The following is a 57671-nucleotide window of genomic DNA, read 5'->3' as shown; positions in this document are numbered from 1 at the left end:
GAGCAAATGCTGAGATGCAGAAGAGAGCATACAATGTTGTTCGTTCACTTTGTGAAGAAGAAAACAACCCTATCGTTTCAATACATGACCACGGTTCAGCAGGACATGTAAACTGCCTATCTGAACTAGTTGAAGAGTGTGGAGGTAAGATTGATATGAGCAAGCTCCCTATAGGAGATAATACTCTATCTGCAAAAGAGATTATAGCAAATGAATCACAGGAGAGAATGGGACTTCTTATCGATGAGGAAGCTATAGAACATGTAAAGAAGATTGCAGAACGTGAACGTGCTCCTATGTATGTAGTTGGTGAGACTACAGGAGATGCACACTTCTCTTTTGAACAGGCTGACGGAGTTCGTCCATTTGACCTTGATGTAGATCAGATGTTCGGATCATCTCCAAAAACATATATGATCGATAAGACTGTTGAACGTCACTATGAGGATGCAACTTACGATACAGCTAAAATAAACGATTACCTTACAAGAGTTCTTCAGCTTGAAGCTGTTGCCTGCAAAGACTGGTTGACAAATAAAGTAGACCGTTCTGTAACAGGCAAGGTAGCTCGTCAACAGTGCCAGGGTGAGATACAGTTGCCACTTAGCGACTGCGGTGTAGTATCATTGGACTACAGAGGAGAGAAAGGTATTGCAACATCATTAGGACATGCTCCTCAGGCTGCTCTTGCAAATCCTGCTGCAGGTTCTGTTCTTTCAGTAGCCGAAGCTCTTACTAACATTGTATGGGCACCTTTTGCAGAAGGAATGGATAGCATTTCACTCTCAGCAAACTGGATGTGGCCATGCCGTTCACAGGAAGGTGAGGATGCAAGACTATATAAAGCAGTAAAAGCTCTTTCTGATTTCTGCTGCCAGCTTCAAATAAATGTTCCAACAGGTAAAGACTCACTCTCAATGACTCAGAAATATCCTGATGGAGAAAAGGTTATAAGTCCGGGGACAGTCATCGTTTCTGCCGGTGGAGAGATTTCTGACATTAAGAAAGTTGTTTCACCAGTACTTGTAAATGATGACAAGAGCACTATATACCATATAGACTTCAGCTTTGACAAGATGCGCCTTGGCGGTTCTGCCTTTGCACAATCTCTGAACAAAGTTGGTGACGACGTACCTACAGTTCAAAATGCTGAGTACTTCCGTGATGCTTTCATGGCTATTCAGACTTTAGTTGAGAAAGGTCTTATCATTGCAGGACACGATATATCTGCAGGTGGTCTTATCACAACTCTTCTTGAGATGTGCTTTGCCAACACTGATGGTGGTATGGAGATAAGCCTCGACAAGATTAAGGAAGATGACATTATTAAGGTTCTATTCTCTGAAAATCCAGGTGTAGTTATCCAGGTTAAGGATAAAGACAAAGAGGAAGTTAAGAAAATATTGGAAGATGCCGGTATAGGATATGCTAAACTTGGTAAGCCAACAGAAGAGAGACATATACTTGTTACAAAGGATGATGCTACATACCAGTTCGGCATTGACTATCTTCGTGATGTATGGTTCTCATCATCTTACCTACTCGATCGCAAACAGAGCATGAACGGCTGTGCTAAGAAACGTTTCGAAAATTATGCAAAACAACCTATTGAGCTCGCATTCGACAAATCGTTTACAGGTAAATATTCTCAATATGGTATAGATCCAAACAGAAGAACAGCAACCGGAATCAAGGCTGCCATTATCCGTGAAAAGGGTACTCAGTGCGAAAGAGAGATGGCATACTCACTCTATCTTGCAGGCTTCGATGTTAAGGATGTTACAATGACTGACCTTATCAGTGGTCGTGAGACACTTGAGGATCTAAATATGATAGTATTCTGCGGTGGTTTCTCTAACTCAGATGTTTTAGGTTCAGCTAAAGGCTGGGCTGGAGGTTTCCTCTTCAACCCTAAGGCTAAAGCTGCTCTTGATAACTTCTATGCACGCAAGGATACTCTTTCTCTTGGTGTATGTAACGGATGCCAGCTTATGATAGAGCTTGGACTTATCAATCCTAATCATGAGAAGAAAACCAAGATGCTTCACAACGACTCACACAAATTCGAATCTGAATTTACCGGAGTTACTGTACAGACAAACCAGAGTGTTATGTTAGGTTCACTTAGCGGAAGCAAACTTGGTATCTGGGTTGCACATGGAGAAGGAAAATTCTCTTTACCATATAAGGAAGATAAATACAATGTTGTATTGAAATATTCTTATGATGAATATCCTGGTAATCCAAACGGTTCTGATTATTCTACTGCAGGTATAGCAAGTGCAGACGGACGTCATTTAGCAATGATGCCTCACTTGGAAAGAGCAATCTTCCCATGGCAGAATGCATTCTATCCAAACGATAGAGCAAACAGCGATCAGGTAACTCCTTGGATTGAAGCATTTGTAAACGCTAAAGAGTGGATTCAAAAGCATAAATAACAATCGTATTACAATATTTAAGTGCAGCGTCAGTTTTACTGTAACGCTGCACTTTTTTTATAATAATTTTGATTAATAGATATCTTTTACGATTTTTGTCATAACAACAGACTAATTAAACCTTATGAAAAGAAAGCGTCTTTCTTTTTTAACGATTGTTCTCGCTTTATTTTACATTAATTCATATTGCAGCAAACTCATCAGCATTGAAGATGGTTTAAGTTCGAGACAAGTATACTCCATAGAGAAAGATAAAAAAGGCTTTATGTGGTTCCTTACCTATGATGGCGTTGATAGATTCGATGGCCTATCAACAACACACTATAAACTTAACCACAACAGAGAAGAAATAAACGCTTCACCCGACATAAATTACTTAGCAAAAGACTCAAAAGGTAATATAATTGAACTTGGCAAAAACGGCCATATTTTCAGATATAACTACAACAAGGATAAGTTTGAGCTATTATTCGATTTCACCAACCTTACCAGAAAAAGCAAACTAATCAATGCATCATCTATATTTCTTGACTCAAAAGATATTATATGGATAAATATAAAAGATAAAAATTATCTGTATGATTATAGTAAAAAAGAGTTGACCACTATTGAGACAGAGCTCAAGGAGGAGGTTGTAGCAATGACAGAGGTAGATGAGAATATGTACAGTATGGCTACCTCAGAGCATATATATACAGTTCTGCTAAGAGGAAACAGAATAAAGGTGCTGTCTATGATAAATCTCCCACCCTACTCAATGATAAATTACATATATTATCACAAAAACAGCAACACCCTTATAGTATCAACTCCTTTCAACGGCATATATCTATATAACTATGTTACCAATCAGCTCTCAAATGTTCCCTATAAGTTTACTAATATATTCTTAAACAAGATTATCCCGTTAATGAGTTCGGCAGATGAAGTGTTGATTGCGACAAATGGAGCGGGAGTATACAGGCTTAATATAAAGACACAAAAACTTACACCATTTACTAATTATTGCAATAACATTTATGACACAGATGGTAGTTGTAACATCATAAAAGACTTATATATTGATGAACAAAAAAAGCTATGGATGGCTGTCTATCCCTTCGGTATATCTGTAAGTTCAAATAAAGAGAACCTATTTAACAGAATAACAAATAACAGTTTTGACAGCAACTCACTTGTTGATGATCAGGTAAACTATATCTACGAAGATTCCGACAAGGATATATGGTTTCTTACCAATAATGGCATATCATGTTATAACAAGAAGAATAATAAGTGGACTAATATTCTTTACAATATGCCTTCCAGCAAAGAAGAAAATAACCATGCCTTTTTATCAATAGTGGAGACATTTCCTAGGAACTTTATCATCAGCGGATATATGGCGGGAGTATACGTCCTTAATAAGAATGATATGAAGCCTATCTTTAGGCCTATAATTGATTACAAAAAACATAAACCGGACAAGTATATTCGTTCTATATACAAAGAAAAAGACAATACAATATGGCTTGGAGGCTACTCCTATCTTAAGCATTACAATACCCAAACAAAAAAATATAAAATTTATAATACCAGTGTTCCCATATTCAATATTACAGCCAAAAGCAAAGATGAGCTTTGGATAAGTACATTCAGTGGGCTATTTATATTCAATAAAAAAGAGGAGAAAATGTATAAGTTCAAATTCTCTTCTCAAATAGAGTTTATTACATCAATATACCAATATGATAATGAGCTGACTTTTATTGGCACAAACGGGAACGGCCTATTTGTATATGACAATATCAGTAAAAAAGTTAAAAGGTATTATGACAATAATTCTGCCCTTAATTCTAATTATATATACAATATAGTTCCGTCCTTATTAAATTCTATTCTTATAAGTACAGAAAAAGGTATAAGTCGCTATAATATAGAAGATAGACAATTTAAAAACTGGTCATCAGACCAATTGACGGGTTTCAACCCACTATCAGGAATAAAAAGCAGTGACGGAGATTATTACTTTGGCAGTAACAAAGGGGTTATAAATTTCACAAATGATGCTCTCAGTTCTGAGATTAACAAGACAAAGCTGATATTCAATAGCCTTTATATAAACTACCAAAAGGTTTATCCGGATGAAGAGGATTCACCTTTGACATCCAACATTGATAATACAGATATTCTGCATCTTGACAATGATCAAAACACGTTCACTATTGAACTTGCTTCTATTAATTTCGACAGCCAGTCGAATATTTATTACAGTTGGATGCTCGAGGGATTCTATGATAAATGGAGCAAGCCATCGAAAGATAGAAACATTAAATGTATAAATATACCTCCGGGCAAATATAAACTTAGAGTAAGAAGTGTGCTTATTGAAGATTCCAAGATACAAGAAGAGCGCTCTATAAATATAAAGATAAAGAGACCATACTGGGAGTCTGTATATGCTCAGATAATATACAGTTTAATAATTATATTATTAGCTTATTATATATCAAAGTATATCGTTATTCGTAAAGAGAGAAATATGTCGAATGACAAAATACGTTTCTTTATAAACACAGCTCATGATATCCGTACTCCTCTGTCACTTATCAAAGCTCCTCTTGGAGAGATTGGAAGAACAGAAAATCTTAGCGATCAGGGAGTAAAAAACCTGAATATTGCCTTGGACAATACTGAGATACTAACAAGCCTTACAAGCAATCTTATAAATTTCGAAAAAGAGGAGTTATATTCTAATGTGCTATATGTATCCGAATGCAATCTGAATGAATATATCAACGATTATTTGAAGGAGTTCATTCAGTATGCCATAAAGAAGAATATTCATATTGAGGTACATAACACTTCTAACCCTAATATGACAGTACTTATTGATAAAAATAAGATTGACTCTATCCTTAGAAACATCATAAGTAATGCTATAAAGTATACTGAAGAGAATGGGATGATAAGTATCTTGATATCTAATGACAGTAGATATTGGACTATTCAGATAAGTGATACAGGAGTTGGTATATCGGAAAAAGATCAGAAGAAACTCTTCAAATCAATATTTAGAAGTGAGAATGCAACAAACATGCAGATCTCCGGAAGTGGAATAGGATTACTCCTTACACACAAACTTCTAAAAAACCATCAAGGAAAAATAAGTGTAAATAGCTGTGAAAATGTGGGAACAACATTCAAGTTATCATTCCCTTTCAAAAGTAGGAAATATATACTTACAGAAAACCATCTTGCGAATATAATTAAGCCTTCTCATAATGAGGAGGGTGATAACAAGAGCATTAAGATTTCAAATTTGGATAAGTCCAGTAAACGATATATACTTATTGTGGAAGATAATGTTGAGCTAAGAACATTCCTATCGAATACTCTATCAAAAGAGTATAAGGTAGCTGAAGCGGTCAATGGCTTGGAAGCTCTATCGTTGATAAGGGTTAATAATCCTGACCTTATAATTTCTGATGTAATGATGCCAATCATGGATGGTAACGAACTATGTCAACAAGTAAAAGAGAACGTCGAGACCAGCCATATACCGATAATACTTCTTACTGCACTAAACGATAAAGATAGCATTATTAAAGGGCTGAAAACAAAAGCTGACAAATATATCACCAAGCCATTTGACATTCAGGTATTGATGGCTGTAATAAACAATGTTTTTGCTAACAGAGATATTATTAAGAAAGCATTTTCGAAAGGTAATTTCAACTATGTTCTAAATGATAAAGATCAACCTGGACTAGACTTGGATCAGCAATTCCTTCTAAAGATAACAGAAAACATAAAAAAGAATATCTCAAAAGAGATAAATGTAGATATACTGTGCAGTTTCCTGAATATGAGCAGAAGTAGCTTTTATAACAAGATTAAGGCTCTTACTGACTATTCACCAAGTGACTATATTAGAAAGATAAAAATGGAGGAGGCAGCAAGACTGTTGAGGACAAAAAATTATACAGTATCTGAAGTAGCAGATATGGTAGGATTTGGAGATCCTAAATATTTCACTGATATATTCAAGAAATATTTCAAGATGACTCCAAGTAACTATATGAAAAATAACTGATATGAATTTTTATTTAGAGGCATTTTCAATTTTTTTTAAGATCGGACTTTTTACCATTGGCGGAGGATATGCAATGGTACCACTCATTCAGAACGAGGTAGTAGACAGAAAGAAGTGGATAAGTAAAGAAGATTTTATAGACCTGCTTGCAATAGCCCAATCTGCTCCAGGTGTCTTTGCTGTGAATATAGCAATATTTATTGGTTATAAGCTTAGAAAGAAAAAAGGGGCTGTTGTTATGACATTGGGTACAGTATTACCATCATTCCTAATCATACTTGCCATAGCGATATTTTTCCAACAATTCAAGGAGTTTGAAATTGTAGAGAAGATATTCAAAGGCATACGTCCTGCTGTGGTAGCACTAATAGCTGTACCGACTTTTAATATGGCTAAGACAATCAATCTAAACAGATATACAATATGGATTCCTATTGTATCGGCTCTGCTAATCTATCTTCTTGATGTATCACCAATATATATCATAATACTATCAGGTACATTGGGTTATCTGTATGGTAGGTACAAACGTAAAAAACTAACAAAATGATCTTTCTATATCTATTCTATACATTCTTTAAAATAGGCCTTTTTGGATTTGGAGGCGGATACGCAATGCTATCTCTGATGCAGGGCGAAGTAGTTACTAAATATAATTGGGTAAGTTCAAGTGAATTTACAGATATAGTTGCAATAAGTCAGATGACACCGGGACCTATCGGAATAAACTCGGCTACATATGTAGGATACATAGCTGTTGCAAACAGTGGGTTCTCCCAACCTATAGCAATACTAGGTTCTATAACTGCTACATTTGCCGTTGTTCTTCCTTCGTTGATTTTAATGATAATAATAAGCAAGTTTTTCTTAAAGTTCCAGAAACACCCTGCTGTTGAAGCCATATTCAGTGGATTGAGACCCGGAGTCGTAGGTTTGCTAGCATCTGCAGCTCTTGTTCTCATGGATTCTGAAAACTTCGGCTCATTTCATACAGAAAAGTTCCAGTTCTTTGCAAGCATTATAATATTCATGGGTGCCTTTGTGGCAACATTCAAGTACAAAGCAAATCCAATTATTACTATAATAATATGTGGAGTAATAGGAGCATTAATCTACTGATTTCAGAATAATGTAACTCTTAAAAAGGGATTATCTATATCACACAGATATGTTATATCCAACTATGTGAAATAGATAAACGACTTGGATTATAAAATTAAAGGGATTAATCTCACTAATATGTAAGATTAATCCCTTTAATTTATAGAGGAAGATTCTACAACTTGATATTCTTTTTCACTGCCTTAGACTCATTGTGCAGTCTGTCTAAAGCTGTTACTACATATTTATATTTTATGTTGCCGCCACTATAAGGTAGGTTGTAGAATGTATCATTCGTAATTGCTACAATCTTTGATGCACGATTTAGCTCCACCTTCTCATCTTTTGCGAATCTGTAGACAACATATCTGACAGCCTTATCCATCTCACTTTTAGCGTTTGGTGCCTTCCAGAAAAGGACCGGCCCGTCGCTAGTCCATATAACTTTTGCTTTTTTCACCTTAGCAGGAGCCTTATCATCCATGAACGGCGATGTAGGAGGAATAGCAGGATATTTATGATAGTTATTAACAAGCATATCACGGTATCCACCAGCATTCTCTACCACGGCAGCAGCATACCACTGACAACTACCCTGTATTGTTGAGAGTGAGCGCTGAAGTTTCATCTTAGCATCCATCTGATGAATATTTGGATTATTAAGGTCCGCTTTGCCTACAGTACGCAATACATCCTGACCTATATATAATGGACGAGCTGCAGCGTTCTTTGCCCACCAGCGTGTAAGAATATCATAGTCGGCTGCTTTATTTCCTATTTCCCAATATATTTGTGGAATATTGTAATCAACCCAACCATTGTTAACCCACATAAGCACATCTGCATAAAGGTCGTCATAGTTCTGTAGTCCGTTAGTTTCACTACCATTAGGGCTACTTTTCTTATTTCTGTATATGCCAAAAGGAGATACTCCAAATTTCACCCAAGGTTTACTACTTCTAATAGTCTCGTGAACCTCTTTTATAAGCATATTAACATTATCACGTCTCCAATCTCCTCTGTCACCATATCCCCTTCCGTATCTTGCAAAACTTATATCATCATTAAGATATTCGCCAGGAACTGGGTATGGATAGAAATAGTCATCCATATGTATAGCGTCAACATCGTAACGGTCTACAATATCCTTTACTATCTTGCATATATATTTTATGTTTTCCGGATAGCCTGGGTCAAAGAAGAGCTGCCCCCCATAACTAATAAACTTTTCAGGGTTCTTGTTGTATGGATGCATAGGGGAAAGAGCCGTTGTACCTTTTGTCTTTGCACGATATGGATTGATCCATGCATGAAACTCCATACATCTCTTATGACATTCATCAATCATAAACTGCATAGGATCCCAGTAGGGAGATGGTTTCTTTCCCTGAACTCCAGTTAGATAACGACTCCAAGGCTCAAAAGAGGAGTTATAAAGAGCATCAGCCTCAGGTCTTACCTGAAATATTATAGCATTAATTCCAGCTGCCTTTAGATTGTCAAGCTGACTAATAAGCATTTTCTGCATCTCCTCTGATGCCATTCCCTGGAACTGACCATTCACACACTGTATCCATGCTCCACGGAACTCATGCTTTGGTATAAATTCTTGCGCATTTATAGAAGTATTAAATGCAAATAATAATAGTAGTAGAAATAGTGTTTTTACTCTCATTTTTATGGCCTAATTTTTTACTGTGCAAATATAAGAAAAGTAAAATCAATACAATCCTAATCAATAAATATAAAAATAGGATTATTAGATAGAGTTAGTGAACAGAAAAGAAAAGTTATAATTATCTTTGCATTTCAATTCAAATTGCTTTAGAATGTCCGAGTCTAAATATATATCTATCAAGGGTGCTAAGGTAAATAACCTTAAGAATATTGACGTCAATATACCTCGTAATAAACTGGTTGTTATAACAGGTCTGTCTGGTTCGGGAAAGTCATCTCTAGCCTTCGATACACTATATGCTGAAGGTCAGAGAAGATATGTGGAGAGCTTATCAAGTTATGCACGTCAATTCTTAGGAAGGATGAGCAAACCTGAATGCGACTTCATAAAAGGTATCCCACCTGCTATCGCTATCGAACAGAAGGTAAACAGCAGAAATCCAAGATCTACCGTAGGAACATCAACTGAAATATATGAATATCTAAGACTTCTATATGCAAAAATCGGTAAGACCTATTCGCCTGTCAGTGGAGAATTGGTGAAGAAGCACTCTGTCGAAGATATATTGAACTGTGCAAATCAATATCCTGAAGGGACACGCTTTACCATACTTGCACCTATAGTTCCTAATGAAGGAAGAACCTTTATTCAGCAGATAGAGGCAGACTTGAAACAGGGATTCACAAGATTAGATGTTAATGGTGAGATAATAAGAATGGAAGAGTATATGCATTCTGATGACGATACTATATATCTTCTTATTGACAGGCTATCTGTTGATTCTTCAAAATCTTTTGCAAGCCGCATCAGTGACTCTGCCGAGACAGCTATGTATGAAGGAGATGGAACATGTATGCTCCGCTTTTACCTTGACAACAACGAAACAAGATTACACGAGTTCAGCACTAAATTTGAAGCCGACGGCATCACTTTCGAAGAGCCGAGTGACCAGATGTTCTCATTCAACTCACCTATTGGCGCATGTCCTACATGCGAAGGTTTCGGTAAAATTATTGGAATAGACGAACAGCTCGTTGTACCCAATAGAGCACTTAGTGTATACGATGGTGCTGTGGTATGCTGGCGAGGTGAGAAGATGGGCGAATGGCTTACTGAGTTTATTCATCAGGCACAGGAGAGCAATTTCCCTATCTTCGCTCCATATTATGAACTTACTCAAGACCAGAAGGATTATCTGTGGCATGGACCGAGAGAGAAAGTCTGCATCGACTCCTTCTTCAAGATGTTAGAGGAGAATCAATATAAGATACAATATAGGGTAATGCTTGCCAGATACAGAGGCAAGACAACATGCCCAACTTGTCATGGAACAAGATTAAAGAAAGAGGCTAGCTATGTAAAGATAAATGGCAGGTCTATATCTGACCTTGTAGACTTACCTGTTGAAGAGCTACGAAATTTCTTCAACAAAATAACGCTTGAAGAGCATGATGCAAAAGTTGCTAAACGAATTCTCATAGAGATTAAAAACCGCTTGAACTTCTTAGTTGACGTCGGATTGAGCTATCTGACACTTAACCGCCTTAGCAATTCACTTTCCGGTGGTGAGAGCCAGCGAATAAATCTTGCTACCTCTGTAGGTAGCAGCCTTGTTGGTTCTCTATACATTCTTGACGAACCTAGCATAGGGCTTCATAGCGTGATACAGATAAACTTATCAAAGTACTAAGACAACTTCAACAACTTGGAAACACTGTTGTTGTAGTAGAGCATGACGAAGAGATTATTCGTGCAGCAGACTATATAATTGATATCGGACCCAATGCCGGGAGACTTGGCGGTCAGGTAGTGTACGAAGGAGACATGAAGGATCTTCAAAAGGGAAGCGACAGCTACACCGTGAAATATCTCCTTGGAGAAGAGAATATAGATATTCCACTTTCACACCGCAGATGGAATAATTATATAGAGATTAAGGGCGCAAGAGAAAACAATCTTAAAGGTATAGATGTTAAGTTTCCTCTTAATGTCATGACTGTTGTAACAGGTGTGAGCGGCTCGGGAAAAAGTACTCTAGTAAGAGACATCTTTTACAAAGCACTTAAGCGTGAATATAGCGATGTAAGTGATCGCCCTGGTGAATTTATTGCTTTAGAGGGAAATGTCAAGATGATAAAAGATATAGAGTTCGTCGACCAGAACCCTATCGGTAAATCATCAAGAAGCAACCCGGTAACATACGTAAAAGCTTACGATGAGATAAGAAAACTATTTGCAGAACAGCCATTAGCTAAGCAGATGGGATACACTGCAGGATATTTCTCATTCAACACAGAAGGAGGAAGATGTGAGGAGTGTAAAGGAGAAGGAACTGTCACTGTAGAGATGCAGTTCATGGCCGATTTAGTATTGGAATGCGAATCTTGCCATGGTAAACGATTTAACAGTGATACCCTTGAGATAAAGTATAAGGATAAAAACATTTATGACATTCTTGAGATGACAGTAAATCAGGCTGTAGAGTTCTTTACTGAGCATAATCAAAGAAAGATCATTAAGAAACTCCTTCCTCTTCAACAAGTTGGACTTGGATATATTAAGTTAGGACAACCCTCTTCTACCCTTTCGGGTGGTGAGAACCAGCGAGTGAAACTGGCATATTTCCTTAGCCTTGAGAAGAGTGAATCTACTATATTTGTTTTTGATGAGCCTACAACCGGTCTTCACTTTCATGATATCAAGAAACTTATGAATGCCCTTGATGCATTGATAGAGAGAGGACATACTATTATTATCATAGAACATAATATGGATATAATAAAATGCGCTGATTACATTATAGATTTAGGAGCTGAAGGAGGTAAGGATGGTGGTAATATAGTATGCACCGGAACTCCTGAAGAGATTGCAGAATGTAAGGAATCTTATACAGGACGATTTCTTACTGATAAGCTAAAATAAAATATTAGCGACATTTATTTAAAAAAAAATATTGCTAACTTTGCGACACGCAAAAAAAGAATATATCATATAAATAAAATTTAGAGATTATGCAAACTATTGACAATTACAATTTTGCCGGTAAAAAGGCAATTGTCCGTGTAGACTTCAATGTTCCATTGGATGAAAATGGTAAGATAACAGATGATACTCGTATCCGTGGTGCTCTTCCTACATTAAAAAAGATCCTAGCTGACGGTGGTAGTGTAATTATCATGTCACACATGGGTAAGCCAAAAAAGAACCCAGATATGAAATTCTCTTTGAGCCAGATTGTTGATGCAGTTTCTGAGAGACTTGGTGTACCTGTTAAGTTTGCTCCAGATTGCATGAAGGCTGACGAGGCTGCAGCTAACCTTAAATCAGGTGAAGCTCTTCTATTGGAAAACCTTCGTTTCTATGCTGAAGAAGAGGGTAAACCACGCGGTGAATTTGCTTCTGATGAAGAAAAAGCTGCTGCTAAGGCTGCTTTAAAACCTGTTCAAAAAGAGTTTGCTAAGCACTTAGCTTCTTATGCTGACTGCTACGTAAATGACGCATTCGGTACTGCTCACCGTAAACATGCTTCAACTGCTATAATAGCTGACTACTTCGACACTGATAACAAGATGCTTGGTTACCTTATGGAAAAAGAGGTAAAAGCTGTTGACAGCGTTATGAAAGATATCAAACGTCCTTTCACTGCTATCATGGGTGGTTCTAAAGTGTCTACCAAAATTGGTATCATTGAAAACCTTATGGACAAGGTTGATAACCTTATCCTTTGTGGTGGTATGGCATTCACTTTCGCTAAAGCACAAGGTGGTAAAATAGGAAACTCACTTGTTGAGGATGACAAACTTGATCTTGCTCTTGAAATAATTGCTAAGGCTAAAGAAAAAGGTGTAAACCTTGTCCTTGGTAGCGATTGTATTGCAGGAAATAATTTTGCTAATGATACTGAGACTAAAGTTTGTTCAGATTTTGATATCCCAGAAGGATGGATGGGTCTTGATGCAGGTCCTGATACTCGCGAAGATTTCAAGAAAGCTATCAAGGGTGCTAAGACTATACTTTGGAATGGTCCTGCCGGCGTATTCGAATTCGACAACTTTGCAGCTGGTTCTAAAGTAATCGCTGAAACTATTGCTGAAGCAACTGCTGAAGGAGCTTTCTCACTAATCGGTGGTGGTGACTCTGTAGCTTGTATCAACAAGTTCGGTATGGCTGACAAAGTATCATATATCTCAACTGGTGGTGGTGCTCTACTTGAAGCTATTGAAGGTAAGGTACTCCCTGGAGTTGCAGCTATTACTGGAGAAAAGTAAATACAGACATTTCTGATATACAAAAATAGACTGCCTGATACAAATACAGGCAGTCTATTTTTTATTATTCAACTGATATAATCACTAAAAAGACCTAGTATTATATTTGTTAAAAGTTTTTTAGCTATATTAATTTTGAATATTAAGACAATAAATTTTATTTTTGTAAGCTAAAATGAATAATATATAATTAATATAAAGTAAGAGTATGATTAAAAGGATTATCACTTGCAGTCTGTTTTCTTTATTTTTTGTAGGTGCCACTTTTGCACAAAGTACAATGACTGACCAACAGGTACTTGAATATGTTCAAAATGGAGTACAGCAAGGTAAAAATCAAAAAATAATGGCTGAGGAACTTGCCTTAAAGGGAGTTACCAGAGATCAGGCAGAGCGAGTAAAAAAGATGTATGATTCGGCTTCTACTCATGACTATTCCAGAGATAATGGAAGTCGTTTACATATTACCTCAAATAAGCGAGAGGACAATCTGATAAATCAAGACAACCAAGCAGAAGTAGCAAGCAGTGAAGATATCAGCTTAACTACATCAAAAGTTTTCGGTCAGGATATCTTCAATAACAAAAATCTAAATTTCGCTCCAAACGAAAATCTAGCTACCCCACGTAACTACAAGCTAGGACCGGGTGATGAAGTTATAATCGACATTTTCGGTGCAAACCAGACTACAATGCGCAGCGTAATATCTCCTGAAGGTAGCATCAACGTCGACGTTTTAGGTCCTTTGTACCTTAGCGGTATGACTATTGATGAAGCTAACAGCTTCCTGAGAAAGAAATTGGGAGCTATATACGCAGGCTTGGGAAGAGATGGTTCTCGCTCAGATATACGACTCTCCTTAGGACAGATACGTAGTATACAGATTAACGTACTTGGAGAAGTTCAAAAACCTGGTACTTACGAAGTAAGTTCTTTCTCTACAGTATTCCATGCTCTCTATAAAGCCGGAGGTATTAAGGATCAAGGTTCATTACGTAATATAAAGGTTGTACGCTACGGAAGAACAGTAGCTCAAATTGACGTATACGATTTCCTTATGAACGGCAACCGTCGCAATGATATACGTCTTGAAGAGGGAGATGTTATCTTGGTTCCTACATACTCAAACCTTGTAAATATAAAGGGTAAAGTAAAAAGGCCTATGTATTTCGAGATGAAAAATGGAGAGAGCTTTAAGAAATTACTTGATTATGCTGGAGGTTTCGGACAATCAGCTTATACAAATAGTGTTACTATAGTTCGACAGAATGGTAAGGAGTTTACTGTTGAGACTCTTGATAAAATTGACTTTGAGAACTTCAAGATGAAAGATGGAGATGAAGTTGAAGTCAGCGGACTATTGTCTAGATTCGAAAATAGAATTGAAATTAAAGGTGCTGTTTATCGTACTGGTATTTTCCAGCTAAGTGATAAAATAAACACTGTAAGAAAACTTATATACAAAGCAGACGGACTACTTCCAGAGGCATTTACAAGCAGAGCTATTTTACATCGTGAACGTCCAGACCGTAGCTTAGAGGTATTGCCTGTTGACGTTGAAAGTATAATGAAAGGAACAAGCCCTGATATCGAGCTACGTAATAACGATATTCTCTTCATCCCAAGCATATATGACTTAAAGGACAGAGGTACATTAAGTATATATGGTGAGGTTGCTGCTCCAGGAACATTCCCTTATGCAGATAATACAACCTTGGAGGATCTCATCCTTCAAGCAGGAGGCATGCTTGAATCTGCTTCAACAGCACGTATTGATGTTTCACGCCGTGTGAAAGATTCAGGAGCAAATGTAGCAGACAATAAACTTGGTGAGTTTTTCAGTTTCAGTCTTAAGGATGGTTTTGTCGTTGAGGGAGAACCTGGGTTTGTGCTACAGCCATACGATCAGGTATATGTTCGCCGTAGCCCAGCCTACCACGTTCAGCAGAACGTAATTGTAAATGGTGAAGTAAATTTCACCGGTACTTTCGCTATGACAGACAAGAATGAGCGAATGAGCGACCTTGTAAAAAAGGCAGGTGGAGTAACCAAATTTGCTTATGTGAAAGGTGCCAGACTAGAACGTACTATTAATAATGCTGAACGTAGAAAAATGCAAGATGTACTTAACTCATTGAAACAAGGAAATGATTCAATAAGCACTGAACAACTTGATTTTGGAAATACATATTATGTCGGAATAGAACTTGACAAAGCATTGGAACAGCCGGGAAGTCAATATGACCTAGTATTACGTGAAGGTGATAAATTGCTTATACCTACTTACACTAATACAGTAAGTATTAGCGGTGCTGTAACATCTCCAAATACCATCACCTATATTCCTAAGCTAAAAGTAAGAGATTACATAGAAGAGGCTGGAGGATATAGCCAGAATGCTAAAAAGAGCAGAGCATATATCGTTTACATGAATGGTCATATAAACAAAGCTAAGAGGAATTCAAAAGTTGAACCTGGTTCACAGATTATAGTTCCTGTCAGACAACGTAATCCTAATAATTTACAGAACATCTTAGGTATTGCAACAACATCTGCATCTTTGGCTACTATGATCGCATCTATTGCTAACATACTTAAATAATTGGTTTCATGGATAAAGAAGAACTATATAATGATTCTCAGACAGAAGAAAACAAAGAGGAATTTCAGATAGATTATGCCGCACTAGCAGCTAAACTATGGAGCCGCAAAGTATTTATTATTCTATTCTCTTTTGCTTTTGCAGTCCTTGGAGTAGTAGTATCTCTTCAGATGAAAAAGAAGTATACAGTAAGTGTTACTCTTGCCCCTGAAGTACAAGGTAAGAACTCCGGAGGTAGCTTAGGAGGTATAGCAAGCATGTTAGGCATGAATAGTGCTATAGGAACAGGCGGAAGTGATGCACTTAATATTACTCTCTTCCCAGAGATATGTGCCAGCACTCCATTCCTCACAAATCTGTTTGATATAAAAGTAACACCTTATGTGACACCTAAAGAGATTCGCGAAGGAGCAAAACCTGGACGTCCTATATCTATATATAAATATATATCTAAAGAGGATGAACCAAAAGGTTGGTTTGCCACATTTAAGGAATCTATTTTCGGTAAAGAAGAGAAGGAGAAGAAGAACAAGAAGGTAAACCCTGCACAACTTAACCGAAAAGAGTATGGTGTTGTAGGTGTACTTTCAAAAAATATCTCTGCTGATGTAGACAAGAAAACCGGCATTACAACTATAACTGTTACAATGGACGATCCACAGATTGCAACTCAAGTAGCAGATACCGTATGTCAAAGACTTCAAGAATATATTATAAACTATCGTACTAAAAAAGCGAAAGAAGACTACGATTATTATAGAATGTTAGCCGATGAGGCACATAAAAAACTTGTTAAAGCACAAGCAGCATATGCTGTAAGTGTCGATTTTGACCGTAGCGTTATTTTACAATCTGTAAACAGCGAGAAACAACGTCTTCAAGAAGAGGCCAGCCTTGCAAATCAGCTATATACTCAGATGGAGCAACAAAAAGAGATGGCTAAAGCAAAAATACAGGAGTTGAAACCTGTATTTGCCGTAGTGCAACCGGCTACAATGCCTTTGTTTCCGTCGGGTACAAGCCGAAAAATGGTTGTTTTAGGATTTTGTTTCCTAGGATTCTGTCTATCTGCTGCATGGATATTGTTCGGTGCTGAATTTATTGGTAAGTTCCATACTGACTTGAAAGAAAAAATTAAAGAACAGAATGAAACAGAAGAAGCAGAAAAATTGATTTCTGATTAATAAGAATAATCTAAATATTAAAAAATGCCCATGTCTGTCAAAAAACATGGGCGTTTTTCATTTCAAGATTTTATAATTTATCAATGCTATAAGCAAAATTATGACTACTTTTGCAAATCCAATTGAATAATAAATGTTTAACTCATGAGTAATCAGCGATACATGCAAAGAGGTGTGTCGGCATCTAAAGAAGATGTGCACAACGCAATTAAAAACATAGATAAAGGTATTTTTCCACAGGCATTCTGCAAAATTATCCCTGATATCCTAGGTGGAGACCCAGAGTATTGTAATATTATGCACGCTGATGGTGCCGGTACAAAATCTTCATTGGCTTATATGTACTGGAAAGAGACCGGAGATATAAATGTTTGGAGAGGTATCGCTCAGGATGCTTTGATTATGAATACTGACGATCTTCTTTGTGTAGGTGCTGTAGACAATATCTTAGTATCTAGCACTATTGGTAGAAACAAAATGCTCATACCGGGAGAAGTTATTTCTGCTATCATTAATGGTACAGATGAACTACTCAACGAGATGAGAAATATGGGTATAGGCATTTATGCTACCGGAGGTGAGACTGCTGACGTTGGTGATTTAGTACGTACAATAATTGTTGACTCTACAGTCACATGCCGTATGAAGAGAAGCGACGTTATAAATAATGCTAATATTCATCCAGGCGATGTTATTGTAGGTCTCTCTTCTTGCGGTCAGGCTACTTATGAAAAAGAGTACAATGGCGGTATGGGAAGTAATGGTCTTACAAGTGCACGTCATGACGTATTTGCAAAATATCTTGCTGAAAAATATCCGGAAAGCTATGATCACGCAGTACCTGAAGAGTTGGTATATAGCGGTCAGCTGAAATTAACAGACTCAGTAGAAGGTTCTCCTATAAATGCAGGAAAGCTTGTCCTATCTCCTACCCGTACTTATGCCCCTGTGGTAAAGAGACTTCTTGATGAACTAAGACCTGAAATTCATGGTATGGTACATTGTACCGGTGGTGCTCAGACTAAGGTTCTCCACTTCGTAAGTGATAACTGCCGTGTTATAAAGGACAACATGTTCCCTGTTCCTCCATTGTTCCGTACAATAGCAGAACAGAGTGGTACCGACTGGAGTGAAATGTACAAGGTATTCAATATGGGACACCGCCTTGAAGTATATCTATCACCTGAAAATGCTGAAAAGGTTATTGAGATAAGTAAGAGTTTCAATATTGAAGCTCAGATTATCGGCCATGTTGAAGAGGGCGAAAAATCACTGACAATCAAGTCTGAGTTCGGAGAATTCAACTATTAAAATAAACTTTTGTTTTAATGAAAAAGTTTACTTTCTTTCTATGTTGCTTGGCCAGTACTCTTGTAACAGCATATATGTGTTACGAGTCATGGCTGCTGATAAATGCCCGTTCATTCAAGATACATGATATTGCATGGATGTTAGGCACATTTGGATGGGTAGTGATATGTTTCAATATCATAACTAGACAATATAGATGGACTGTTTATCTCTGTAAATAGAAATAATTTATACCATTATAAGAATGGCAGAAAATACAATATTAGAAAAATTAGAGGGGCTTATTGCTCGTTTCGAAGAGGTCTCTACGCTAATCACTGACCCATCAGTAATAGCAGACCAGAAACGTTATGTAAAACTTACCCGTGAATACAAAGAACTTGAGGACCTGATGAAGGCCCGCAAGGAATATATAGCTATGCTTGCCAATATCAAGGAGGGACGAGAAATCCTATCCTCAGAAGATGATCCTGATATGAAAGAGATGGCACGCGAAGAGATAGCTAAAAGTGAAGATAGAATACCTGAACTTGAAGAGGAGATAAAACTCATGCTCATCCCTGCCGATCCTGAAGATGACAAGAATGCTGTTCTTGAAATTCGTGGAGGTGCCGGAGGTGATGAAGCTGCTATATTTGCCGGAGACCTGCTACGCATGTATCTGAAATATTTTGAGACAAAAGGTTGGCAATGCGAAATAAGCAGTTGCACTGAAGGATCTTCCGGTGGATATAAAGAGGTCATATGCAACGTAACCGGATACAAGGTATATGGAACATTGAAATATGAGTCTGGCGTTCACCGCGTACAACGTGTACCTGCTACAGAGACACAGGGACGTGTTCATACATCGGCTTCATCAGTAGCAGTTCTTCCTGAGGCAGATGAATTTGATGTTGTCATACAGGAGGGATTGATAAAGTGGGATACATTCCGAAGTGGTGGTGCTGGAGGACAGAATGTCAATAAGGTTGAATCGGGTGTACGTCTACGTTATCCTTGGACAAATCCGAATACAGGGGTTTCTGAAGAGATTCTTATAGAATGTACTGAAACGAGAGACCAACCTAAGAATAAAGAACGTGCTTTGGGACGTCTTCGTACCTACATATACGACCGTGAACATCAGAAGTACATCGACGATATAGCAAACCGTAGAAAGACTCTTGTCAGTACAGGTGACCGTTCTGCAAAGATACGTACATACAACTATCCTCAGGGAAGAATCACTGACCATAGAATTAATTATACTATATACAACCTGAATGCTTTTATGGATGGTGATATACAAGATTGCATTGACCATCTTATAGTAGCTGAGAATGCAGAGCGCATGAAGGAGAGTGAACTTTAAAATATCTTATTATGAACAAGCAAGAATTATTTGAAAATATAAAGAGAAAGAAATCATTCCTTTGTGTAGGTTTGGATACTGATATTAAGAAGATACCTGAACATCTATTAAAAGAGGAAGATCCTATATTCGCTTTCAACAAAGCTATTATTGATGCTACTGCGCCATACTGTATAGCATATAAGCCAAATCTGGCTTTCTATGAGTGTTTCGGTTTAAAAGGATGGATGGCTTTCGAGAAAACTATCAAATATATAAAGACAAATTATCCGGATCAGTTCATCATTGCTGATGCAAAACGTGGTGACATAGGTAATACATCATCTATGTACGCACGTAGTTTCTTCGGCGAGGAACTAAATATTGACTCTATCACTGTTGCCCCTTATATGGGTGAAGATAGTGTAACTCCCTTCCTTAGCTATGAGGGTAAGTGGGTTATTCTACTTGCGTTGACAAGCAACAAAGGTTCACAAGATTTCCAACTTACAACCGATGAAAATGGCGAGAGACTTTTCGAAAAAGTACTTCGTAAGAGCCAGCAGTGGGGAAATGATGAGAACATGATGTATGTAGTTGGCGCTACTCAAGGACGTATGTTCGAGGATATACGTAAGATTGCTCCAAACCATTTCCTTCTTGTCCCTGGCGTAGGCGCTCAAGGTGGTTCTTTGGAAGAGGTATGCAAATATGGAATGAACTCTACATGTGGACTTATCGTGAACTCAAGTCGCGCAATCATATATGCCGGACATGATGAGAACTTTGCTAAGGTTGCAGAAGAAGAAGCACTTAAGGTGCAACAGCAGATGGAAAAGGAATTGAAAAACATCCTATAAGTAATATTAATAGCCTAGACAAAAAGAGCTGTTGCAAATATTTTAATAATTGCACCAGCTCTTTTTTGGTATACACTTAAAAACAGTATGTATGAATGACAGGAAAATAATAAATGACCCCGTTTTTGGGTTCATCAATATACCAAAGGGATTGATCTATGATGTGATAACACATCCAATATTTCAAAGACTAAGCCGTATCAAACAGCTAGGCCTCTCCTCTGCTGTTTATCCGGGGGCTCAACATACTAGATTCCAACATTCTCTTGGAGCTTTTTCTTTGATGAGTGAGGCTATACAGCATCTAAAAGCAAAAGGGAACTTTATTTTCGACAGCGAGGTTGAGGCAGTACAAATAGCAATACTCCTCCATGACATAGGTCATGTCCATTCTCACATGTACTCGAGAATACATTGATTAAGGATTTCACCCACGAAGAGATATCTCTCATGCTCATGGAGAGAATAAACAGAGACCTAAAAGGTCAGATTACCTTGGCTATTCAGATCTTTAAAGATGAATATCCTAAGAAATTCCTACATCAGCTTGTCAGCGGCCAGCTTGATATGGATAGATTGGACTATTTGAGAAGAGATAGTTTCTTTACAGGTGTATCAGAAGGTAATATAGGCTCTGCAAGAATAATCAAGATGCTAGACGTGAAAGATGATCATCTGGTGGTAGAGTCAAAGGGCATTTATTCCATAGAGAATTTTCTGACATCTAGAAGACTTATGTACTGGCAAGTTTACCTTCATAAAACATCGGTTACACTTGAGAAGATGCTAGTAAATGCACTTATGCGTGCCAAAGAACTTGCCAACCAAGGCAAAGAGCTATTCGCCTCACCTGCTTTGCGTTATTTTCTTTACAATGATATTTGCAAAGAGGATTTTTATACAAAGAGTGAACCTATTGACAACTTCATTCTACTTGACGATAATGATTTATGGACCTCACTGAAAGTATGGAGTGCTAATGAGGATATTATATTATCAACACTGAGCAAAGGCATAATAAACAGAAATCTTTTTAAAGTAGAGGTCTCTTCTACCCCAATACCTAAGGAGAAGAAAGCTGATATCATATCGAATATATGCAAGGCACTATCAATAAGTAAAAAAGATGCACGATATTTCTTGGCCTCATCTTCTTTGGAAAATAACATGTATAAAAAGGAAGATGACAGTATAGAGATACTATATAAAGACGGAACTACGAAAGATATTTCTCAAGCATCGGACATGCTTAACATCTCTCTATTATCGAGAAAGATAAAGAAATATTACACTTGCTACTATCGTTTTGAAAACGTCAAATATTAAAAAAAGAGCTATTTATTCAAATATCTAAAAAAAAATAGCGTACTTTGCATCTTAATTTGCATAGACAAAAAGTTGCCATGCATTAATATGAAATAATAAGAAAAAGATTACATAATATTATGGAATTCTCAGCAAAACAAATCGCAGAATATATCCAGGGTCAAATTGTCGGTGATGAAAATGCAAAGGTTCACACTTTTGCAAAAATTGAGGAGGGTATACCTGGAGCACTTTCTTTTCTTTCAAATCCAAAATACACTCATTATATATATGACACTCAATCTTCCATTGTGTTGGTAAACAGGGATTTTGAGCCTGAGCAGGAAGTTAAAGCGACTCTTATTAAAGTTGACAATGCTTACGAAAGTCTGGCCAAACTTATGACTCTATATGAAAGCAGCAAACCTAAGAAAACAGGAATTTCTAAACAGGCTTATGTTTCTGAGTCAGCTAAAGTTGGTGAGAATGTTTACATCGCTCCATTTGCTTGTATTGAGGATGGTGCGACAGTAGGTGATAATACTATTATTGAATCTAACGTAGTCATCGGTGCCGGAGCTAAAGTGGGTAATGACTGTATCATATATCCTAATGTGACAATATATCATGACTGTATCGTTGGTAACAGATGTATATTACATTCAGGAAGCGTCATCGGAGCAGACGGTTTCGGTTTTGCACCTTCTCCTGAAGGATACGAAAAGATTCCACAGATTGGAATTGCCAAACTTGAGGATGATGTAGAAATAGGTGCAAACACATGTGTTGACAGAGCAACTATGGGTGCTACTATAATTCACAAAGGAGTAAAACTCGATAACCTTATTCAGATTGCCCACAATGTAGAAGTCGGTTCAAATACCGTTATGGCTTCTCAATGTGGTGTAGCAGGCTCTACAAAAGTTGGAGAATGGTGTATGTTCGGTGGACAGGTAGGTCTTGCCGGCCATATAAGAGTAGGCGATGCAGTTCAGGTAGGAGCTCAATCCGGTGTAGCAGGAAATACGAAATCAAATCAGACTATCATGGGTGCACCTGCATTCAATGCTAAGAAGTATATGAAATCATCCATCTACTTCAAAAATCTACCTGATATGGCTGCAACTATTGCGGAATTAAAAAAAGAGATTAAAGAACTTAAGCAAAATATTAAATAAATATAGCTCATGTTGAAACAAAAGACATTAAGAGGCAGTTTCTCACTATATGGAAAAGGCCTCCATACAGGAGTAAACTTGACTGTGACATTCAATCCAGCACCTGAGAACCATGGTTACAAAATAAAGAGGATAGACATTGAAGACCAACCTATCATTGATGCAGTAGCAGAAAATGTTGGCGAAACTACAAGAGGTACTGTTCTTGTTAAGAATGGAGTAAAGGTAAGCACTGTAGAACACGCACTTGCTGCTCTTTATGCTGCTGGCATAGACAACTGCCTTATAGAGGTTAACGGACCTGAGTTCCCTATCCTTGACGGTAGTGCAAAATTCTATGTTGAGAACATACAACGTGTTGGTATAGAAGAACAGACTGCTGTAAAAGATTACTATATAATCAAGTCTAAAATAGAATTCCGTGATGAGGAGACTGGTTCTTCTATAATTGTACTTCCTGATGAGAATTTCAGTGTTAATGCATTGATCTCTTACGATTCAAAGATTCTCTTTAATCAGTTTGCTACATTGGAAGACATGCAGAAGTTCCCTACAGAGATTGCTTCTGCAAGAACATTCGTCTTTGTTCGTGAGATAGAACCTCTTCTTAATGCAGGACTTATCAAAGGTGGAGACTTAGATAATGCTATCGTAATTTACGAACGCCAGATGTCACAAGACAGATATGACAAGCTTGCTGATGTAATGCGTGTACCTCATATGGATTCTAACCAACTTGGTTATATAAACCATGTTCCATTGGTATGGGACAATGAACCTGCACGTCATAAACTACTTGATATAATAGGTGACCTTGCTTTAGTTGGAAAACCAATTAAAGGACGTATTATTGCAACTCGTCCAGGACATACTATCAACAATAAATTTGCCCGTAGAATTCGTAAAGAGATAAGGCTTCACGAAATTCAGGCACCAACATACAACTGTAATGAGACTCCAATAATGGATGTCAACCGTATTCGTGAACTCCTTCCTCACAGATATCCATTCCAATTAGTGGATAAAGTGATTGCTATCGGAGCAAACTATATTGTTGGTGTAAAGAATGTAACATCAAACGAACCATTCTTTCAGGGACATTTCCCTCAAGAACCTGTTATGCCTGGAGTTCTTCAGATTGAAGCCATGGCACAATGCGTGGATTGCTAGTCTTGAACTCACTTGATGAACCAGAAAGATATTCAACATACTTCCTGAAGATCGACAATGTTAAATTCCGTCAGAAAGTAGTACCTGGCGATACAATGATTTTCCGTGTTGAGCTTATTGCTCCAATACGCCGCGGCATATCAACCATGAGAGGATATGTTTTCGTTGGTGAGAACATTGTATGTGAAGCAGAATTTATGGCACAAATAATTAAAAATAAATAAAGATAGAATAAATGATTAGTCCATTAGCGTGTATACATCCCGATGCAGTAATTGGCAAGAATGTAGAAATCGGTGCATTTGTCTTTGTAGATAAGAATGTTGTTATTGGTGACAACAATGTTATCATGCCAAATGTTACCATTCTATATGGTGCAAGAATTGGTAATGGAAATACAATTTTCCCAGGTGCTGTAATCAGTGCCATACCACAAGACTTGAAATTTCAGGGCGAAGAGACAACAGCAGAAATAGGCGACAATAACAAGATTCGTGAAAATGTTACTGTAAACAGAGGTACATCTGCAAAAGGACGTACTGTTGTTGGTAACAATAATCTCCTGATGGAAGGTGTTCACGTAGCTCACGATGCGATAATAGGTAATGGATGTATTATTGGGAATGCTACCAAAATGGCTGGTGAAATTATTATAGATGACAATGCTATAATAAGTGCAGCAGTTCTTATGCATCAGTTCTGCCATGTCGGTGGTTATGTAATGATTCAGGGTGGATCAAGATTTAGCAAGGATATCCCTCCTTATATTATTGCAGGAAGAGATCCTATTACATATGCTGGTATTAATATTGTAGGACTTAGAAGAAGAGGATTTTCTAATGAGTTAATCGAGAACATACATAATACTTATCGCATTATCTATCAGGCCGGGTTAAATGTATCTGAAGCTCTTTCAAAAGTCCGCGAAGAGATACCTATGAGCCCAGAAATAGAATACATAGTATCCTTTATTGAAAATTCTCAAAGAGGAATAATCAGATAATAAAGTTTTTTATACCTTTACGTATATATAGAACTAATTTAAACGAATATATGGTTTACAGATTTACAATAATTTCTGACGAAGTTGATAATTTCATTAGAGAAATAAAAATAGATTCAGAAGCCACTTTCTTCGATTTTCATACTGCTATACTTAAAGCTACTGGATATAATGATGATCAAATGACGTCATTTTTTATCTGCGATGATGATTGGGAAAAACAACAAGAGATAACTCTTGAGGATATGGGCAGCAGTTCGGAAGAGGATACTTACGTAATGAAAGATACTCCTTTGAGTGAATTGATAGAAGATGAAAAACAGAAACTTATCTACATCTTCGACCCTCTTTCTGAAAGAATATTCTTCATTGAACTATCTGAAATTATAACAGGTACAAATTTAAAACAATCAGTTTGTTCTCGTAGTGAGGGAGATGCTCCAAGTCAGACTATAGATTTTGACAAAGAACTATCTGCTACAGCTTCTAATGTTGACCTTGACGAAAACTTCTACGGTGATCAGGACTTTGACATAGAAGAATTCGATCCTGAAGGATTTGACATTGACGGAGCTTCAAGCCCTATAGACAACGAGAGTTTATAATAACGACATTGCGTTGAGAGGTGCATCTTCTCATTGAAAATATATTACCCACGTAACACTTCCTGTAACGTGGGTGATTTTTTAAAATCACGATTCTTTTACCAAATATTCAGCCAATGAAGAAAAGACTAATAGTATTAATTGGACCTACGGGAGTGGGAAAGACTGATTTAAGCCTCTCAGTGGCCGAATACTTTAATGCGCCCATCATTTCTGCTGACTCAAGGCAGATATATACAGATCTGAAGATTGGAACAGCAGCTCCTACTCCATCACAATTGGCTAGAGTAAAGCACTATTTTGTAGGTATCCTGAAACTTGATGATTATTATAGCGCTGCTCAATATGAATCGGAAGTCATGAATAAATTAGATGAGCTTTTTCTGACTCATTCAACTGTTGTCCTAACAGGAGGATCTATGATGTATATTGACGCTGTATGCAAAGGAATAGATGATATCCCAACTGTCGATAAAGAGACTCGAGAAATAATGATGAGCAGATATGAGGAAGAAGGACTGGATAAGTTGTGCGCGGAACTTAAATTGTTAGACCCTGAATACTACAATATAGTAGACCTAAAAAATCCTAAACGAGTTATTCATGCACTCGAAATATGCTATATGACAGGTAAGACATATACATCTTTCCGTACTGCGACCAAAAAAGAGCGCAAATTTGATATTATTAAAATCGGCCTCACAAGAGATCGCGAGGAACTATACAGCAGGATAAACCAGCGAGTAGACGCCATGATTACTGAGGGATTGATTGAAGAGGCTAAGAGTGTATATCAATACAAAGGGCTGAACTCTCTAAATACCGTAGGCTACAAAGAGCTATTCTACTACTTCGATGGATTATATAGTATAGAAGAAGCTATTGATAAGATAAAACAGAATTCACGAATTTATTCGCGAAAGCAGATGACATGGTTTAAGCGTGATGAAGAGATCAATTGGTTTAATCCTGATCAAAAAGAGGAGATAATGACATTCTTATCCGAAAAGATATCTTCACATATTATACTAAAAAATAAAATTTATATGTAGTCAATATTGAGAGAATTACATTGGAATACAAAAAAATCCGCAAACTTTATGGCTTGCGGATTATATATTTAGAATAAGACTCTATCAAAACATAAACATGCCTGTAAGGACAACTCTGTTGTTACCTACAGAATGAGTATCAATAATCTTACCATTTGAATGATTCAACTTTCCATACCAAGCAGAAGTGTAGTTATACTCGCATCCGAATTTCCAGTTAGGTAGATTATATGTAAGCTCAGCTGTACCACTCATTATTCTATCTACATTTGTGCCGATACCATATAGAGTAGAAACATCTTTAGAAGTTCCCAAATTCTTCATATATCCAAAGAATAGACCTGGTCTCCATGTTTTTCCATAAACTACATTAATCCATGATGCGCTATTTCTTATAGGAGTATATTTCTGCTCACCTGTTGCATTATCCACATTTGTTACACCATAGCCACCGAGCATAGATACATGAGTGAGGTTTGAACCAAGAGTGCTCTTTGCTGCAACGTACCACTTATTAGCATTATACTTCAGATGTACTTCATAAGAAAGAGATGTAATTCTCTCGTCTACCTTATATACCTTTTCACCAACATTAGTTTGAGTTCTTGGTACTAAAGAGATCATATCTACTCCGGCTCCAACTAACCATGCCGGAGTTTTGTAATCCAATCCAACAAACATCTCAGGAATGCAGCTATTCTTGATGTAAATATTGCTCTTTCCAGCTGGACCTTGTGAAAGATACTGTGACTGCCACAATAGAGCTGCAGTAAATCTCATCTTTCCTTCATTGCGTTGGAAACGTACCTGAGGAGCGCGACTAAATGGTTGGAAAGGAGCACCCATATTAAGGTTAAGAATTTGAGGAGCTACGTCGCCATACAATGGACTCCATGTCTGACCTATAAGAAGAGAGTTCTTTTCCCAGGCCAGATTTATATACGCATGTCTTAAACGTACAACTGACAACGTAGTACCGGTACCACGAAAGTCAGCCTCAATCTTTGCAGAAGTCTTTGCACCCCACAACTCAGGTCCTGCGACATCAGCGCCTAAACGGCTATATACTGAATAGAAATTGCTGTTTGCTGTAGCATTTAGATCTTTTCCTAACTCATCATACACTCTGTCTTTAGGGTACATATAAAATATACCATCAACAGATTCCTCGTTTGATCGGCTATTATAAAATAAGTCATTCCTTACCTGTCCATAGAACTTGTAACTTATCTTTTTTTCCTGTGCATCTGCTCCAAAAATAAACAATAAAGCAAAGGCGTAAACAAAAAGTCTTTTCATAGATTTGTGTTTATAAAATAGAGCGCAAAATTACTATTATTTTAAAATAATTATCCTTTTTAATCAATATTTACAAGCTGAAAACGTTTTTTTATACACATAAGTGAATTTCTTGAGATAAATCAACCACAATAGCTATAATCCTTTATATCAGACATTAATAAATTAATAATATTATTTTTGTAACTTTATAGCATTATATATGAAAGAGATAGACAAAATGCGTACCGGGCAATTAGCAGATATGTCTGACCCAGAAATACTGGACAGCTTCAAACATGCTAAAATTCTCATTGCAAAGATGAGAAATATGAGCATCTATGATGATAAATATCGTAGCTTACTTGAAGAACTGATACCATCGATGTCTCCTTCAACTATAATAATGCCACCTTTCTATTGCGACCATGGCTCAGGAATACGTCTTGGCAGCAATGTATTCATAAACACCAACTGCACATTCCTTGATGGAGGATATATTACAATAGGTGATAATACACTCGTTGGTCCTAATGTACAGATATATACTCCACACCACCCTTTGGATTATATGAAAAGAAGAGAAAATAAAGAGTATGCTTATCCAGTGAATATTGGACGTGATTGTTGGATAGGTGGAGGAGCTATAATCTGTCCCGGAGTAACCATAGGAGATAAATGTATCATAGGTGCAGGCAGTGTGGTTACAAAAGATATCCCGGAAAACTCAACGGCAGTTGGTAACCCAGCCAGGGTAATTAAACAAAACTAATTTGTATTTACAATACGAAAAACATTTGACCAAATTATATAATTTACAGAAATGAAAACACGCTTTTTATTTAACTCTATTATTTTTCTATTACTACTATCGGTAAAACAATCTTCTGCACAAAACCTCGTTCCATTGGATTGGAAAATTAGTTTCTCAGACCCCTCATCGTTAGCAACACGAGACATGGCAGCAGAAGACAACATCTCTCTACTACTATCTTGGGAGAGACAAAACTACTTCGGAGCAGATGGGAAATGCACACTCTCCACTGAATTTAATGTAAATCAGCCAAATCTGCAATACAAGATTAGTTCAAAAGTACAATGTCACATCCTTTCAATGAGGATAAATGGAAAAGAAGTTGCTACAAATGTAAATACCGATTTCTGGGGTGATAGAAAAAGAACTACAGAGATTCTTTTACCTAAAAAGCTACTCAAGAAAGGTAAAAACAGCGTTGAACTTCTTTGCGAAAATTTAGGATATACTGGTGGAATTAGTCACAACATCTTCACTATTACTCCTGTGAACAATAAATGCAAGGAAGAGGTTAAGATATCTGTCAATAGTAAAAACCATCTCTTCATAAATGAAAATCCTATCTTATCAATACAAACTAAAGGTTGTACAAAAGGTGAACTAAGTATCAAAATAGAGAATGATTTCCATAAGTTGCTTCTCGATACAGTTATAGCTGTTAATAGTGCCAAAAACAATATTCTTTTGGATATCTCCAAAACTGCATCTAAACCAGGATTCTACCAATGTAGTGCCGTTCTACATGGAAAAGGCTATTGTGGTGATGTACAATGGGTAGCAATAAATCCTGAGAAAATAGAGTGCAACAATGTTGAGAGCAGATTCTTCGATTCATATTGGAATAAAGCAAAAAATGAACTGGCCAAAGTATCACCCAATTTTAAGATGCATAAGGTTGACTCACTGAGCTATGGTACAAGAAACTGCTACATAGTAGAGATGCAGTCTTTGGGAAATCTAACTATAAGAGGTTACTATTTTGTCCCTAAAAACAGCTCTAAACATCGTGCTCTGTTGCATGTGCCAGGGTACGGATATGGATTCAATGATGTAGAGAAATTTTCAAAAATGAGTACCGACAGGATAGATTTTGCTCTCTGTGTACGTGGACATGGAATTAGTGCTGATAAGTTTAACCCCGGCTTTGGCTTACCTGGAATATGGGGATACCAGCTATGCAACAGCGATTCCATAGCCTACCGTGCAATTTATATGGATTGTGTTCGCGCAGTTGATTTTCTCTCATCACGTCCTGAAGTAGACAAGAAACATATCGGTGTCGAAGGTGGTAGCCAGGGCGGAGGTCTCTCACTTGTAACAGCCGGACTATGTAATGACAGAATAAGTGCCTGTGCCTATTTCGATCCTTTCCCATGCGACATACGACACTCTATTGAGACAAGAATAATATGTAGAACAGAGTTGTATAACTTCATTAAGTATTATAATAATTGCTGCTCATTCTTTGATGCAATGAATATACAAGATCTGATTGATACCCGTTATTTCGCACCAAGAATAAAATGCAAAGTAAACTTTGCCACATCACTTTTTGATGACGACTGTCCTCCACATCAAGGTTTCGCGGCTTACAACCTGATAAACTCACCAAAGCAATACACCATCTACCCAAATGACAGCCATCTTGGTGAATCAAATTACGGAAAGATGTTTCTTGATTGGTTCGACGAAGTGTCAAAACTGTAGAATCTGTAATAAAAAACATTCTGAAGTTATTAATTAAGATAATTATATTATTCATTTGGTGCCTACAGCTCATCGGCTATAGGCACCAGACGTTTTATAAATATAATTAAGCTAATAATTTACCCTAAAGATCCATTCCCTTATCTCTTTCAGAGTACATTTGCCCTAAATACTCAATAATTGCTACACATCATAATTTCGCGTTTTAGTTTAATCAAATAGTTGTATTTGAGTCATTCTTTTAGAAGACTATTTACCCTCATTCCTCAGAATATAATTCTTTAAAAGCTATAGATAATTATAATATATTCCTATTTATAGTCTCTCCTTTGCCATATTATTCCTAATAAATAGTTTTGTAGCAGAAAATAACAACGAATATAATAATAACAAAAAATATACAGCTATGGCACAGAAAAGACTTCATTTCGAGACACTCCAACTTCATGTCGGACAAGAGCAGGCTGATCCTGCTACTGACTCACGCGCAGTACCTATCTATCAGACTACTTCGTATGTATTCCACAATTCGCAGCATGCAGCCGACCGCTTCGGACTTCGTGATGCCGGTAACATCTATGGCAGACTTACTAACTCCACACAAGGAGTATTTGAACAGCGTGTAGCTGCCCTTGAAAGTGGCGTAGCTGGCCTGGCTGTTGCTTCTGGTGCAGCTGCGGTAACATATGCACTGCAAAATATTCTGCAAAATGGAGACCACATTGTGGCTGCCGATAACCTATATGGTGGTTCATATAATTTAATAACACATACACTCACTACTCAAGGAATTGATTACAGTATCGTAAACTTCTCAGACTTCGACGCTATAGAGGCAGCTATCCGTCCAAACACTAAGGTAATATATGCCGAAACATTTGGTAATCCTAACAGTGATGTACTTGATATAGATAAAGTAGCAGAGATTGCACATAAACATAACATTCCTCTAATAGTCGACAACACATTCGGCACACCTTATCTTATCCGACCTATTGAGCATGGGGCAGACATAGTAGTGCATTCAGCTACCAAATTCATAGGTGGACATGGTTCGTCACTTGGTGGTGTAATTGTAGATGGAGGCTCTTTCGACTGGAAGTCAAATGCGGACAAGTTCCCAACTCTTGCTAAACCAGACCCAAGTTATCATGGTGCTGTTTTTGCAGATGTAGCCGGCTCTGCAGCCTTTGTTACACGCATCCGTGCAGTCATTCTACGTGATACAGGTGCTACAATTTCACCATTCAATTCCTTTCTTCTTCTGCAAGGACTAGAGACATTATCATTAAGAGTAGAGCGTCATGTGAGCAATGCTTTGAAAGTGGTGGATTATCTAGCCAACAATCCTAAAGTTACTAAAGTCAACCATCCTGCTTTGGCTTCGCATCCTGATAATAATCTATATAAGAAACTTTATCCGAACGGAGCATCGTCAATCTTCACTTTTGAAATAAAAGGCGGTCAAGAAGAGGCTTGGAAATTTATAGACTCATTGCAGATTTTCTCTTTGCTTGCAAATGTTGCAGATGTAAAAAGTCTTGTAATCCACCCATACAGTACAACACACTCACAACTCTCACCAGATGAACTGGAACAGCAGCACATTACTCCTTCTACTATCCGCCTCTCAATAGGCACTGAGCATATTGATGATATTATAGCAGACCTAGATCAAGCTTTCAAACAGGTATAATTAACATAAGTCAAAAGCATAAGTCTACTAACGGGAATCAAAATAAAATACTGATTCTTGTAAGTAGACTTATGCTTTATATATACAGACTGTATCTAGAAGACACGCAACTTGACTCAGTTACTATTCTTTGGGGATTTAACCAACTAAGCATACAGTTTAGTAACCCTTAATAAGTAGAAATTTACATAATCAATCCTCTAAATGTAACCCTGAAAGATTATAGCTTTGCATTAAATCATTCAGCACCGGCATAGTTCAGCCCCTGCACCTGCCTTCTGTACATGAAACAGGTCTATTATCTGTGTCGCAAAACCTGTCATGATCGGATAACGAACCGATCATGATCGGTTGAGCAATGAATCATGATCGGTTGAACAGTTTATCATGATTAATATTCTGAACAATGAAAATGATTCATCCTCTCTTTTCTTTACATGAAACAGAGAAAATATTATTAATCAAGAAGGTGAAAACAACTTAATAAATCCGCAGATCCAAAAAAACCTAAAATATCCGCTGATTCTAACTTTTGAATAATTTGAATACTGCCTAAAAATGAAAAAGCCTGTAAATCAATGATTTTACAGGCTTTTGTTTGTTTTTGAAATTCTTTTTGCGGAGAGACAGGGATTCGAACCCCGGGAACCTCGCAGTTCAACGGTTTTCAAGACCGCCGCAATCGACCACTCTGCCACCTCTCCAAACTCCTTTAGTGAAGTACTTTCCTTGTGAAAGCGTTGCAAAAGTATGATATTTTTCTGAATCTTACAAGAGCTTATCCCCTTTTTTGAAATAAAAATATAATTGCTTATCTATTAAAATCATAATGAGAAATGCTATGATACATATTCTCAACCAATTATGTTATATGAACTGAAAGAGACAAACAAAATTTTTATTATCCTTTCGCATCTTTCAGCTGAAGCAGTTTCTTATAGACATATATGAATGCAAATACAAGGAATGTATCTGCAAATATCCAAGCTGTAGGATCACCAAAGCATACTGCTATATATCCAAAAGCAGGAACTGCAAAAATACTTACCAGTATTCTGGCTACCATCTCGGATACTCCGGAAAGCATGGCTAGTCCTGTATAGCCTGCCCCCTGAATAGTATATCTCAATATACACAATAGTCCAAGTATAGGAAAGAATGATACTGATATATGAAGGAAAAGTTCTGCATTATTCAATATTTCAAACTCTGACGCATCGACAAAGAGCATAGCAATATAGCGTGCTGAAGTCATAAGGATAATAAAAGCAAACGACCAATATATTATCATAACTAAAAGGCTTGCCTTAACCCCTTGAAGAATTCTCCTTGGATTACCTGCACCGAAGTTCTGTCCGGAATATGTAGCCATAGCTATTCCTAAAGTCTCTAAAGGAGACATAAAGAACATCTTTATACGCATCGCCGCAGTGAAAGCTGCAACACAAGCTGTACCAAGTGCATTATTGGCACTTTGCAACATTATACTACCTATTGCGGTAATTGAGAACTGCAAACCCATAGGTACACCTATGTATAACAGATGTGAAGCGAGACGTCTATCAAACTTGGATTTTCGGAAGTTAATTTTAAGTATATCAAACCTCTTTATCATAAATATATAGCATAGGACAGCCGATATACCCTGTGCCAGTAGTGTAGCTATAGCTGCTCCGGCTACTCCCCACCCTACTACCAGAATAAAAAATAGGTCAAGAACTATATTAAGTATAGTCGCCAATAGCAGGAACCAAAAAGGTGTTTTACTATCGCCAACAGCCCTGATGATACTTGATAGAAGATTGTAAAAGAATGTACATGGAATTCCTATAAATGTTATAAGCAGATATCTGTATGCATCATCGTAAATATTCTCTGGAGTGCTCATCATTGTCAGAATATCTGAGCAGAGTAATGAGGTTATTACAGCCAATACAATTGAAATAACAATTGCAAGGTGAATACTGGTAACAACATACTTTCTCATACTATCATAGTCACGTGCACCAAACTTCTGAGCAATAGGTATTCCAAAACCTCCACAGCATCCATTACAAAATCCAAGAATTAGGAATATTACTGATGTACTTGCTCCAACAGATGCAAGAGCATTTATGCCAAGAAACTTACCCACAATAATAGCATCTACGAGAGAGTATGTCTGCTGTAAAATATTACCAAGCAACAGAGGCATGGCAAAGTTTAATATTAGAGGCAAAGGCTTGCCTGAGGTCATATTTTTAGTGGCTGCCATATAATAGTATAATGTTCTATTTTGTTTCAGATGGCAAAATTATATATTATTTCATCAAAAGAATCAATAAATGATTATTTAAACATAGTTCTCATAAAATAGGGTTATGAGCGAGATAGAGTTGATCCTTATAAATATTATAATTACTATATTTGCATGGTAAAAATCATACATCGAGATGAAATATAGAATTATAATCCTGATATCCTTACTTCTCATTTCAGTCGGTACAAGTGCCCAGAAAAAGAACAAGGAACTTGCCTATCACCTCGAAGTAATAAAACGTCATCATGATAACAGCAAGTCACTAAACTTTTTATGTCGTTTCTATCTGAATAAGGGTGATTTTTCGAAAGTGGTTACCTATTCTGAATACATGAAGAATATAGGTAAAAAAAATAATAACCAGAATTTAATACTCTTTTCATCTCTCTATCAAGGAGAAGCTCAGATGATGAGCGGTCGAGAAAAGGTCTCAAAAAAGAATCTTCTTAATGCATATGATATTGCCATATATTCAAAGAATGACTCGGCACTATCAATTGTTTATGGAGCACTTGGACAATATTCTGCTAATATAGATACTGACTATTACCGAGCAATACAATGGCTCTTCAAAGGAATCTCTCTTGCCCGAGAACATAATTATCAGCAACAATATGCACTGCTACTAAGTAAACTGGCAAGCATATACTATCTAAAAAGAGATATTGCCGGCTTAAAATATGCTCAAGAGAGTTATGACCTTGGACATGAGATGAATGATCCATCAATAATCTATCAGGGAGCAATCAACACTGCATATATGTACTTCCTGCTAAAGCAGAATGACAAGGCTACTATATATGTAATGGAGGCTGAAAAGCTTATTAAAGAAAATGAGTTCTATGACCAAGCTAACACGTACAACCTGCTTGGCAATCTTTTGTCCGAGTTGAAGGAGTATCCACAAGCTATGAATTATTACAAGGAGGCCATGAATGATAAAAAATCATCTCCTACTGCCTCTGTAGTATATGCACATATAGGTTATGCAAAGGTTCTTATGGCACAAAACAGGTACAAAGAGGCCATAAAAATACTCAAGCAAGGATTAGCTATATCCTTTGCCAGAACGAATGCTGTTCATAGAAGCGCCATATACGAAACAATATCGCAGTGTTATGAAAAACTCAACCAGTTCGATAATGCATTGCAATATTACAAGGTATTCAGATATGAGAACGACAGTGTATTCAATAAAGATAAGGAGAGAGACCTTAGTGAGCTACGATTCAAATACGATACTGAGCGTCAGGAGAATCAGATAAAACAGGGACGCATAGAGGTAGTACAGAAAGAGAAGAGAATTCAGCAACAGACATTTATCCTTATAATTATTGTAATAGTACTTCTGCTATTATATTATCTATATAGAAGAAAGAACAGACTGTATATCTCTATTGTAAAGCAGAATCAAGAGGCAATTAAGAGAGAGAATGATATGCAACGCCACATTGAAGATCTTGAGCAGAGATGTAAAGCAGAAGTCAATAGTGAAAAATACGCAGCCTCATCTTTGTCAGAAGAGAAGAGCGATGAACTGTTCCGAGTTTTAGAGAGGACAATGCGTGAGAAGAAAATCTATAAGGATAATATGCTTACTAAAGAAAAGGTAGCCGATCTGCTTGGTACAAACAGAACTTATCTGTCACGTATTATAAATGAGCAGTCAAACTTATCTTTCACCCATTACATAAATTCTTTCAGAATTGAAGAGGCAGTCAGGCTACTCTCAGATCCTGATAACGATACCCCACTTAAGGCAATTTCTGCTGAGCTTGGTTTCAACTCAATCTCTACTTTCTACTCTCTTTTTCAATCCTCAATTGGCATGACTCCATCGCAATACAGACGAAAAGTTATTGAGATAAAAGAGAAAAAATAGCATTCTTACACTATATAAAGCCATTTTTCTTTGCCAAAAACAGCAATTGCCGATATTTATATATGTAAAGGTGAGCTTTTTATCTACTATTTTTTTTCCTTTGTAAAAACATAAGTCTATTAATAACAAATAAATATAAGTTAAGCGATGAAAAAGAGATTCTTTCTAACCTCTATTCTGTTTACAATAATCGGCATCAGCTCGTTTGCACAGATACATGAGCCTGTCAAGTTCAAGACAGAGATAAAGAAATTGTCAACTACTCAAGCCGAGATTATTTTCACTGGAACTATTGAACCGGGATGGCATGTGTACTCTACAGACCTTCCTTCCGGAGGTCCTATATCTGCTACTTTCAATGTAGATAAGATGGAAGGTGCAACACTTGACGGAAAACTTAAACCAGTAGGAAAAGAGATTGAGAATTTTGATAAGATATTCGAAATGAATCTACGTTATTTCGGCGGGACTGCTAAATTCTCACAGAAACTTAAGCTTAATGCTCCTTCTTTCCATGTAGCTGGCTATCTGGAATATGGTGCATGTAATGATGAAAGCTGCCTTCCTCCAACAGAAGTGCCTTTCTCTTTTTCTGGCAAAGGTCCTGAGAATGCTGTAACAGATAGGACTAAAGAGAGCGAATCTGCTACTAAAGAGGTTAATGATTCTGATAAATCAATTATGATTAATGAAGATTCACTAGCTCAGGCTGAACTTGCAGTCAATGATACTACATCAGTTGAGAACTTCTGGACTCCGGTTATAAAGGAATTGAACAATTTTGGCGGAGAAAATGGTCCTACAGCGAACCGCTCAATAATATATATCTTCCTAACAGGTTTCATTGGTGGTCTGCTTGCACTATTCACACCATGTGTATGGCCTATCATCCCTATGACAGTAAGTTTCTTCTTGAAACGTTCAAAAGATAGAAGAAAAGGAATACGTGATGCTTGGCTCTATGGAGTATCTATTGTGGTGATATATGTGACTTTAGGACTTGCAGTTACGCTGATTTTTGGTGCCAGTGCACTAAATGCACTCTCTACCAATGCCATATTCAATATATTTTTCTTCCTAATGTTGATTGTCTTTGCTATATCATTTTTAGGAGCCTTTGAGATTACATTACCATCAAAGTGGAGCAATGCGGTAGACAGCAAGGCTGAAAAGACTAGCGGACTTTTTAGCATATTCCTTATGGCATTTACTTTAGCCCTTGTTTCATTCTCTTGCACCGGACCTATCATAGGATTCCTTCTTGTAGAGGTATCTACCACAGGTAGCATTATTGCACCTGCAATAGGAATGTTTGGATTTGCGCTTGCACTTGCCCTTCCTTTCACACTGTTCGCTATGTTCCCATCATGGCTTAAGTCTATGCCTAAGTCTGGCGGTTGGATGAACGTGATAAAAGTAGTTCTTGGTTTCCTTGAACTTGCATTTGCACTCAAGTTCTTATCTGTTGCCGACCTGGCTTATGGATGGAGGATACTTGACAGAGAGACTTTCCTTGCTCTTTGGATTGCAATATTTGGACTCTTAGGTCTGTATCTGTTAGGTAAAATCAAGTTTCCACATGATGATGATGAAACAAAGATTGGCGTTCCACGTTTCTTCATGGCACTTATATCTATTGCATTTGCTATATATATGGTTCCTGGACTTTGGGGTGCACCTCTTAAAGCTGTAAGTGCTTTTGCTCCACCAATGAAAACTCAGGACTTCAATCTGTATAATAATGAAGTACATGCTAAATATGACAACTACGATTTCGGCATGGAGGCTGCAAAAAAAGAAGGAAAGCCTGTAATGCTTGACTTTACAGGATACGGCTGCGTAAACTGCCGTAAGATGGAGGCTGCAGTATGGACAGACTCTAAGGTTAGTCAGATAATAAACAACAACTATATCCTTATCACTCTATATGTTGATGATAAGACTCCATTAGCGGAACCTATCAAGATTATAGAGAATGGAAATGAACGTACTTTGCGCACTGTTGGAGATAAATGGAGTTATTTGCAGAGAAGTAAGTTCGGTGCTAACGCACAGCCTTTCTATGTTTTAATTGACAACAATGGCATGCCTCTTAACAAAGCATATTCGTACGACGAGGACATAGACAAATATGTTGATTTCTTACAGACAGGATTGAACAATTATAAGAAATAAAGAGATAATGATAGATAAATCTGAAAGAGAGCAGATTATAAACCTTATTAACTGTGAAGTAGTACCTGCTATTGGCTGCACTGAGCCAATAGCAGTTGCATTATGCGTTTCAAAAGCTACAGAATTACTAGGAAAACGACCTGAGAGTATTGATGTACTTTTAAGTGCAAATATATTGAAGAACGCTATGGGGGTTGGTATACCAGGGACAGATATGATGGGATTGCCTATCGCAATTGCTCTTGGTGCCATTATAGGCAAATCAGAATATGGTCTCGAAGTACTCAAGGATTCTAGTCCAGAAGCTGTAGAAGAGGGAAAGAAGATGATTGATCAGAATATTATCAATATATCACTTAAATCAAAAATTAAAGAAAAGCTATACATTGAAGTTATTTGCAAAGAAGAAGGTAACTTTTCAAAAGCTATAATTTGTTCTGGTCACACCAACTTCGTCTATCTCTGCAGGAATGACGAGGTATTTTTGGACAAAAAAAAGAGTGTATCTAAGTGCTATGAGTCTATGGATGTAAAATTAAACCTTAAGAAAGTGTATGATTTTGCCACTACAACTCCACTTGATGAAATCAGATTCATATTAGAATCAGGAAGAATGAATATGTCGGCTGCCGAACGCTCTTTAAATGGTTCTTACGGGCATGAACTAGGAAAGATTCTAAAGAATAGCTCAAGCAAGGACAGCTTTTTAGGCAGCAATACCTTCTCAAATATTCTGTCGTATACTTCAGCTGCATGTGATGCACGAATGGGAGGTGCGATGATACCAGTCATGAGTAACTCTGGCAGTGGTAATCAAGGTATAACTGCAACACTTCCTGTGGTGATATATGCTCACGATAAAAACAAGAGTGAGGAGGAGCTGACGCGAGCTCTTATTCTTAGTCATCTCACCGTGATATATATAAAGCAAAGTCTCGGTCGACTCTCAGCTCTTTGCGGATGTGTAGTAGCTGCTACTGGTTCCAGTTGTGGAATAACATATCTAATGGGAGGTGATTATATTAAGATAAGCTATGCAGTTCAGAACATGATTGCAAATATTACCGGAATGATATGTGACGGAGCAAAACCTAGCTGTGCATTAAAACTGGCAAGTGGTGTATCAACTGCTATCTTCTCAGCAATTCTAGCAATGGAAGGTAAATGTGTCACTTCTGTGGAGGGTATCATTGATACTGACGTAGATAAGTCTATACAAAACCTGACCACAATAGGAACTATAGGAATGAACGAGACTGATAAAGTAGTTCTCGACATAATGACTCACAAACATTGCGATTAATATAAAATAATCCTTGCTACAAAATTATAGCAAGGATTATCTATAAGAGTTAAGAAACCGCCTAATAATAGGCATTCCCTATAGTGCAAACCTAAACAATTAAATTTACGTATTCTATATTCTTTTCAAAGAATGCTTTGGCAAACGGGCATGTAGGTTTTATTAATAGATGCATTTCAACTGCATATTGTATAGCCTCTTTGACCAATAATATTGCTATACCCTTACCTCTCATTGAAGGAGGTACAAAGATATGTGTGATATCCATAATCCCATCAATCTCCTCATATTCAAGATATGCTATATCTTCAAGTTCAACAACTTCAAAACGTGATACCACATCATCATGTACTACTATGTAATCCATCATAAGTATTTGTTTTAATTTGTATACTTATAATATAACAATTGTAGCGATGAAAATGTTTATTTATAATTTATATTTATTTGTACTGGAACAGAAACTGAAGATGAGCCAATATAGAGTTTAAATTTCCCAGGTTCTACTACCCACTCACTCTTTCTGTCGTCATAAAACTTAAAGTCGTCTTCATCAATTGTAAAAGTAACATCTACTGTCTTACCAGATAATATATTTACTTTACTAAATTTCTTCAACTCCTTAACAGGTCTTTGAAGAGAACACTTCTCATCACCGACATATAGTTGCACAACCTCTTTACCTGCGACTTTACCGATATTTGTTACCGGAATAGTAACGGTTAACTTCTCTCCATTAGATATAGATGAAGAAGATATCTGTGGTTTACCATATTTGAACTGAGTATAACTCAAGCCATGACCAAATGGGAAAAGTGATGGTATCTTCTTTGTGTCATGCCATCTGTAGCCTACAAGGATGTCCTCTTTATAAACTTCATTTATACTATCTCCAGGATAAGCGAGAGAATCGAATGCATTTGCCCCACAATCAGAAAGTTTTACAGGGAAAGAGAATGGTAATTTACCACTTGGGTTAACCTTTCCGCTTAGTACATCTGCTAAAGCATATCCTCCATAGAGCCGGCATACCAGCCCTGAACTATTGCAGGAACTTTAGCAACCCATGGCATTTCAACAGCGTTACCACTGAGGAGGACTAGCACAAAGTTTCTGTTAACTGCTGTAAGAGACTCAATAAGTTCATTCTGTCCGAATGGTAAAGAGTATGATGTTCTATCACCACCCTCACAATCTTGCAAATGATTCTTATTTAGACCACCAAACATTACTATAAGGTCAGCCTCTTTAGCCATGGCAACAGCCTCAGCTCTCAATGAGTCTTCTACATTCTTATCTATCTTATCCTCCCTTCCATACATAGGACGGCCAACCATATATCCTTGAGCAAACTCTATTTTTTCTCCATATAGTTCTCTCATTCCCTGAAGAGGGGATATCATATCTTTAGCCTTCAGCTCTGAAGAACCTCCACCTTGATTGAGCATCCTTACCGCATTGTCACCAACGACAAGAATTTTCTTATATTTCTCTCCATCAATAGGAAGAATAGAAGGAAGTTTATTGCCTCTCTTTTCATTCTTCAAAAGGACAATACCCTCACCTGCAATCTCTCTAGCCACATCATAATGTTCTTTTGTAGCTACTGAGCCAAAAGGTTTATTGCGTTTCATTGCTGTTCTGAATATTAGACGAAGTATTCTTGCAGCCTTTTCATTTACTGTAGATTCCGAAACTTCTCCTTTTTGTATCATCTCAAGATATGGACGAGCCAAGAAATAATCATCGAATGTAAATGCACTTTCTGATGTAAGTCCGTTAGTATACGAGCCCATCTCAATGTCCAATCCATTTAATGCTGCCTCTTTGGTATCGTGGCATCCACCCCAATCGGTTATAACTGCCCCATCAAATTTCCAATCATTTTTAAGAATCTTATTAAGCATAAGGTCATTGTGGCAAGCATGCTGTCCACGTATCTTGTTATATGATCCCATTATACTCCATGCGCCACCTTCCTCTACTGCAGCTTTAAATGCTGGAAGATATATTTCATGCAAAGCTCGGTCGCTAAGCTCTACGTTAATATGTCCACGCCACTGCTCCTGGTTGTTTAAGGCATAATGCTTCACACAAGCAGCGACACCATTTTTCTGTAACTCCTTGATATATGGTACACACATAACTGATGCCAGATAAGGATCCTCACCCATATATTCAAAATTTCGTCCATTCAAAGGGGTTCTGTATATATTTACACCAGGTCCCAAAATGACATCTTTCTCTCTATATAGAGCCTCTTCACCTATTGCCTTTCCATACTTTGCAGCCATATCCGGATTCCAAGTAGCAGCCAGGCATGTCAATGCAGGAAAAACAGTAATGCTGTCATTGGTCCAACCAGCATAGTTCCAGTTGTTCCAGTTTATCTCTGCCCTCACCCCATGAGGTCCATCACTCATCCATAATTCAGGAATACCCAAACGTGACACTCCGTAACTGCTGAATTTACTCTGTGCATGGCATAGCTTAACCTTTTCCTGAAGAGTCATACGACTAAGTGCGTCAGTCACCCTCTCCTCTATAGGTTTTGACTCATCAAGATATATTGGAGTTTGCGAGTTTACATTTAAGAATGTAAATGCAAATATTGCTATTGATAAAATCTTTTTTCTCATTGTTTTCAAGTATTGTTAACTAGGTTTTCTTTATCTTATAAAGGTTTCTTTGATGAACTTATCCTTATTGTTTCTTCTTGTAATCCATCAGATGATGCTTTTAATTGAATAACTCCGTCAGCACCGTTATTTTGTAATACAACAAGACATTTCCCATAGAATGCCTTACGCTGATTTGCTTTAAAAGGTTCAAGAGATATAGGACTTCCATTATCTACTCCAGCAATAAAAGCAGCACCCTTAACATCAAACGCCACTTGGTTTTCTGCGTTAGGACATAAATTACCATCTTTATCAACAATCTCTACAGTTACAAAGGATAAATCTCTTCCATCAGCTGCAAGAGTTTTTTTATCTGCTGTAAGTCTGATGGCATATGGTTCTCCCGCGCTTTTTATCTCCTGAATTCGAACCTCTTTTCCATCTTTTCTTGCTACAGCTTTCACCACTCCCGGTTCATATTTTACTCTCCACATAACATGATACTTACCACTCTCTTTCTTTCGAATTCCTTGTGACTTACCATTTATAAAGAGTTCAACCTCATCGGCATTATTATAATATGCCCACATATCTATCTCTTCTCCCTCTTTCCAGTTCCAATGAGGGAATAGATGCAAAACATCCTCTTTGCCCCATACTGATTTATAAAGGTAGTATACATCTTTAGGAAAACCTGCCAAATCTATTACTCCAAAGTATGAACTTCTTGCCGGCCATCCATATGGAGTAGGCTCACCAATATAGTCGAAACCGGTCCAGATAAATTGTCCGCTTACAAACGGATTATTATCAACTACAGCAAGAGTCTCCTCATGAGTACTGCCCCATGGAGCATGACAATTGTCATATGATGAACAAGAGAATGAAGGGTCAAAGAAAGGTTTGTCCCATCTTTCAGGCCATAGCATTATTGAATCGCTTGGCATCTTATAATAACCACGGGTCATTAAAGCAGAGATACTTTCTGTAATAATGAATGGCTTGTTTGGAAAATTTTTTGGGACAGATGCTATATCCTGATTATGATAGTTATATCCGATTAAGTCCAGTGAACCCGACTTAAATAGATTATTTGACGGACTTGGCTCGTTACATCCGGCAGTAATTGGACGTGTATTATCTAGTCCCTTAACAATCTGAACTAGATGTGAACATAGCATGGCACTAATGTTTGTCTTACCGCTTTCCGTAATCTCATTTTTCTTATGACCGAAGTTCAATATCAGATTAGCCTGTTCCAAAGTAAGAGTATCCGCACTAGCCTCATTCCATTGCTCAAGCACCTCATTGCCTACGCTCCACATAATTATTGACGGATGATTACGGTCTCTTCTAATCAAGTCGGTAATATCTCTCTCATGCCATTCATCAAAGTATCTTGCATAGTCATGTTTTGTTTTTTTACGACGCCACATATCGAAAGCCTCATCCATGACAAGCAGACCCATCTCATCACAAAGATCAAGTATCTCTATTGATGGAGGATTATGCGACATTCTTACGGCATTACATCCCATATCTTTAAGCAGTTTCAGCTGTCTCTCTATTGCAACTTTGTTTACTGCAGCACCCAAGCAGCCAAGATCATGATGTAGGCATACACCATTAATCTTCATACCTTTTCCATTAAGGAAAAATCCTTTTTGCGCGTCAAAGTGGAAAGAACGAACTCCTAATGGAGTTATCACCTCATCAATCTTCTCTCCACCTAGTAATATAGAGCTCTTAAGAGTATACATATATGGATTATCAGTACTCCATAAATTTGGATTCTTTATAATACAGCTCTGGGTAACAGTATCTTTACCAATAACTCGACATCTAGCAGTCTCAACCTTAGCAACCTCATTCCCATCCTTATCAAGGATAGATGAAAGAACTATTATTTTCTTTGCGCCCTTCTCACCATTCTCCAATGATGTCTGAACTTGAACATTAGCATTACCATTTTTATCTATTGTACTGCTGACAAAAACTCCCCAATGATCAATATGAATTTTATGACTTTTCACCAGCCATACATTCCTATATATTCCACAACCGGAATACCATCTTGAGTTTGGTTGCTCCAAGTTATCAACCTTTACAAGAATATTATTGTTAGCTCCAAACTTGATATATGGAGTCATATCATATCTGAAAGAGATATAACCATATGGGCGTTTACCTAAAAGTTTACCATTTATATAGACTTCTGAATTCATATACACACCATCGAAATCAATATATATATTCTTTCCCGAGTCACTCTTAGGAATGAAGAACTCTTTTTTATACCATCCTATACCTCCAGGTAAAGCACCACCACCAGTTCCTGAAGGGTTATCCTTTGAGAATTCACCCTCTACTGCCCAGTCGTGGGGCAATGTGAGAATGCGCCATCCCAAACCACTAGAATGGGCATTCTCTGCAGATTTAACATTACCAATCTTAAACCTCCAATCATTATTAAATAGTATAGTCTCTCTATGATTTTTTGCAAAGCAACTTATCACACCCCCAAAGAGGGTAACTAAAACAATGACATATATGTTTTTCATAGATATATTACAAGTTTACGCTTATCTGCTTTCCATTATATTCTACATTCACTCCCTTAGCATTAAGATCGAAAGGTCTTACTTTATCACCACTCACTAGAATGATATTGAATTTTCTATTATTCAGCATACCATTGAACTTACCTTTACGTTCACCTATTGTGACAGTTTTATTCTTACTATTGTATTTGAAGTTTATAGTACTATAATTTCCTTTTTCATAATTATAGTTCACCGCTTCATCTTCATAAAGAGTAAAGTCACCATCCTTACCATCATATACATATATAGTAATGTTATCAGCAGGCTTTTCTGTGCTGTACTGCATATCCGGGCCATAAGGCATTATTGCTCCTGCCCTTACAAAAAGAGGAATTCTTTCATATGGTGCCTCAACATTCTGACTTCCACCTTTTACAACTTTACCTGAGTAAAAATCATACCAAGTTTCACCCTCTGGAAGATATATTTTTCTACTACGAGCTTCATATTTATATACAGGGCATACCATTAGAGATGGACCAAACATATACTGATCTCCTATATTATTAACATTGCTATCAGATGTAAAGTCCATAATCAAAGGACGCATTATTGTATAGTCATTCAGATATGTCATACCTGCCAAAGAGTATATGTAAGGCATCATATTATAGCGTAACTTTGTGTAGTATACCATTGACTTGTATGCCGGATGACTCTCTGGAGCAATGTTCCATATCTCTCTATAAGGGAATTGACCATGAGCACGATATAGTGGGCAGAAGGCTCCAAACTGATACCAACGAGTGTTCAACTCTCTCCACTCTTTATAGTCGGCGTTTTCTTTCATTGTCTTGTCATACTCACGCTGTCCATTTTCATATCTCTTTTCAACACAGAATCCACCAATATCCATTGTCCAATAAGGTATTCCACTGATAGCGAAATTAAGTCCAGCTGATATCTGAGCCTTCATATCTTCCCAACGAGTAGCTATATCACCACTCCATGTTGCAGTAGAATATTTCTGAAGTCCGGCAAATCCTGAACGAGTAAGAAGAAATACTCTCTTATTATTATCAGTCTCTCGCTGTCCCTTATAAATAGCATCAGCATTCATCAGAGCATATGTGTTGAAATATTCAGTTGATGGTCCCAAAGCTGTAGGTCCTGACAAAGCTTTTCTCTCTTGAATATCACTATTTGAACATATATCAGGTTCACTAGCATCCATCCACCATGCATCTATGCCCAATGAATAAAGATGATCCTTCATCTGTCCCCAGAACATTTTACGTGCTCCCTCAGAATATGCATCATAGAAAGAACCAATATAACCTTTTCCAATCCAATCACGTATGCTGTCATTTACGGCTTTACGATACATCCAACCATTCTTGTCAAGTTCCTTATAGTGTTCAGTTGTATAATAGAACTTAGGCCAAACAGATATCATAATATTAGCATTAAGTGAGTGTACAGAGTCCACCATAGCCTTTGGATTAGGGAAACGATTCTTGTCAAATTCATGGCTTCCCCATGCATCTTCAGGCCAGTAGCTCCAATCTAATACAATATTATCTATTGGTATATTACGTTTACGGAACTCAGTAAGATTAGTAAGCAGTTCCTCCTGAGTTTTATATCTCTCACGGCTCTGCCAGAATCCCATAGCCCATTTAGGCATAACAGGAGCCTTACCGGTAAGTGTTCTGTAACCGCTTATCACTTCATCCATATTCTTACCATATACAAAGTAGTAGTCAATCTGAGGATTCATCTCACTCCACCAAGATTGTTTGTTCTGTTCACTCTCAGCTACAGGTGAAAGTGCTCTTAATGCACAGTATGACTGACCACCATCAGGAATCCACTCTATTTTGAAAGATGCTCTCTTACCCTTCTCCATATCAATATTGAACTTATAGCTATTAGGATTCCATGCAGTACGCCATATCTCAGGAACTACAAGTTTATTATCAATATACAATTTAGTGTAGCCGGCATAATATAATATGAATTTATGGTTTCCACTCTCCAAAGCTTCAAGATCACCTTCATATGTTACTGTAGATGTATATAGAGGATATTTATCAGGAAGATTCTTTATTGTCTTCAAGTCAGCATAATATAGAGAATCTTCTCTTCTCTCGATAACATCACCCGATTTGTACTTGTATGTACCGGTCAAAGCACCCTTTTCACCCTTCTTATCATAGAGATTGAATACTTTATATAGTTGAGAATACTCTTCTGGGTTACCAAAGCGTGATAGAGAATAGCTGTCCCACAACAGACCATAATTTTTATTTGATACTATAAAAGGTACGGCAACCTTAGTATTATACTGATAAAGTTCCTCGTTTTTACCCTTATAGTTGAATTCATCTGACTGATGTTGACCAAGACCATAGAAAGCCTCATCAACTGGTGACTCAAAGAGCTGGCGGATAGTGTATCCTTTCTTTCCTTCTACCTCAATAGGTGTGAACTCCTTGCCTCCCCCATTATTTTCAACAAGGATAGGATGTCCCTCTTTATCAAAGAATTTAACCTGTCCAGTTGTCTTATTAACTGAAGCTTTTATTTGTGAAGTCGCCAAACTCACCAACGAGTCATTCTCCTCTACAGAGAAAGGAATGTTTTCACCCACCGATGAACAAATCAAACTTTTCCTATCAGAGAATTTGTCCTCTGGAGTAGCAGAAACTTTAATCAGTTTGTCTCCCAAAACTTCAAGTTTGACTTTATTGACATCTAGTTCCGATTTCTGTGGTATGTTTACTACTATACCATTATCAATCTTTTCAAAATTCTTGTGTGAACATGAGAAAAGTAATACACAAGAAAAAATTGCAAAATGTGAGAATCTTAAATTCATTATGTTTTTCTTTACGTTTTTTTCTTGATACAAAAATAGGCAGTAAAGAGCAAAACAACCCTCTACAATGTATCTATAAGAGGATTGTTTTGATTCTAATAAATATTGTATGTTTCTTTAAAGGGTATCATTTGTTATATTTCCCTTGTTCTCCTGGTATACAGATGGCAGGATACCATATTCTTCCTTGAAATATTTTGTAAAATATTTAGGATTATTAAATCCTACATGATAAGCTATCTCTGAAACGTTTTGCTGGCTTTCTCTCAAGAACTGAGCAGCACGTTTCAAGCGTATCACTCTTATAAACTCTATTGGAGTCTTGCCTGTAATAGCCAACAGCTTTTTATAAAGATGAACGCGACTCATACCAAGCTCCTGACTAAGTTCTTCAACTGAGAAGTCACTTCTAGATATATTATCCTCAATATACTTTATCGCTTTGTCAATAAGTTTTTCATCCATTGAGGTTATTGTAATATTACTTGGTGTAGGATCAATATAATTATGGAATTTATTGTACTTATTCTCCATAAGTTTCTTCATCCTCAACATAAGAATTTCTATGTTGAAAGGTTTTGAAATAAACTCATCAGCTCCATCTGCCAATCCTTCAGCCTCAGCTTCTTTTGAGTTTGCAGAAGTGAGCAATATAAATGGGATCTGTGAAGTCACTCTGTCGTTCTTAACAAGGTTACATAATTCCTTGCCATTCATCTGAGGCATCTTCAGATCACATATAATTAGATCGGGTTTATTCTCCTTAATCAATGTCCATGCCTTGTTACCGTTCTTAGCCAGCATAACGTTATATTCAAGGCTCAAAGTCTCCTCCATAAACTGAAGGAAGTCTACATCATCGTCAACTACTAGTATGGTAGGCTTATTAATTATCTTCCTCTTTGGCTTACCATCTTTATCAAGCATCAAGTCTTTAGCTATATCTGATAAAACAATATCATCATTTTTCTTTTTACCTATAGAAGAATCATAATCCGGTATATCATCAGAAGAGATAATATGTTTTTGATAATGATCATAGCCATCCTCAGTAAGTTGGATAACAGTAGCCTTCTGCAACTTAATTGTAGATACAGTATCTATGCCAAGTTCATTCATCCTTTCATCATCTCCTTTACTCTGTTCTCCTTCTCCTTTCAGTTTGCCTGCTGCTATGGCAGCTCTGATTTCTTGAATTGTATGAATATAAGGAACATCATCATGAACGTTATCTAGAGGTTTTATCATTCCATCACTATCACTGCTCTCCTCATCAGTACTCTTTGTAGCTGTCTTAGAACGTTTAATCGGAATTTCCAGTACGAATACTGAGCCTTTTGGTACATTATCATAGACCATAATTTTCCCTTTAAGCACATCAACAAAATCTTTTACAATGCTCAAACCGATGCCACTTCCATTGGACTCAATATCTAGATTATCAACTTGATAAAAGCGATCGAATATTCTCTGCTTGTCAACATCCTTTATACCTATACCGGTATCAGAAATCTTTATCTCGAGAGTTTCAATAAAAGCATCATTATAATCAAGTCCCACATTTACATCTACAGTGCCACCATCAGGAGTAAACTTAATGGCATTGGAAAGAAGGTTATTGATTATTTTCTCCATCTTATCAGAATCGAATGAAATATTCAGAGAGCTCACATTTGAGAAGAAAGAGACTCTAAGTTTTTTAGTCTCTCCTATAGTTCTGAATTTCTCAGTTATATCCTTTATGAATTGAATTATATCACCATCCGAAAGAGATATCTGATGTGAGTTTGCTTCACTCTTTCTAAAGTCAAGCAACTGATTAACCTGATCCAAAAGTTTCTCCGCATTGCTATGTACTACCTTAAGTTTTGTTTTAAGTTCACCATTCTTTTCATTCTCTTTCATCAGTGCCTCAAGAGGTGTTATAACCATTGTCAAAGGAGTTCTCAACTCATGACTGATATTTACGAAAAATTTGGTCTTAAGATCATTCAGTTCTTTGGTCTTCTCAGCCTCAGTCTCAATCTTATGTATTCTAAGTGCATTGTTTGATCTCTTTATTACTAAGCATCTAATTACCCATATAAGTCCAAAGATTAACAGTACATATATTATATATGCCCATGTAGAAAGCCAGAAAGGAGGTAGTATTGTTATATTAAGTTCTGCTTCAGGACCAACAAAGCCGTCATTATTTACCGCCTTAACTTTCAATACATAATCATCTGCCGAAAGGTTTGTGAATGTTATTTTTCCTGTATTCGACACAAGCCACTCATCATTGAATCCCTCAAGTTTATAGTAATATTTTATCTTCTCCGGAGACACATAGTCATCTGAAGAGACATTTATAGTAAACACATTCTGCTTGTAGTCCAAAGTCATTGAGCGTGAAGAGTTCAAAGAATTTGTCAATACCACGCGCTTACCATACTTTTCACCAATTACTACATCCTGGTTGAAGAGAGATATACCGGTAAATATAACGTTAGGTGCAATCTTGTTATGCTTTATATGATGAGGATTACAATAGTTAACTCCATATAATCCTCCCATAAGAATGTCACCGTTAGACAATGCCTTTATTGAGCGTTGATTGAACTCTGCATTCTGAAGTCCATCATTATCATCATAAACTACAAATGAATATACATAAGCTCCACTCTTCTTATCAAGCATCAGCGATATATTAGTAACACCATTTGATGTTGATATCCACATGTTCTTATCTGAATCCTCAACAATACCTGATATTAAGTCTGACGATAATCCATCTTTAACTCTGAGAATCTTTATTTCATCAGTCTTAGGGTTGTATATATTAAGTCCCTCTCGAGTACCTATCCAAATCAAGCCTCTGCTGTCTTTGTAAACCTGTCCTACATCCAAGCTGGAAAATCCATGGCTGCCTGATTTTGAGCCTACAAGATTCAATATTTTATCCTCTTTGATATTAATTAAAGAAATACCATAAGATGTGCCGACTACCATATCATTGCCTGATATAAATATAGATGATATATAGTCAGTAGGTAGCTTACCTGATTTAAGGTTATAAGTCTTGAATTTGTTATTTGCCGGGTCGAATGACTGAAGTCCACCACCTAAGGTTCCTATCCATATCTTACCATAATTATCCTGAGCAAGAGCCCATACGTTATTATTTGCAAGGGAGTTCTCATTCTTGGGGTCATTTTTATAAGTTATAAATTTCCCATTAACCAAATGGCTCAATCCACCCCAGAAAGTACCTACCCAAAGTGAGTTATCCCTATCACGAAGCAGACATACTACTGTATTTGATGAAAGAGAATTCCCTTTGTTCTGAACATATGTAGTCACCTCATTATTATTCCTGTTCCAGTTTATTAGTCCGGCATCATTGGTACCAAGCCACAGAGAGCCATTATTACCTTCCTCAATACAATTGATGTCACCTATATGATCTATACCAAACTTAAATGTACTTTTATTGTAAAAAGAGATACCCTTTTTGTATGTACCGACCCACATGGTACCTTTATCATCATAGTAAAATGATGTTATATTATTATTCCTAAGGCTCCTGTCATCATTGGGAGAACTCTTAAGGTGAGAAACTGCTGAAGTTAAAGTATTATATATGGTTATACCTCCTTGATCATTACCAATCCAAATATTGTTTTCATCGTCCATGGCTATTGCATGCACCATATCATTAGCCTCTTTATCAACAACTAAAGAGGCTCTCTTATCATCCCACTTCCTATTTTTCAGATTGTACACCCACAAACCAAGAGGTCCATATATCCACGCGTTGTCCTTATTATCAACAAAGAGAGAAAAATCAGCATATTTGCCTTTACCTTCTGCTTTTGCTATTTTATCATCTATCCAACGAAAAGAAGCATCCGACTTGTTCAGAGAGACAATTGTTCCATTACCATATACAACTAATAATTCATTCTGTCCCTCTACCATATCCATAACATTATCCTTTGGGATACTACCAACTCCAAGCTCTGCAGAATATACAAGTTTTGTCTCTGGTTTGAGAAGATATATAGCCTTGCCTTTTATATATATCCACATATCATTATTAGATGCTATATATATCTGCTCAGGCTCCCCTGAGATACCATAATTTATCATCCAATCTCGGGTATTTCTGCTGAAAGTTTCTGTCAATGGATTATAAACGCTATATCCTTTCAATGTATTAATCCATAAATTACCATCAGCATCTTCTTGAACTTGCTCTACATAGTTATCAGCCAATGGTCCGTTTTCGGCAGTGGAACTTCTGAACACCTTCACAGTTTTCCCATCATATCTGTTCAGACCTGATGCTGTAGAAAACCACATGTATCCCGACTTATCTTTAAATATGCTGTTTATCTGGTTACTTGACAATCCATCTTTAACTTCAATATGCTTGAACATATAATTGTTAGCATAGCAAAATGCACTTAGCATCAAAAAGATGAAAAGAGATAGTTTTCTCATATAATAACTTTATAAGTTGTTCATTTATAGTTGTTATGCAAATAAAATAAAAACACTATTAATTGACAAACTATTTTCAGCTTTTATCATTTTATCCGCATGTTTTGTTACCTAAATTCGATAAATATCCTTTTTTACCTATAAACTTCACCAAAAAATGTATAGGCGTCGCATCAACATTGAACACATTTTATCCTGTAAAAACAGCTCGTTCCGCTTTAATAATTAGTACTTAATTGTATTAAAACATATTTTTTTTGTACTGCGTAATCAATTTGAAGAATCAATATTTCATCATTATCCAAACCATTACTATAGAATTTTACGATGAATCAATTACTACTCACGTTTTATTTTTAAGCGACTTATGAATAGATGAAGTATTGATTGAAGTTTAAAATAAGATTAAGAATTTTGAAGATGAAATAGGATATTGGTAATTAAGACAATAGTATAATCTTTAATTTTTATTTTATATCTTTGCCGAACTCAATAATAAAATAAAAAAGGAAATGAATATATTCTCTAAATTATTAGGAAGAAAAGCTGATGGGGCCGCAGATACTCAAAGAGTTGGAGGTATGGAAGATTTTATGACTCTTATCAGAGTTTATTATCAATCAGTAATGGCTACAAATATTGGTATATCCAACATAAGTTTCCTTCCTGACCTTGCAGTGTTCAAACGTACACTTAAAGTTCCTACACAGAATAATAAGCTTGGTATAGCCGAAAGATCTAAATGCAAGAAGATGCTTATAGATATCTATGGTCTTAGTGATGACTTCTTCAAGGAGATAGACAACTCTATAAAAAAGAACTGCCGTAATGTAAACGATGTAAAAACATACCTCTTTATGTTCCAAGGTTTCAGCCAAGATTTAATGATGCTTATCGGAAACATTATGCAATGGAAATTCCGCATGCCTAGCATTTTTAAAAAGATGCTCTATACTCTTACTGAAAAGACAGTGCACGATATCATGACAAAAAATAGCTGGAAAGATGACAGTGTTGCAAAGACATGTATCACCATACGTAAATATCATAATACTCTTGGTTATTCTGAGAAATGGATGACTGAATATGTATACAAGATTGTCCTTTTAGCTAAGAAAGAGCCAAAACCTAAAGAATAAATCATGAATCCTGAGACAGAGAGGCATCCTTTAGAACCTTTTTTGCCCTCAAATGCTGTCCTTCTCATGTTAGGTAGCTTTCCACCTCAGAAAAAGAGGTGGAGCATTGACTTCTACTACCCTAACATGCAGAATGACATGTGGAGAATATTTGGACACCTCTTCTTTAATGATAAGGAACACTTTATACTACCATCTAAAAAAGCATTCAATAAAGAGCTTATTATAAGTTTTCTAAACGAAAAAGGAATAGCAATATTCGATACTGCTACAACTGTAAGGCGACTTAAAGATAATGCTTCCGATAAGTTTCTGGAAGTGGTGGAACCGACTGATATAAGAGACTTGCTAAACAAGATCCCTAATTGTATAGGAATAGCTACCACAGGGCAGAAAGCTACTGACATTATACGAATGCAGATTGATGTAGAAGAACCTGAAGTAGGGAATTATAAACCTTTTATCTTTGAAGGAAGAGAGATGAAATTCTTCAGAATGCCATCATCAAGCAGAGCATATCCACTTTCTTTAGATAAAAAAGCAGAAGCATACAAGGTCATGTTCAACGACTTAGCTCTTATCTGACTTTTCCATCACCCATTTTATGCGTCCAGTGGTTTGATTTTACGAATTTTATACTACCTTTGCATCCGCAAACACGGGAGTAGCTCAGTTGGTAGAGCACCGGTCTCCAAAACCGGGTGTCGGGAGTTCGAGCCTCTCCTCCCGTGCAAAAATAAAGAGTTGTAACGATTGTTACAACTCTTTTTATATTTTTTGCTCGGACACTAATAATTTCAATGATCAACGTAAAAAATATATGCTTGACAGGACCAATAAGATTTACGAAGGAAAAAATATTCAAATTGGATAATCCAACAACGTGCAAGAGTTTCGTTCCGCATGGAATTCATAAATTTAACTTATTAATCACATTCTCAATAAGTTCTATCGACTTTTCAATATCTGTATTATTTATTTCTACAACATCAATTCCTAATTTTCTACCGACATTATAAGCATTTCCTCTCTCTCTCTCTTGCAATTCATTTACGATGTTAACATCATATAGCATTGAGTCTCTTTTTCTCAGCCTTGATATAATTACGTTGGGTGCTAAAGTGATTAAGATAATGATTAAAGGTTTAATTTCATCATATACAAACATCGGAATATCTTCTATTTCGTAAGTTGCTGTCAACAATGCAAAATGTCCATCAAGTATATATATTAAATCCCCTTCTAAATATGATTTAAAATTTTCCACAAAAGAGTTTTGAGTCTCTTCTACGCTACTTACTCTCTTATTCTTTAAATTAATTGAATATTCGTCCCATTTTAATATTTTACTACTAGACAGATGTTTAAGGCCAAGTCGTTTCTCAAGAATACTACAAATAGTGTCTTTGCCGACTCCATGAACACCACTTATATAAATTATACGATTATTATACATTTCTAGATGAGGATTACAGATTACTATTATCATCAAGATATTTAAAAGATTGAGGGGCAACAAAGTTATCAACTTCCATAAACGGATTCAAGGGAATATCGTATAAAATAGGATTTGATATTTTCAAGGCATATCCTTTATTTCGATCTTTGAAATATTCATCAAAAAAAGATTTAGTTATTCCTGAATTATTCTTTGTTTCTTCCCACAACTTGTTCGGATTCTCTTCAATAACTTTCTCTATTGTAAATTCTCCTACAATTAGTCCCTCTGGTTTTGTTGAATATACTATAACTTTTTTTACTTTTCTAGAAAAAATAGATTTTCTGTATTCGTATTTTTTATTTCCACTAAAAATTTCTTTTACAAATTCAGGCTTTATCGATAATAATACTTTCATTTATCCCTACTTTTGATATTATACTATTGAATTGTTCATCTTTCAATTCCAAGAACCCAACATAATCTGTTCTTGATATTATGTCATCAGTAATGAGTTCGTTTCTGGTTATTTTCCTATTGAATGCAACAACATAGTTCATCTTTATTACAACAGTGTCATTGTTATTATAATAAGACTTTAATTCATTTTCATTAAAGATACTATAAGAATTTGTATATTTTATAAAATCCTTTTCACTTTTAAAGTCCTTTGGGAATTTTATTTCTTGGACGATACATAATGAAGTTATTACGCTTGAATATTCTGCGCAACGATAATCTTTTGTTCTGTAAATAACTAAAATATCACCGGGCTTCAATTCGTTTAGTCCATTCATTTTAGCTAAGTAAATTTTCTGTATACTATTCGTATACGAAACATCTTGTATCAATTCTTCTTTATTCTTAACTTCGGTTTTCAATATTGAGTTTGGGAAAAGTTTTGTATGATACAATGGATAAACAGATAAAATATATTTTTTGGCTCCTTTTGATTTAAAGTATGGATAATTCATTAATAAATTTTTCGTCTCGGATAGCTGATTCATCTTCTTAAACAAAACTTCCTCTTGTTTATCGCCTGTTCCTTTAGTACCATAATAGATAAATCCATACCTTTCCAATAGTCTTATTAATCCTGAATGCTTTTTAAAAATAGTTACATATATCTCATCTACATTTAATTCTAAGGCTGTATCAAAAATTTTTTTTTATAAAACATTCACCTAATCTTGTATCGTGTCCTTCCACTTTAAAAGTTCCAACTTTTAATCTATCAGCTTTAAGCATTATTGGTGTAATATCATTTAACTCTCCCTTTTCTAATTTCATATATAGAAAAGCTAAGAGATTTCCATCCTTATTCTTTAAGATAAAAGCTTCAGTGCCACTTTTTGACTTCTTTTCAAACCATTCAACAAATTCATCATAATCATTTCTAAGGCTATCAAAGAAAGAATCTTCTAAATTAACATCAGCAAACTTTACTTTATCAATCATACTATTTTGTTTTACAGGTTAACAGGCATAAATAATCTTCTTTTGTGAAACGTCTATAAATTTTCATAAAAGACATAAATGATATATTAGATAGCACAAACATTAATGAAGTAATCAATATATCACTATTATTAATGTCCATTTTTATGAGTATTATCATTATAAGAAATAAAGTATTACAGCAGAAAATTAAGGTAAGTGATCTAAGGAATCCGTATAATGCTATATAATTATCGGCCTTTCTTCTTCTATCCTCTATATTATAGTAAACATGATACATAATTATACTATGTATATCTGTATGTTCACTCAAAAGTTTATCTTCTTGAAAATTTAGCTTATTCAAAAGTTCTTTTTGTTTTATTATAATATTATGAATGGTAAATTCATCAAAAGGTCTTGTCATATATTCATTAATCCTGATAAAATGACCAATTAATAATAATACTATAGAAATAGGGAAAAGGAGTATTGCTATCAAAACTCTCCAAATAAAAATAACAGCATCCGTCATACAAAAATAATTACAGATGTAATACATAAAGCTAGTTTTAACACGATTCAGTAAAAAGAATGAGGGATATCTAAAAAGACAATTTGAAAAATATTCAATAATACATGAAGACAAGAATGACACAACATGTCCCAATACGTATAAAAAGATTAATAAGACGATGATATTAATCAAGAATCTATCACTAAAAATTACCAAAGTCTTTGATAAAGAGTCTATGATTTTGGGATAATCCAAATTATAATCACTAGTGATTATAATTATATATAGAT

General features: G+C 36.4%; 36 protein-coding genes, 2 tRNA genes and 3 pseudogenes (1 of these 41 running past the window's edge). 28 read left to right on the top strand and 13 right to left on the bottom strand.

All coding sequences use genetic code 11. The features are described 5' to 3' along the window. The 4 genes from purL to JCM15092_RS04570 all read left to right on the top strand — a co-directional run. On the top strand, window positions 1–2441 hold the 3' portion of the coding sequence (gene purL, locus JCM15092_RS04585; protein ID WP_024993632.1) for a phosphoribosylformylglycinamidine synthase. The gene continues 1261 nt to the left of window position 1, outside the view; the window shows 2441 of its 3702 coding nt (coding positions 1262–3702); its start codon lies beyond the left edge, outside the window; its stop codon occupies window positions 2439–2441. A gap of 124 nt (window positions 2442–2565) precedes the next feature. Continuing rightward, window positions 2566–6516, top strand: a complete 3951-nt coding sequence (locus tag JCM15092_RS04580; protein ID WP_024993631.1) for a hybrid sensor histidine kinase/response regulator transcription factor — start codon at window positions 2566–2568, stop codon at window positions 6514–6516. A 1-nt stretch (window position 6517) separates the two neighbouring features. Continuing rightward, complete coding sequence (locus tag JCM15092_RS04575) at window positions 6518–7066, top strand: chromate transporter (protein WP_024993630.1); 549 nt, start codon at window positions 6518–6520, stop codon at window positions 7064–7066. Further along, a complete protein-coding gene (locus JCM15092_RS04570; protein WP_024993629.1) occupies window positions 7063–7635 on the top strand; it encodes a chromate transporter in 573 nt (190 codons plus the stop codon). The genes JCM15092_RS04575 and JCM15092_RS04570 overlap by 4 nt, the downstream gene beginning before the upstream one ends. Window positions 7636–7792: 157 nt before the next feature. Here JCM15092_RS04570 and JCM15092_RS04565 read toward each other — a convergent pair whose 3' ends face one another. Continuing rightward, a complete protein-coding gene (locus JCM15092_RS04565) occupies window positions 7793–9292 on the bottom strand; it encodes a glycoside hydrolase family 10-like protein (protein ID WP_024993628.1) in 1500 nt (499 codons plus the stop codon). A gap of 154 nt (window positions 9293–9446) precedes the next feature. On the opposite strand from JCM15092_RS04565, the pseudogene uvrA reads away from it, so the two are divergent. From uvrA to miaA, 15 genes and pseudogenes are all read left to right on the top strand, one after another. Further along, window positions 9447–12217: pseudogene (uvrA, locus tag JCM15092_RS14935) on the top strand (excinuclease ABC subunit UvrA). 89 nt (window positions 12218–12306) lie between these two features. Then, window positions 12307–13563 (top strand): phosphoglycerate kinase, encoded by a 1257-nt coding sequence (locus JCM15092_RS04555; RefSeq protein ID WP_024993627.1) that lies wholly within the window; start codon window positions 12307–12309, stop codon window positions 13561–13563. 208 nt (window positions 13564–13771) lie between these two features. Beyond that, window positions 13772–16165 carry an SLBB domain-containing protein gene (locus JCM15092_RS04550; protein ID WP_024993626.1) on the top strand — a complete coding sequence of 798 codons (2394 nt, stop codon included), beginning with the start codon at window positions 13772–13774 and terminating at the stop codon, window positions 16163–16165. 8 nt (window positions 16166–16173) lie between these two features. Beyond that, entirely contained in the window at window positions 16174–17349 is a 1176-nt protein-coding gene (locus JCM15092_RS04545; RefSeq protein ID WP_024993625.1) for a Wzz/FepE/Etk N-terminal domain-containing protein, read from the top strand. 144 nt (window positions 17350–17493) lie between these two features. Continuing rightward, a complete protein-coding gene (locus JCM15092_RS04540; RefSeq protein ID WP_024993624.1) occupies window positions 17494–18660 on the top strand; it encodes an AIR synthase-related protein in 1167 nt (388 codons plus the stop codon). 17 nt (window positions 18661–18677) lie between these two features. Further along, the gene (locus JCM15092_RS04535) at window positions 18678–18881 is read left to right on the top strand and encodes a hypothetical protein (protein WP_024993623.1); all 204 of its coding nucleotides are present in this window, start codon (window positions 18678–18680) and stop codon (window positions 18879–18881) included. Between the two features lie 23 nt (window positions 18882–18904). Continuing rightward, window positions 18905–20014: a peptide chain release factor 1 gene (gene prfA / locus JCM15092_RS04530; RefSeq protein WP_024993622.1), complete on the top strand. Its 1110-nt coding sequence runs from the start codon at window positions 18905–18907 to the stop codon at window positions 20012–20014. Window positions 20015–20025: 11 nt separating this feature from the next. Then, window positions 20026–20853: an orotidine-5'-phosphate decarboxylase gene (pyrF, locus tag JCM15092_RS04525; protein ID WP_024993621.1), complete on the top strand. Its 828-nt coding sequence runs from the start codon at window positions 20026–20028 to the stop codon at window positions 20851–20853. A gap of 91 nt (window positions 20854–20944) precedes the next feature. Next, window positions 20945–21271, top strand: a complete 327-nt coding sequence (locus tag JCM15092_RS17985; protein ID WP_439645898.1) for an HD domain-containing protein — start codon at window positions 20945–20947, stop codon at window positions 21269–21271. Window positions 21272–21303: 32 nt separating this feature from the next. Continuing rightward, window positions 21304–22179 carry an HD domain-containing protein gene (locus JCM15092_RS14930; RefSeq protein WP_439645899.1) on the top strand — a complete coding sequence of 292 codons (876 nt, stop codon included), beginning with the start codon at window positions 21304–21306 and terminating at the stop codon, window positions 22177–22179. A 119-nt stretch (window positions 22180–22298) separates the two neighbouring features. Next, on the top strand, window positions 22299–23336 hold the full coding sequence (gene lpxD / locus JCM15092_RS04515; protein ID WP_024993620.1) for a UDP-3-O-(3-hydroxymyristoyl)glucosamine N-acyltransferase: 1038 nt from the start codon (window positions 22299–22301) through the stop codon (window positions 23334–23336). A 9-nt stretch (window positions 23337–23345) separates the two neighbouring features. Further along, window positions 23346–24730, top strand: a pseudogene (locus JCM15092_RS14925) (bifunctional UDP-3-O-[3-hydroxymyristoyl] N-acetylglucosamine deacetylase/3-hydroxyacyl-ACP dehydratase). Window positions 24731–24741: 11 nt separating this feature from the next. Then, complete coding sequence (lpxA, locus tag JCM15092_RS04505) at window positions 24742–25509, top strand: acyl-ACP--UDP-N-acetylglucosamine O-acyltransferase (protein ID WP_024993619.1); 768 nt, start codon at window positions 24742–24744, stop codon at window positions 25507–25509. 50 nt (window positions 25510–25559) lie between these two features. Then, the gene (locus JCM15092_RS04500) at window positions 25560–26114 is read left to right on the top strand and encodes an IS1096 element passenger TnpR family protein (protein WP_024993618.1); all 555 of its coding nucleotides are present in this window, start codon (window positions 25560–25562) and stop codon (window positions 26112–26114) included. 116 nt (window positions 26115–26230) lie between these two features. After that, on the top strand, window positions 26231–27166 hold the full coding sequence (gene miaA / locus JCM15092_RS04495) for a tRNA (adenosine(37)-N6)-dimethylallyltransferase MiaA (protein ID WP_024993617.1): 936 nt from the start codon (window positions 26231–26233) through the stop codon (window positions 27164–27166). An 84-nt stretch (window positions 27167–27250) separates the two neighbouring features. Here miaA and JCM15092_RS04490 read toward each other — a convergent pair whose 3' ends face one another. Further along, window positions 27251–28465: a DcaP family trimeric outer membrane transporter gene (locus tag JCM15092_RS04490; protein ID WP_024993616.1), complete on the bottom strand. Its 1215-nt coding sequence runs from the start codon at window positions 28463–28465 to the stop codon at window positions 27251–27253. Window positions 28466–28667: 202 nt separating this feature from the next. On the opposite strand from JCM15092_RS04490, the gene JCM15092_RS04485 reads away from it, so the two are divergent. The 3 genes from JCM15092_RS04485 (at window position 28668) to JCM15092_RS04470 (ending at window position 32661) form a co-directional block, all read left to right on the top strand. Beyond that, a complete protein-coding gene (locus JCM15092_RS04485) occupies window positions 28668–29216 on the top strand; it encodes a sugar O-acetyltransferase (protein WP_024993615.1) in 549 nt (182 codons plus the stop codon). Window positions 29217–29267: 51 nt separating this feature from the next. After that, entirely contained in the window at window positions 29268–30965 is a 1698-nt protein-coding gene (locus JCM15092_RS04475) for an acetylxylan esterase (RefSeq protein WP_084488445.1), read from the top strand. A 406-nt stretch (window positions 30966–31371) separates the two neighbouring features. Further along, window positions 31372–32661, top strand: a complete 1290-nt coding sequence (locus JCM15092_RS04470) for an O-acetylhomoserine aminocarboxypropyltransferase/cysteine synthase family protein (RefSeq protein ID WP_024993612.1) — start codon at window positions 31372–31374, stop codon at window positions 32659–32661. A 619-nt stretch (window positions 32662–33280) separates the two neighbouring features. On the opposite strand, the gene JCM15092_RS04465 is transcribed toward JCM15092_RS04470, so the two are convergent. After that, a tRNA-Ser gene (locus JCM15092_RS04465) sits at window positions 33281–33365 on the bottom strand. Window positions 33366–33562: 197 nt separating this feature from the next. Beyond that, window positions 33563–34915, bottom strand: coding sequence for an MATE family efflux transporter (locus tag JCM15092_RS04460; protein ID WP_024993611.1), 1353 nt, complete (start codon window positions 34913–34915; stop codon window positions 33563–33565). Between the two features lie 178 nt (window positions 34916–35093). On the opposite strand from JCM15092_RS04460, the gene JCM15092_RS04455 reads away from it, so the two are divergent. From JCM15092_RS04455 to JCM15092_RS04445, 3 genes are all read left to right on the top strand, one after another. Then, entirely contained in the window at window positions 35094–36842 is a 1749-nt protein-coding gene (locus JCM15092_RS04455; protein WP_024993610.1) for a helix-turn-helix domain-containing protein, read from the top strand. A 147-nt stretch (window positions 36843–36989) separates the two neighbouring features. After that, entirely contained in the window at window positions 36990–39017 is a 2028-nt protein-coding gene (locus tag JCM15092_RS04450) for a protein-disulfide reductase DsbD family protein (RefSeq protein ID WP_024993609.1), read from the top strand. Between the two features lie 7 nt (window positions 39018–39024). Further along, window positions 39025–40320 carry an L-cysteine desulfidase family protein gene (locus tag JCM15092_RS04445; protein WP_024993608.1) on the top strand — a complete coding sequence of 432 codons (1296 nt, stop codon included), beginning with the start codon at window positions 39025–39027 and terminating at the stop codon, window positions 40318–40320. A 91-nt stretch (window positions 40321–40411) separates the two neighbouring features. On the opposite strand, the gene JCM15092_RS04440 is transcribed toward JCM15092_RS04445, so the two are convergent. The 5 genes and pseudogenes from JCM15092_RS04440 to JCM15092_RS04420 all read right to left on the bottom strand — a co-directional run bounded on the left by JCM15092_RS04440 (window position 40412) and on the right by JCM15092_RS04420 (window position 52850). Further along, window positions 40412–40690 carry a GNAT family N-acetyltransferase gene (locus tag JCM15092_RS04440; protein WP_235782271.1) on the bottom strand — a complete coding sequence of 93 codons (279 nt, stop codon included), beginning with the start codon at window positions 40688–40690 and terminating at the stop codon, window positions 40412–40414. A gap of 56 nt (window positions 40691–40746) precedes the next feature. Next, window positions 40747–42959, bottom strand: a pseudogene (locus JCM15092_RS14920) (beta-glucosidase family protein). 35 nt (window positions 42960–42994) lie between these two features. After that, a complete protein-coding gene (locus tag JCM15092_RS04430) occupies window positions 42995–45502 on the bottom strand; it encodes a glycoside hydrolase family 2 TIM barrel-domain containing protein (protein ID WP_024993606.1) in 2508 nt (835 codons plus the stop codon). Window positions 45503–45509: 7 nt separating this feature from the next. Continuing rightward, window positions 45510–48365: a TIM-barrel domain-containing protein gene (locus tag JCM15092_RS04425; RefSeq protein WP_024993605.1), complete on the bottom strand. Its 2856-nt coding sequence runs from the start codon at window positions 48363–48365 to the stop codon at window positions 45510–45512. Between the two features lie 117 nt (window positions 48366–48482). Then, the gene (locus tag JCM15092_RS04420) at window positions 48483–52850 is read right to left on the bottom strand and encodes a hybrid sensor histidine kinase/response regulator transcription factor (RefSeq protein WP_024993604.1); all 4368 of its coding nucleotides are present in this window, start codon (window positions 52848–52850) and stop codon (window positions 48483–48485) included. 512 nt (window positions 52851–53362) lie between these two features. On the opposite strand from JCM15092_RS04420, the gene JCM15092_RS04415 reads away from it, so the two are divergent. From JCM15092_RS04415 to JCM15092_RS04405, 3 genes are all read left to right on the top strand, one after another. Further along, window positions 53363–53989, top strand: coding sequence for a DUF8491 family protein (locus JCM15092_RS04415; protein WP_024993603.1), 627 nt, complete (start codon window positions 53363–53365; stop codon window positions 53987–53989). A 3-nt stretch (window positions 53990–53992) separates the two neighbouring features. Further along, window positions 53993–54574: a uracil-DNA glycosylase family protein gene (locus tag JCM15092_RS04410; protein ID WP_024993602.1), complete on the top strand. Its 582-nt coding sequence runs from the start codon at window positions 53993–53995 to the stop codon at window positions 54572–54574. 73 nt (window positions 54575–54647) lie between these two features. Then, window positions 54648–54720: transfer RNA gene (locus JCM15092_RS04405), tRNA-Trp, on the top strand. Window positions 54721–54899: 179 nt separating this feature from the next. Here the strand turns inward: JCM15092_RS04405 and JCM15092_RS04400 are convergent. From JCM15092_RS04400 to JCM15092_RS17450, 4 genes are all read right to left on the bottom strand, one after another. After that, entirely contained in the window at window positions 54900–55478 is a 579-nt protein-coding gene (locus tag JCM15092_RS04400; protein WP_024993601.1) for an ATP-binding protein, read from the bottom strand. Continuing rightward, a complete protein-coding gene (locus JCM15092_RS04395) occupies window positions 55459–55845 on the bottom strand; it encodes an ASCH domain-containing protein (protein ID WP_024993600.1) in 387 nt (128 codons plus the stop codon). Before JCM15092_RS04395 ends, JCM15092_RS04400 begins: the two co-directional genes overlap by 20 nt. After that, on the bottom strand, window positions 55817–56509 hold the full coding sequence (locus JCM15092_RS14915) for a hypothetical protein (RefSeq protein WP_235782270.1): 693 nt from the start codon (window positions 56507–56509) through the stop codon (window positions 55817–55819). The genes JCM15092_RS04395 and JCM15092_RS14915 overlap by 29 nt, the downstream gene beginning before the upstream one ends. 73 nt (window positions 56510–56582) lie before the next feature. Further along, entirely contained in the window at window positions 56583–56885 is a 303-nt protein-coding gene (locus JCM15092_RS17450; protein WP_235782269.1) for a hypothetical protein, read from the bottom strand. Between the last annotated feature and the right edge of the window lie 786 nt (window positions 56886–57671).

Source organism: Phocaeicola paurosaccharolyticus JCM 15092, assembly GCF_000613805.1.
Taxonomy (GTDB): Bacteria; Bacteroidota; Bacteroidia; order Bacteroidales; family Bacteroidaceae; genus Phocaeicola; species Phocaeicola paurosaccharolyticus.
This window is presented reverse-complemented; position numbering and strand designations above follow the sequence as displayed.

Bases quoted from the DNA above. Each gene is read 5' to 3' on its own strand.
- JCM15092_RS04565 (WP_024993628.1), bottom strand. From the start codon at position 9,292: ATGAGAGTAAAAACACTATTTCTACTACTATTATTATTTGCATTTAAT.
- JCM15092_RS04460 (WP_024993611.1), bottom strand. From the start codon at position 34,915: ATGGCAGCCACTAAAAATATGACCTCAGGCAAGCCTTTGCCTCTAATA.
- JCM15092_RS04450 (WP_024993609.1), top strand. From the start codon at position 36,990: ATGAAAAAGAGATTCTTTCTAACCTCTATTCTGTTTACAATAATCGGC.
- JCM15092_RS04455 (WP_024993610.1), top strand. From the start codon at position 35,094: ATGAAATATAGAATTATAATCCTGATATCCTTACTTCTCATTTCAGTC.
- prfA (WP_024993622.1), top strand. From the start codon at position 18,905: ATGGCAGAAAATACAATATTAGAAAAATTAGAGGGGCTTATTGCTCGT.
- pyrF (WP_024993621.1), top strand. From the start codon at position 20,026: ATGAACAAGCAAGAATTATTTGAAAATATAAAGAGAAAGAAATCATTC.
- lpxD (WP_024993620.1), top strand. From the start codon at position 22,299: ATGGAATTCTCAGCAAAACAAATCGCAGAATATATCCAGGGTCAAATT.
- lpxA (WP_024993619.1), top strand. From the start codon at position 24,742: ATGATTAGTCCATTAGCGTGTATACATCCCGATGCAGTAATTGGCAAG.
- JCM15092_RS04490 (WP_024993616.1), bottom strand. From the start codon at position 28,465: ATGAAAAGACTTTTTGTTTACGCCTTTGCTTTATTGTTTATTTTTGGA.
- JCM15092_RS04580 (WP_024993631.1), top strand. From the start codon at position 2,566: ATGAAAAGAAAGCGTCTTTCTTTTTTAACGATTGTTCTCGCTTTATTT.
- JCM15092_RS04395 (WP_024993600.1), bottom strand. From the start codon at position 55,845: ATGAAAGTATTATTATCGATAAAGCCTGAATTTGTAAAAGAAATTTTT.
- JCM15092_RS04470 (WP_024993612.1), top strand. From the start codon at position 31,372: ATGGCACAGAAAAGACTTCATTTCGAGACACTCCAACTTCATGTCGGA.
- JCM15092_RS04440 (WP_235782271.1), bottom strand. From the start codon at position 40,690: ATGATGGATTACATAGTAGTACATGATGATGTGGTATCACGTTTTGAA.
- JCM15092_RS04400 (WP_024993601.1), bottom strand. From the start codon at position 55,478: ATGATAATAGTAATCTGTAATCCTCATCTAGAAATGTATAATAATCGT.
- JCM15092_RS04550 (WP_024993626.1), top strand. From the start codon at position 13,772: ATGATTAAAAGGATTATCACTTGCAGTCTGTTTTCTTTATTTTTTGTA.
- miaA (WP_024993617.1), top strand. From the start codon at position 26,231: ATGAAGAAAAGACTAATAGTATTAATTGGACCTACGGGAGTGGGAAAG.
- JCM15092_RS04540 (WP_024993624.1), top strand. From the start codon at position 17,494: ATGAGTAATCAGCGATACATGCAAAGAGGTGTGTCGGCATCTAAAGAA.
- JCM15092_RS04420 (WP_024993604.1), bottom strand. From the start codon at position 52,850: ATGAGAAAACTATCTCTTTTCATCTTTTTGATGCTAAGTGCATTTTGC.
- JCM15092_RS17450 (WP_235782269.1), bottom strand. From the start codon at position 56,885: ATGATTGATAAAGTAAAGTTTGCTGATGTTAATTTAGAAGATTCTTTC.
- JCM15092_RS14930 (WP_439645899.1), top strand. From the start codon at position 21,304: ATGCTCATGGAGAGAATAAACAGAGACCTAAAAGGTCAGATTACCTTG.
- JCM15092_RS04415 (WP_024993603.1), top strand. From the start codon at position 53,363: ATGAATATATTCTCTAAATTATTAGGAAGAAAAGCTGATGGGGCCGCA.
- JCM15092_RS04535 (WP_024993623.1), top strand. From the start codon at position 18,678: ATGAAAAAGTTTACTTTCTTTCTATGTTGCTTGGCCAGTACTCTTGTA.
- JCM15092_RS17985 (WP_439645898.1), top strand. From the start codon at position 20,945: ATGAATGACAGGAAAATAATAAATGACCCCGTTTTTGGGTTCATCAAT.
- JCM15092_RS04425 (WP_024993605.1), bottom strand. From the start codon at position 48,365: ATGAATTTAAGATTCTCACATTTTGCAATTTTTTCTTGTGTATTACTT.
- JCM15092_RS04485 (WP_024993615.1), top strand. From the start codon at position 28,668: ATGAAAGAGATAGACAAAATGCGTACCGGGCAATTAGCAGATATGTCT.
- JCM15092_RS04570 (WP_024993629.1), top strand. From the start codon at position 7,063: ATGATCTTTCTATATCTATTCTATACATTCTTTAAAATAGGCCTTTTT.
- JCM15092_RS04545 (WP_024993625.1), top strand. From the start codon at position 16,174: ATGGATAAAGAAGAACTATATAATGATTCTCAGACAGAAGAAAACAAA.
- JCM15092_RS04555 (WP_024993627.1), top strand. From the start codon at position 12,307: ATGCAAACTATTGACAATTACAATTTTGCCGGTAAAAAGGCAATTGTC.
- JCM15092_RS04500 (WP_024993618.1), top strand. From the start codon at position 25,560: ATGGTTTACAGATTTACAATAATTTCTGACGAAGTTGATAATTTCATT.
- JCM15092_RS04445 (WP_024993608.1), top strand. From the start codon at position 39,025: ATGATAGATAAATCTGAAAGAGAGCAGATTATAAACCTTATTAACTGT.
- JCM15092_RS04430 (WP_024993606.1), bottom strand. From the start codon at position 45,502: ATGAAAAACATATATGTCATTGTTTTAGTTACCCTCTTTGGGGGTGTG.
- JCM15092_RS04575 (WP_024993630.1), top strand. From the start codon at position 6,518: ATGAATTTTTATTTAGAGGCATTTTCAATTTTTTTTAAGATCGGACTT.
- JCM15092_RS04410 (WP_024993602.1), top strand. From the start codon at position 53,993: ATGAATCCTGAGACAGAGAGGCATCCTTTAGAACCTTTTTTGCCCTCA.
- JCM15092_RS04475 (WP_084488445.1), top strand. From the start codon at position 29,268: ATGAAAACACGCTTTTTATTTAACTCTATTATTTTTCTATTACTACTA.